Annotated in this window: 39 protein-coding genes (1 of these 39 running past the window's edge); 22 read left to right on the forward strand and 17 right to left on the reverse strand. The window is 66.3% G+C overall.

What is annotated here, in order from left to right; genetic code table 11:
• Window positions 1-262: 262 nt before the first annotated feature.
• A complete protein-coding gene (locus CR105_RS28715) occupies window positions 263-532 on the reverse strand; it encodes a hypothetical protein (RefSeq protein WP_099792152.1) in 270 nt (89 codons plus the stop codon).
• Between the two features lie 125 nt (window positions 533-657).
• Between CR105_RS28715 and sodC the strand changes: the two genes are divergently transcribed.
• Window positions 658-1,182: a superoxide dismutase family protein gene (gene sodC, locus CR105_RS21800; protein ID WP_099792154.1), complete on the forward strand. Its 525-nt coding sequence runs from the start codon at window positions 658-660 to the stop codon at window positions 1,180-1,182.
• Between the two features lie 65 nt (window positions 1,183-1,247).
• Here sodC and CR105_RS28720 read toward each other — a convergent pair whose 3' ends face one another.
• The 4 genes from CR105_RS28720 to CR105_RS21820 all read right to left on the reverse strand — a co-directional run bounded on the left by CR105_RS28720 (window position 1,248) and on the right by CR105_RS21820 (window position 6,914).
• Window positions 1,248-1,832 (reverse strand): PEP-CTERM sorting domain-containing protein, encoded by a 585-nt coding sequence (locus tag CR105_RS28720; protein WP_218968739.1) that lies wholly within the window; start codon window positions 1,830-1,832, stop codon window positions 1,248-1,250.
• 243 nt (window positions 1,833-2,075) lie between these two features.
• Window positions 2,076-3,713, reverse strand: coding sequence for a M28 family peptidase (locus CR105_RS21810; protein WP_180288265.1), 1,638 nt, complete (start codon window positions 3,711-3,713; stop codon window positions 2,076-2,078).
• 74 nt (window positions 3,714-3,787) lie between these two features.
• A complete protein-coding gene (locus CR105_RS21815; protein WP_099792158.1) occupies window positions 3,788-6,109 on the reverse strand; it encodes a M28 family peptidase in 2,322 nt (773 codons plus the stop codon).
• A 133-nt stretch (window positions 6,110-6,242) separates the two neighbouring features.
• Complete coding sequence (locus tag CR105_RS21820) at window positions 6,243-6,914, reverse strand: energy transducer TonB (protein WP_131021714.1); 672 nt, start codon at window positions 6,912-6,914, stop codon at window positions 6,243-6,245.
• A 304-nt stretch (window positions 6,915-7,218) separates the two neighbouring features.
• On the opposite strand from CR105_RS21820, the gene CR105_RS21825 reads away from it, so the two are divergent.
• The 4 genes from CR105_RS21825 to CR105_RS21840 are packed head-to-tail and all read left to right on the forward strand — an operon-like array spanning window position 7,219 to window position 11,965.
• The gene (locus tag CR105_RS21825; protein WP_229414059.1) at window positions 7,219-7,869 is read left to right on the forward strand and encodes a response regulator transcription factor; all 651 of its coding nucleotides are present in this window, start codon (window positions 7,219-7,221) and stop codon (window positions 7,867-7,869) included.
• On the forward strand, window positions 7,869-8,759 hold the full coding sequence (locus CR105_RS21830; protein WP_099792164.1) for a type 1 periplasmic-binding domain-containing protein: 891 nt from the start codon (window positions 7,869-7,871) through the stop codon (window positions 8,757-8,759). The genes CR105_RS21825 and CR105_RS21830 overlap by 1 nt, the downstream gene beginning before the upstream one ends.
• Window positions 8,756-10,252: a sensor histidine kinase gene (locus tag CR105_RS21835; protein ID WP_099792166.1), complete on the forward strand. Its 1,497-nt coding sequence runs from the start codon at window positions 8,756-8,758 to the stop codon at window positions 10,250-10,252. The genes CR105_RS21830 and CR105_RS21835 overlap by 4 nt, the downstream gene beginning before the upstream one ends.
• A gap of 27 nt (window positions 10,253-10,279) precedes the next feature.
• A complete protein-coding gene (locus CR105_RS21840) occupies window positions 10,280-11,965 on the forward strand; it encodes a M14 family zinc carboxypeptidase (protein ID WP_099792168.1) in 1,686 nt (561 codons plus the stop codon).
• 217 nt (window positions 11,966-12,182) lie between these two features.
• Here CR105_RS21840 and CR105_RS21845 read toward each other — a convergent pair whose 3' ends face one another.
• From CR105_RS21845 to CR105_RS21855, 3 genes are read right to left on the reverse strand one after another with little or no spacing between them, the layout of a single operon-like run.
• Complete coding sequence (locus tag CR105_RS21845) at window positions 12,183-13,997, reverse strand: DUF885 domain-containing protein (protein WP_099792170.1); 1,815 nt, start codon at window positions 13,995-13,997, stop codon at window positions 12,183-12,185.
• Between the two features lie 17 nt (window positions 13,998-14,014).
• Window positions 14,015-15,145 (reverse strand): branched-chain amino acid ABC transporter substrate-binding protein, encoded by a 1,131-nt coding sequence (locus tag CR105_RS21850; RefSeq protein ID WP_099792172.1) that lies wholly within the window; start codon window positions 15,143-15,145, stop codon window positions 14,015-14,017.
• A gap of 21 nt (window positions 15,146-15,166) precedes the next feature.
• Window positions 15,167-15,652, reverse strand: a complete 486-nt coding sequence (locus tag CR105_RS21855; RefSeq protein WP_099792241.1) for an Lrp/AsnC family transcriptional regulator — start codon at window positions 15,650-15,652, stop codon at window positions 15,167-15,169.
• A gap of 140 nt (window positions 15,653-15,792) precedes the next feature.
• Here CR105_RS21855 and CR105_RS21860 point away from each other — a divergent pair, with 140 nt between their 5' ends.
• The 3 genes from CR105_RS21860 (at window position 15,793) to CR105_RS21870 (ending at window position 28,341) form a co-directional block, all read left to right on the forward strand.
• The gene (locus CR105_RS21860; RefSeq protein ID WP_099792174.1) at window positions 15,793-17,331 is read left to right on the forward strand and encodes an aminotransferase class V-fold PLP-dependent enzyme; all 1,539 of its coding nucleotides are present in this window, start codon (window positions 15,793-15,795) and stop codon (window positions 17,329-17,331) included.
• A 371-nt stretch (window positions 17,332-17,702) separates the two neighbouring features.
• Complete coding sequence (locus CR105_RS21865) at window positions 17,703-26,459, forward strand: glycoside hydrolase family 94 protein (protein ID WP_307189649.1); 8,757 nt, start codon at window positions 17,703-17,705, stop codon at window positions 26,457-26,459.
• A gap of 226 nt (window positions 26,460-26,685) precedes the next feature.
• Window positions 26,686-28,341, forward strand: a complete 1,656-nt coding sequence (locus CR105_RS21870; RefSeq protein WP_218968740.1) for a CehA/McbA family metallohydrolase — start codon at window positions 26,686-26,688, stop codon at window positions 28,339-28,341.
• 361 nt (window positions 28,342-28,702) lie between these two features.
• On the opposite strand, the gene CR105_RS21875 is transcribed toward CR105_RS21870, so the two are convergent.
• Window positions 28,703-29,278: a TMEM165/GDT1 family protein gene (locus CR105_RS21875; RefSeq protein ID WP_099792178.1), complete on the reverse strand. Its 576-nt coding sequence runs from the start codon at window positions 29,276-29,278 to the stop codon at window positions 28,703-28,705.
• Between the two features lie 262 nt (window positions 29,279-29,540).
• Between CR105_RS21875 and CR105_RS21880 the strand changes: the two genes are divergently transcribed.
• Entirely contained in the window at window positions 29,541-31,403 is a 1,863-nt protein-coding gene (locus tag CR105_RS21880; RefSeq protein WP_099792180.1) for a M1 family metallopeptidase, read from the forward strand.
• Between the two features lie 3 nt (window positions 31,404-31,406).
• Window positions 31,407-33,038: a serine hydrolase gene (locus CR105_RS21885; protein ID WP_099792182.1), complete on the forward strand. Its 1,632-nt coding sequence runs from the start codon at window positions 31,407-31,409 to the stop codon at window positions 33,036-33,038.
• Here the strand turns inward: CR105_RS21885 and CR105_RS28470 are convergent.
• The 5 genes from CR105_RS28470 to CR105_RS21910 form a co-directional block, all read right to left on the reverse strand.
• Window positions 32,984-33,325 (reverse strand): hypothetical protein, encoded by a 342-nt coding sequence (locus tag CR105_RS28470; RefSeq protein WP_099792184.1) that lies wholly within the window; start codon window positions 33,323-33,325, stop codon window positions 32,984-32,986. The genes CR105_RS21885 and CR105_RS28470 overlap by 55 nt on opposite strands.
• A 419-nt stretch (window positions 33,326-33,744) precedes the next feature.
• The gene (locus CR105_RS29065; RefSeq protein ID WP_229414060.1) at window positions 33,745-34,356 is read right to left on the reverse strand and encodes a hypothetical protein; all 612 of its coding nucleotides are present in this window, start codon (window positions 34,354-34,356) and stop codon (window positions 33,745-33,747) included.
• Window positions 34,357-34,443: 87 nt separating this feature from the next.
• Window positions 34,444-35,661, reverse strand: coding sequence for a S1C family serine protease (locus CR105_RS21900; protein WP_229414061.1), 1,218 nt, complete (start codon window positions 35,659-35,661; stop codon window positions 34,444-34,446).
• A 433-nt stretch (window positions 35,662-36,094) separates the two neighbouring features.
• Window positions 36,095-37,375, reverse strand: a complete 1,281-nt coding sequence (locus CR105_RS21905) for an ABC transporter substrate-binding protein (protein ID WP_229414062.1) — start codon at window positions 37,373-37,375, stop codon at window positions 36,095-36,097.
• A gap of 10 nt (window positions 37,376-37,385) precedes the next feature.
• Window positions 37,386-38,171: a class I SAM-dependent methyltransferase gene (locus CR105_RS21910; RefSeq protein ID WP_099792249.1), complete on the reverse strand. Its 786-nt coding sequence runs from the start codon at window positions 38,169-38,171 to the stop codon at window positions 37,386-37,388.
• 444 nt (window positions 38,172-38,615) lie between these two features.
• On the opposite strand from CR105_RS21910, the gene CR105_RS21915 reads away from it, so the two are divergent.
• From CR105_RS21915 to CR105_RS21960, 10 genes are read left to right on the forward strand one after another with little or no spacing between them, the layout of a single operon-like run.
• Window positions 38,616-40,253 (forward strand): TldD/PmbA family protein, encoded by a 1,638-nt coding sequence (locus tag CR105_RS21915; protein WP_099792185.1) that lies wholly within the window; start codon window positions 38,616-38,618, stop codon window positions 40,251-40,253.
• 2 nt (window positions 40,254-40,255) lie between these two features.
• Window positions 40,256-41,593, forward strand: coding sequence for a TldD/PmbA family protein (locus CR105_RS21920; protein ID WP_099792187.1), 1,338 nt, complete (start codon window positions 40,256-40,258; stop codon window positions 41,591-41,593).
• A gap of 11 nt (window positions 41,594-41,604) precedes the next feature.
• The gene (locus CR105_RS21925; protein WP_099792189.1) at window positions 41,605-43,242 is read left to right on the forward strand and encodes a TldD/PmbA family protein; all 1,638 of its coding nucleotides are present in this window, start codon (window positions 41,605-41,607) and stop codon (window positions 43,240-43,242) included.
• A 12-nt stretch (window positions 43,243-43,254) separates the two neighbouring features.
• Window positions 43,255-44,589, forward strand: a complete 1,335-nt coding sequence (locus CR105_RS21930) for a TldD/PmbA family protein (protein WP_099792191.1) — start codon at window positions 43,255-43,257, stop codon at window positions 44,587-44,589.
• A 10-nt stretch (window positions 44,590-44,599) separates the two neighbouring features.
• The gene (locus tag CR105_RS21935; RefSeq protein ID WP_099792193.1) at window positions 44,600-45,220 is read left to right on the forward strand and encodes a DUF4159 domain-containing protein; all 621 of its coding nucleotides are present in this window, start codon (window positions 44,600-44,602) and stop codon (window positions 45,218-45,220) included.
• 1 nt (window position 45,221) lies between these two features.
• Window positions 45,222-46,226 (forward strand): AAA family ATPase, encoded by a 1,005-nt coding sequence (locus CR105_RS21940; protein ID WP_218968741.1) that lies wholly within the window; start codon window positions 45,222-45,224, stop codon window positions 46,224-46,226.
• A 1-nt stretch (window position 46,227) separates the two neighbouring features.
• The gene (locus CR105_RS21945) at window positions 46,228-47,103 is read left to right on the forward strand and encodes a DUF58 domain-containing protein (protein ID WP_099792195.1); all 876 of its coding nucleotides are present in this window, start codon (window positions 46,228-46,230) and stop codon (window positions 47,101-47,103) included.
• Window positions 47,100-48,065 carry a BatA domain-containing protein gene (locus CR105_RS21950; RefSeq protein WP_229414063.1) on the forward strand — a complete coding sequence of 322 codons (966 nt, stop codon included), beginning with the start codon at window positions 47,100-47,102 and terminating at the stop codon, window positions 48,063-48,065. Before CR105_RS21945 ends, CR105_RS21950 begins: the two co-directional genes overlap by 4 nt.
• Window positions 48,049-49,992, forward strand: coding sequence for a DUF4175 family protein (locus CR105_RS21955; RefSeq protein ID WP_099792199.1), 1,944 nt, complete (start codon window positions 48,049-48,051; stop codon window positions 49,990-49,992). Before CR105_RS21950 ends, CR105_RS21955 begins: the two co-directional genes overlap by 17 nt.
• Window positions 49,989-51,425 carry a hypothetical protein gene (locus tag CR105_RS21960; protein WP_099792253.1) on the forward strand — a complete coding sequence of 479 codons (1,437 nt, stop codon included), beginning with the start codon at window positions 49,989-49,991 and terminating at the stop codon, window positions 51,423-51,425. The genes CR105_RS21955 and CR105_RS21960 overlap by 4 nt, the downstream gene beginning before the upstream one ends.
• Here CR105_RS21960 and CR105_RS21965 read toward each other — a convergent pair.
• Window positions 51,422-53,905: a TonB-dependent receptor plug domain-containing protein gene (locus tag CR105_RS21965; protein WP_099792201.1), complete on the reverse strand. Its 2,484-nt coding sequence runs from the start codon at window positions 53,903-53,905 to the stop codon at window positions 51,422-51,424. The two genes, CR105_RS21960 and CR105_RS21965, sit on opposite strands and share 4 nt — an antisense overlap.
• 280 nt (window positions 53,906-54,185) lie before the next feature.
• On the opposite strand from CR105_RS21965, the gene CR105_RS21970 reads away from it, so the two are divergent.
• Complete coding sequence (locus tag CR105_RS21970) at window positions 54,186-55,415, forward strand: M48 family metalloprotease (protein WP_099792203.1); 1,230 nt, start codon at window positions 54,186-54,188, stop codon at window positions 55,413-55,415.
• 27 nt (window positions 55,416-55,442) lie between these two features.
• Here CR105_RS21970 and CR105_RS21975 read toward each other — a convergent pair whose 3' ends face one another.
• Window positions 55,443-56,228: a spermine/spermidine synthase domain-containing protein gene (locus tag CR105_RS21975; RefSeq protein WP_099792205.1), complete on the reverse strand. Its 786-nt coding sequence runs from the start codon at window positions 56,226-56,228 to the stop codon at window positions 55,443-55,445.
• Window positions 56,229-56,280: 52 nt separating this feature from the next.
• Entirely contained in the window at window positions 56,281-56,931 is a 651-nt protein-coding gene (locus CR105_RS21980) for a pyridoxamine 5'-phosphate oxidase family protein (protein WP_099792207.1), read from the reverse strand.
• 439 nt (window positions 56,932-57,370) lie between these two features.
• Here CR105_RS21980 and CR105_RS21985 point away from each other — a divergent pair, with 439 nt between their 5' ends.
• Window positions 57,371-57,671 carry the 5' portion of a type VI secretion system Vgr family protein gene (locus tag CR105_RS21985; protein WP_099792209.1) on the forward strand. It continues 2,447 nt past the right edge of the window, so only the first 301 of its 2,748 coding nucleotides appear in the window; it begins with the start codon at window positions 57,371-57,373; its stop codon lies beyond the right edge, outside the window.

Genomic DNA, 57,671 nt, shown 5'->3' on the forward strand with positions numbered 1-57,671 from the left:
ACGGGGCTCGTCAACAGGAGACCAAGGTGAAGCCGATGGTTTCCACGACAGTGAAGAACTCGATCGACCGGGTTGAACACAGATGAACGCAGGCATGGCGCGCCGGGTTCGGTGCCATGACGTCAACCGTTCCAACCGCCCGGTGCGGACCCGCATGCCGGGTGGTGTGGCAGGGGAGCGGCCTTCGGGCCGTCCCCTATGCCGATTTAAACAACTGTAGTGGCGGTGAAAACGCGGCAGCCGGCCAGCGCGCCCTTTATCGTCAGACGGCCGGCGGGCCCTTCAGCGTCAGGCGCGCTTCGAGGCCGCCGCCGTCGCGGTTGTGCAGCGACAAGTCGCCGTCCATCGCCAGCGTCAGCTGCCGTGCGATCGCCAGCCCGAGCCGTCCGAGGGCGAGGAGGTCATCACGTATCGCAGCGGGTCGACGGTGCTGAATGTCTACCGCTGGGATTTTACGGGGGGTGTGTTCCTGTGGCCGCTCGCCAGAATGGGATCCCCGCGTTCGCGAGGATGACGTGCGGGAAGTGGTCATTTTGCGGTTTCTGTTCACGCCCGCCGCGCGGTCAACCTATCGGCAGTACGTATTGACAGCGTAGCAAGCGCTCCGCAAACTGACATCGCGGTACGATTTGGGTACACAATTTTGAGAGGACGACCATGAAACTACCTGTGTGTGCAGTCGCGCTGGCGCTGGCCTGCGCGGTCGGATCGGCGGCGGCAGCCGAGATTCGCGTTCCGATGAAACTCCTGACCGACGCCGGCGAGGGCGCCGCCGCCGGCACCGTCACGATCAGCGAAAGCCGCTACGGCCTGGTGTTCACGCCATCGCTCACCGGCTTGCCGGCAGGCCTGCATGGTTTCCACGTGCACGAAAACGGCAGTTGCGCGGCCGGCGCCAAGGAGGGCAAGCCGGTCGCCGGCCTTGCCGCAGGCGGCCACTACGATCCCGCAGGCAGCAAAAAGCATGGCTTGCCGTGGGGCGACGGCCATCTCGGCGACTTGCCGGCACTGGCAGTCGACGCATCCGGCAACGCCAGCAACCCGGTGCTCGCGCCGCGCCTGAAACTGGCCGACCTCAAGGGCCGCTCCTTGATGGTCCATGTGGGCGGCGACAACCACGCCGACCATCCGGCCGCGCTTGGCGGAGGCGGTGCGCGCCTGGTCTGCGGTCCGATCTCTTGAATTGAAAACGGCACCGGGTAAAATCCCCGGTGCCGTCTGGTTTTCAATCGTTCAGCTGGCGGCGCTTATTCTGCGCGCTGCGATTTCGCTTTCCTGCGCAGCCCGAATCCGAGGCCGGCCAGCCCGATCGCCAGCAATGCCAATGAGCCTGGTTCCGGTACCTGCGTTGCGCCGTCGTCGGCGAAAGTGCGGAATACCAGATCGAAACCGGCGTACGCTGTCGTCGAACCGATGTAGACGGCGTTACCGTCGGCGTATTGATTCCGGCTATAGGATGCGACGATGGCATTGGTCGATTGCATGATCAGGAAATATTGGGTGCCACTCGTGAGCGCCACCGGATTCCAGAATACGTCGATCCATCCCGAGTTCTGCGTGACTCCGGACACCGTGCCAGAGGCGAGCAGGCCAGATGGGGTCGTACCATAGCTGCTATAAACCGATATTGTCACTGTGCCGGCGGAGCCGTCGCCATAGCCTGGATCAACATAGAAACTGCCGCCGCTGATATTTGAGGCGTCCTGTCGAAACGATTGACCGCAACTGAAGCTATCGTTGGTAAAGCAAAACCCGGCAGCGCGGGGCTCATTGCTCTGGTCGACGACGGGCGCCGCCGACACTGGCGCGTGAAGGGCTACTGCGGTGAGCAACGATACCGACAGTTCAGAAATGATTTCATTAGTTTTCCCCAGGATAGTTATTATTAGCTACTCCTGTCACATGAGCACATTCCGTGCCTACCGGAAATTATCGTTTCGAATCAATGTGTTAAGGCTTCACGGAAACAAAAGTTTCCAGGATGTGTAAGTAATTCCGACGTGGAAATAATGAGGGCATGCGGGAAACTGAGCGTGGCGCCGCGCTGTCTGGCGGCGCCACGGGTATTGCTGGTATTACTGCGCGCCGGCGCGGATCTTGCCGAAGGCGTCGCCCGCCTTCCAGGCCGGCATCTTCGCCGCGTTGGCGATCGCGCGGCCAAGGTTCAGCGTGAACTGCGCCTGCTGTACCATGCCCGACAGGTCCCAGCTGGCGTCGTATTCATCCGACACCTGGTGATAGCGCTGGCCGTAGGCCTTCGCTTTGACCTTGCCCGCTTCGGCGTCCTTGGTGTACTCGCTGCCGCCGCCGACCGAGAACGCCGGGATGCCCGATTTGGCGAAGCTGAAATGGTCGCTGCGGAAGTAGCCGCCGGCCAGGTCCGGTGTCGCCGGCGCCACCTTCATGCCCATCGACTTGGCCACCGCTTCGGCCATCGCACCGAGTTCGGTGCGCTCGCTGCCCTTGGTGCCGATGTCGTTGGTGGCGCCGACGAAGTTCAGGCTGTCGAGGTTCAGGTTGGCCGCGGTCTTCGCTGCCGGCCACAAGGGACTGGCGGCGTATGCGGCGCTGCCGAGCAGGCCCTGTTCTTCCGCCGCCACCCACAAAAACATCTGGCTGCGCTTGGCCGGCGCCTTGACCGCTTCCTGCGCCATCGCCAAGAGGCCCGCCGACCCGGAGGCGTTGTCGACGGCGCCGTTGTAGATGGTGTCGCCGGTGCTGCCCTGCTTGCCCAGGTGGTCCCAGTGGGCGGTGTAGATGACGACTTCGTCCTTCAGTTTCGGATCGGTGCCCGGCACCAGGCCGGCGACGTTGAACTGGTCGATCATGCGGATCTCGGCGCGCGTTTCGCCCTTGACTTTGGCGCCCAGCGCGACCGGCTTGAAGTCACGGCTTTCGGCCGCCGCGCGCAGCTTGTCGAGGTCCTGGCCGGACGCGGCGAACACGCCGCGCGCGGTAGATTCGGTCATCCAGCCTTCCATGCCGGCGCCGCTCTTGCCGCCGGCGAGCTGGAAGCGCTCGGCCATCCAGCTGTTCTGCACCACGCTCCAGCCGTACGAGGCCGATGCGTCGGTATGGATCAACAGTACGCCGGCGGCACCGCGGCGCGCCGCTTCTTCGAACTTGTAGGTCCAGCGGCCGTAGTAGGTCAGGCCCTTGCCGCCGAAGCGATCCGGCTCGGCGGCCGTCGGCATCGGGTCGTTCACCATCATCACCAGGATCTTGCCCTTGGCGTCGAGGCCCTTGTAGTCGTCCCAGCCTTGCTCCGGCGCGGTGATGCCGTAGCCGACGAACACCAGCTCGGCGTCCATCGCGTGCGCCGCCTGTGCGTCGCCCGGCCCCCACACCCAGTCTTTGCCGAACGCCAGCGACTGCGCCTTGCCGCCCGCTTCCAGCACGACCTTGCTGTCCTGCGGCGCCGACTTGACGCCGGCGATCTTCACGCTCTGGCGGAAGCTGGCGCCATTGGCCGGCTTCAGGCCGGCGGTCATCGCCGCCGCTTCCAGATAGGCGACTGTCAGGTCGCCGCCGCGCTGGCCCGTGCCGCGCCCTTCGAGCATGTCGGAAGACAGGAACGACAGGTGGGCGCGCAGCGGCGCTTCGCGGACGGTCGGCGTGGCGGCGGCAGCCGCCTTGGCGGCGTGGCTTGGTGCGGCCAGCACCAGGCTGGTGGCCAGTGCGCTTGCAATGGCGGAGGAAAGCTTCATTTGCATGGGTTCCGAATTCGATCAGGTTGAAGTGGGAAGTCTGTTCGCCGCCTTGTAAGCGGCGAGACATTGTACCGTCCCTACCTGAACAGCAGCGTATCGGACAGGATCGTCGTTTCGGTCATCGGCGTCGTAGGCGGCAGCATGCCCGCCGGGCGCGCGCCGGCCGCATTCGGCGGCAGGCCGGGGATCCGTTCATGGATGAAGACGCGCGACAGTTCATCCGAGTTCAGGTCGAAGCGAAAGTGCAGCAGCTGGCCGCCCATGCCGTATAGGGAGACGGTCAAGTCGTTGGTTTTCTCCAGCGTCAGCGGCCGGCCGTTGATGCTGGTGCGCAGCGTGCCGGCGCCTTTCAATGTGACGTCGATGCCCGGCACCTCCGACTTGGCTTGCAGCGTGAATTCGACCGTGCGGCCCTTCGGCAGCACCTCGTCCTTGAGCATCCGGATGTCGGGATACGGTAGCGCGTGGTGCGGCGCCCGCGCCAGCCACATTTTCGGGCTGTTGTGGCCGAACGCGTCGACCTGCACCTGGGGCCGGGCGGCGTTCGGAAAGAACTGCTTGGACCACGCGTCGAGCGGCCCGGCCGGCAGCATCCAGTACGACTTCCAGTTGTACGCGTCCTTCAGGTAGGCCATCCGGTTCGGCTGCGGAATCGGCGCCGATCCGTACGGCGCGATGGTCGCCGCGACGGCAATGCACGCCGCGCACGCCGCCAGCAGGCCGCGCACCACGAAGCGCCGCTGCGCCGTCATGAGCAGTGCCGTCAAGCCAAGCAGCAAGGCCAGCGCCGCCATCGGCAGGTTCATGTTGTCGGGCGACGTAACGGTGAATATCTGAGGCACCAGCGGCGCCACCAGCAACAACGCCGGCACCGCGCCGGCCAGCAGGATCAGCGCCCGCTGATAGCCGCGCAGCCGCCTGGCGAACGGCGAATACAGTGCGCCGTATGCCAGCAGCGTGCCGGCCAGCGGCCAGGCCAGCGCGTAGCTCGCGCCAGGTAGCTTCCAGCTTGCCAGCGGCAGCAGGATGGCGACCAGCAGCAGCGGGCCGAGCGCCGCCGCGGCGTGGCCGACCGCGCGCCGCAGGCCACGCTGGAACACGATGAACATGGCGGTGCCGAGCGCCGCGAAGCCGGCCAGGAACCAATGGTCGCCGGCGCCGGCGCCGTGGGTGCGGAAGTCGTGGCCGGCGTGCAGCGACGGGAACGTACTCCAGATCAGGAACACGGCCAGCGCACCGATAACACTGATGAATACGAAGCCGAGCGCGCCGTTGACGATGTCGCCCAGGCCGGTGTCGTTGCGATAGACCGCTATCGAGCAGACGATGATGAACATCAGGCAGGTCAGGCGCGTCAGTATCCACCCAGCTTGCGCCGGGTAGTGGACTACGCCGAAGCCTGGTAGGTTGAAGTACACCGCGGCGCCGGCGATGGCGGCAGCCGGCGGCGCATCGCCGAAGTGGCGCGCCAGTGCGGTCATGGTCTCGCCCATTGCCCGCACGCTGGCCGGGTCAAGCCGGGCAGGCGTGTCGCGCGAGCCGAGCGCATGGCCGTTGCTGCTTTCGAGGTTGGCAAAGTGCAGGCGCGCGCTGCCCAAGGTGTCGAGTGCGCCCATGTCCGGCGTGCCTGGCATGAACTGGTACACCGCCTGCATCAGCGACGAGCCGCGCGGGTTCGGCGCCGCCTTGGCCCAGCCGCCGATGGCGGCGCGGTTGTCGCCGCTCGAGCCGATCAGCACCGGCGCGCCGGCGCTGCCGCGGCCATCGAAGCGGATCACCACGCCGGCGCGCTTGGCCAGCCGATGCTGGCCGGCGAAGGCGCGCGCGCCCAGGCCGCCGACGTTCTCGCCGTCGGCAAACAGCACCAGCAGGTCGTTGGCGCGCGGCGCGCCGGCCTGCAGCACGCGCAGCGTTTCCAGCATCGCCGCCACCGGTGCTGCCGACGCCGCCGCGCCGACGCTGCGCTCGGCCGTGTCGTAGCTGGTGGCGAGCAGCAGCGCGGGCCGGCGCGCATGGTCCGGCGCGGTACCCGGCACCTGCACCACGATGTTGTTGACCACGCCGAGCGCGACGCGCGCGTTGCGGTAGCGGTCGATCCAGGTCTTTTGCGCAGTTGCGGTCTGCACCTGCGGCTCCAGTCCCATCGCCCGCAGCTGCGCGACGATGTACTGGCGCGCTTCGGCATTGGCGGCGCTGGCGATCGGTCGCGGCATCGCGGCCAGGAAGCGCACATCGGCAAGCGCACGCATCGTCGAAAAGCCGGCCGCCGTTGGCGTCGCCGAAGGAGCAGTCAACGCCGCCGGCCGCAGCACGGCCCAGGCAAGGGCAGTGCATGCTAGCAGCGTCGCGGCGATGCCCGCGGTGACCTGTGTGCGCGGCAGGCTCGGAGTAATCAGCATGATGGTGTTTCCCGTCTTTTGTTCTGGTGTCTGGCGGTGATTGGCTGGCAGCGCGGTCGTGGCGACGGCCGGCTTCCTTCAAAAAAACTCCGCCCGGCTGAGCCGGGGCGGGGGAAGGCTCAACACGTAACTGTTAGTCGAGCGTCCAGACATAGGCGATCTGCGCCCAGCCTTGCTCGGCGACGCCGCCATTGGTGGCCGGCTTGAACTTGCAGGTGCTCAGCGCGGCCACGGCGGCCCTGTCCAGCTCAAGCGAGCCGCTCGAACGTTGTATGCGCGAACCGGCCACGCGGCCATCGGTGCCCACCAGCAGGGCCAGCGTCACCGTGCCCGACTCGTTGTTGCGCACCGCCTTCACCGGGTAATCCGGCCTGGCGCAGCCGTTGGCGTCAGCCAGCACCGCCGTGCGCATCGTTGTGCTGCTGGTCGGATTCGTAGATGACGACGGCATCGTGTCCGCCCGTGGCGGCACCACTTGCGCCGGCGGCGCCACCTCGGCGCTGACGACCGCGGTCACCGTGTCCGGCAGCGGCGCCTGCGTCACCTCGACCTCGGGCGGCGGCGCGATGATCGGCGGCGGCGCCACATAGGGCATCGGCAGCGGCGGCGGCGCCTGCGTCGGTGGTGGCACGGGCAGCTCCGGGGTGAACAGCAGCACCACGTCCGCCGGCAGCGTCGGCATCGAAATCGTCCGCGAGTTCATGCTTTGAATGAGCAGCATCCCGAGGACCACGTGGATTACCGCGACCACCGCGATCTTGCTTGCCTTGCTGCTGTGACCGTTGTTCATGTACGAAAAATGCATGGCGATCTCCTTGTTGTAGTAGCTGGAAGAAATCAACGTTGCAAGCGGAAAGAGCGTTCAGAATCTAAGCTATGGAACAAATATATGCTATAGCATAGCAATTGAACAGCTATTTCGTAGCACTTCTGACGATTTGTTGAATGCGCGCAAGGCCAAGCCGGTCGGCAGGATCACCCCTCGCGCCCCGCCCCGATGTGTGAAATAATCCCAACATCAGGAACATTTTTCCGTTCGCTGGCATTTTTGGGTGCCAGCTGATGGCAAGTCGATAGAGCGGGCGCCGCAAGCGCCGCAGGGAGAGCAAGTGCAAGCTGAGAACAAACCGGTCCGCGTGATGCTGGCCGACGACCATCCGATCGTCATGACCGGCTTTGCGCTGTCGCTGGAAGGCGTCGGCATGGACGTGGTGGGCCAGGCCCGCACGCCCGATGAAGCGGCCGCCATGTATGCCGACCTTCTGCCCGACGTGCTGGTGCTCGACATCCGCTTCGGCACCGAGCTGACCGGGCTCGATGCGGCGCGCTCGCTGCTGGACGCCTACCCGGCGGCCAACATCGTCTTCCTCAGCCAGTTCGACCAGGACAGCCTGATCAAGGAAACCTACCGGCTCGGCGCGCGCGCTTTCGTCACCAAGGATTGCGATCCGGCCGACCTGGCCGCCGCGGTGCGCCAGGCGAACGAGGGCAAGCTGTACTTCCTGCCGCAGATCGCCGAGCGGCTCGCCAACCTGTCGGTGCGCGGCGACGTCTCGCCGCAGTCGCAGCTCGACGTGCGCGGGCTGGAGATATTCAAGCTGATGGCCGAAGGCCTGACCAACGCCGAAATCGCCGAGAAGCTGGAGCTGTCGACCAAGACCATCAGCAATATCAGCCAGTCGATCAAGGAAAAGCTGGGCGTGCACCGCCAGGCCTACATCACCAAGCTGGCCGTCAAGCACGGCCTGATCGAGCCTTAGTGCGAGCCGGCGCGCGGCGGCGGCTGTTGGCGGCGGCGCTGTTCGCGCTGGCCGTGCCGTTCGCCTGCGCCGAGCAGGTGCACGGCTACCGCTTCCATATCGTCACCGGCGACGACAGCGCGCAGACGCGCCGCATTGCCGACGACCTGTACAAGCGCCTGGTGCCGCTGTCGGCGATGTTCCGCACTGAGCTGGCGCAGCGCCGCCGCATGGTCTACATCGCCATCGGCCCGGCCGCGCTGCGCGACGTCGCCGCCCGCAAGGACGACTGCGTCGTCATTTCCGCCTTCACCTCCAGCGCGGTGTGGCGTACGGTGGCCGCCGGCGCCACGCCGGCCCGCGCAGTCGCGATGACGGCGGTGTACGCCGAGCCGGCGCCGGCCAGCCAGCTGCAGCTTGCCGCGCTGCTGTACCGCCGGCCAGTCAGGACCGCCGTCATCCTCGGCGCCGATACCGCGCATCTGAAAAGCGTCCTGCACGGCGCCGCGGCGCTCGAAGAACTGGCGCCGGGCGAGGACATCAACCGCGTCCTCAATCGCATCGCCTCGCACGAGGTGCTGCTGGCGATGCCCGACAGCGGCGTCTACAACGTCGACACGGTGCGCAACATCCTGCTGTCGACCTACCGCCACAAGCAGGGCGTGATCGGCTTTTCGGCCGACATGGTCAAGGCCGGCGCGCTGGCGTCGACCTACTCCGAGATCGAAGACATCAACGCCCAAGTGGCCGAGATGGCGGCCGCCTTTGTCGCCACCGGCGAACTGGCGCCGCCGCAGTTCCCGCGCTATTTTCATACGATCATCAACGAAGGCGTGGCGCGCTCGCTCGACCTCGACGTCGGCAGCGCCGCCCGGACGTTCGCGCGCCGCGCGCCGGCCCGGCCGCGATGAAGCCGCGCTTCTGGCAAAGCTGGAGCATCGGCACCCGCTTGGTCTTCATCACCATGCTGCCGGTGGTGTTCCTGTTTGCGTCGCTGATCGGCTACTCGTGGGTTTCGCACCGCGCCCAGGTCGACGAGGAGCTGGCCGAGCGCGGCCGCATCCTGGCGCGCGCGCTGGCCGAAACGAGCGAGTACAACGTCATCTCCGGCAACCTGTCCGACCTGCGCCTGACCATCAATGGCCTGGTCCAGTCGGACAAGAGCATCTACCGCATCGACGTGGTGGACGCCAACCGCAAACTTGCCATCAGCGTCGCCTCGCAATTTGCCGCTGGCGCCGAGCCGCATTTTTACGAGGCGCCGATCAACAAGCAGGTGATCTGGGTGAACCTGTTCTCCGACAACGGCGCGCCCCACGTATCGGGCCCGAGCGACACCAAGCCGCCGACCCAGCCGGCCGAAGTGGTGGGCTGGGTGCGGGTGACGATGTCGCCGACGAACATGCTGGCCAAGCAGACGCGCCGCTTCCAGATCGAAGTGGCGATGGCGGCGCTGGCGCTGGCTGTCAGCGGCGCGCTGGCGTGGTTCCTCGCGCGCAGCCTGACCTCGCCGCTGCGCGCGTCGATCGGCGCGCTGCGCAAGATCCGCGGCGGCGACTACCGCTCCGACCTGCCGGTGACGACCGGCGGCGAGATCGGCGAGCTGCAGGAATCGATCGCCGAAATGTCGGTAGCGCTCGACCAGTCCAAGCAGCACCTGGAAAACAAGGTCGACGAGCGCACCCGCGACCTGGTCGCATCGCGCAACGAGGCGCTCAAGGCCGACGCCGACAAGCGCAAGCTGATCCAAAAAGTGAACTCCATCGTCGAGGACGAGCGGAAAAGCATCGCCATCGAAATCCACGACGAGCTCAATGCCTCGCTGATCGCCGCGCGGCTCGAATCGCAAAGCATCCTGCGCCTGGCCGGCCAGGCCGGGGAGGGCGCTGCCATCGAGCAGATCAAGCAGAAGTCGCAGGCGATCACCCAGCTGACGCTCGACCTGTATGCCAGCGGACGGCGGCTGGTGCGGCGCCTGCGTCCCGAGGTGCTCGACATGCTCGGCCTGCACGGCGCCGTCGAGGAAATGATGCGCCACTATGGCAGCGATTCCGGCTACCGTTTCTACTTCCATTCCGAGGGCGATTTTTCGCACCTCGAAAACGAGCTGGCCATATCCACCTACCGGATCATCCAGGAAGCGCTGTCCAACGTGATCAAGCACGCCACCGCCACCCATGTGCAGGTGTCCTTGACGCTGTCGGAGCCGGACGCGGTGCTGCATATTGAAGTGGCCGACAATGGCGCCGGCTTCGACGTCGCCGGTGCGTCCGCCGGCATTGGCATCATCGGCATGCGCGAGCGGGTGTACGCGCTCGGCGGCACCATCGGCTTCGCGTCGGACGCCAACGGCACCGTGGTCGCCATCGCGCTGCCACTTGGCGCGCCAACTGCTGTATCGTAGCGAAATCGCTTTCTACCCATATACGCCATGAACGAACTCCTCACGCCCTACGAACAAGGCAACAAGAACCAGACCACCACGTGGGCCGAATGCGTCGCCTGGTACGAGATGCTGGCGCGGCGTTTTCCGGCGGTGCTCAGCTTCGGACAGGTCGGCACGTCCGACGCCGGCGTGCCGATCCACGCCGGCGTGGTCAGTGCCGACGGCGTGTTCGACCGCGCCCGCATCAAGAGCGAAGGGCGGCCCGTCTTCTTCAACAACAACGGCATCCATCCCGGCGAGCCGGAAGGTGTCGACGCCTGCATGGCGATGGTGCGCGACTTCTGCGTCGAGCCGGCGCGCCTGGCCGCGCTGGGCAAGACCGTGTTCCTGTTTGTCCCGCTGTACAACGTCGACGGCAGCCTCAATCGCGCCGACACCTCGCGCGTGAACCAGGACGGCCCCGAGCAGTTCGGCTTTCGCGGCAACAGCCGCCACCTCGACCTGAACCGCGACTTCGTCAAGTGCGACACGCTCACCGCGCGCGTGTTCAACCAGCTGTTCACCGCCTGGGACCCGGACGTGATGGTCGACACCCACACGTCGAACGGCGCCGACTATTCGTACACCATGACGCTGATCCACACCCAGGCCGACAAGCTTGGCGGCGCGCTCGGCGCCTTCCTCACCGACACCATGCTGCCGGCGATGTTTGCCGACATGGCGCGGCGCGGCTGGCCTACCTGCCCATACGTCAATCCCGTCAAGGACAGCCCGGATCACGGCATCGCCGAATTCCTGGAGACACCACGCTTCTCGACCGGTTACGCCGCGCTGCACCACACCATCGGCTTCATGCCCGAGACGCACATGCTCAAGCCGTTCGCCGATCGCTACGACTCGATGCGCGCACTGGTCGAGAGCGCGCTGGCGTTCACGGTTGAACATGCGGCCCGGATCCAGGGCCTGCGTCGCGCCGCGAAGGACGAAGGCAAGACGCGGCCCGAGTGGCCGGTGCACTGGTCGATGGACGAGTCGAAGCCATCGAGCTTCCGCTTCCAGGGTTACGCCGCCAAATATTTGCCAAGCCTGTTGGGCGACTACACGCGCCTGTCGTACGACCGCAGCCAAGCGTGGGAGCGTGACATCGCCTACTTCAACAGCTTCCCCGCCGACGTCACGGTCAAGGCGCCGCGCGCCTACGTGATTCCGCAGGCGTGGCGCGAAGCGATCGAGCGGCTCGAGTGGAACGGCGTGCAGATGACGCGCCTGGCTGCCGACACCGCGATGGATGTCGAGTACTACCAGGTCAAGTCGGTGACGTCGCGCGCGAATGCGTACGAGGGGCACATGTTCCATGATGACGTGGTGCTGGAAAAGCGCAGCGGGCGGGTCAATGTGCGCGCCGGCGATTACGTGGTGGCGCTTGACCAGGACCACGCGCGCTATGCGGTCGAGATGCTCGAGCCGCAGGGGCACGACAGCTTCTTCCGCTGGGGCTTCTTCAACAGCGTGCTGGAAAAGAAGGAAGCGTATTCCGATTACGTGTTCGAAGACCACGCGCTGGAGCTGCTGCGCGACGAGCCAGAACTGAAGGCCAGATTCGAAGCGTGGAAGGGCGCCAATGCGGCGCTGGTGGCGGACCAGGGCGCGGTGCTCGACTTCATCTTCGCCAACTGCAAGCGCTACCGCGAGCCCGAGTGGAGCCGCTACCCCGTCTTCATGCTCGCATAACGCGAACGCAGAATTTCCCGCCAATCTAGAGACCGTCATTTCTGCCACTGGCAGAAATGACTCCCGGCTCTACAGGCCCTTCTTCCCCCTGTAAAATTTATCGACGCGAAACTCAGCAAACCTGCGTCAAATTCTGGTGTCAGGTCTGACATTCGGACATTCGGCGAGCAAATGTCCGAATGTCAGACCTGACACCAGCGTTTTCCGTCCAGCTTGGTTACTTGTTCGCCGCGATCCAGCGATCCACCTTCGCCTCCAGCAGCGACAGCGGCAGCGTGCCGTCCCCCAGCACTACCTGGTGGAACGCCGGCAGACTGAACTTCGGCCCCAGCGCTGAGCTCGCCCGCGCGCGTAGCTGCGCGATTTTCAGCGATCCGATCTTGTACCCCAGCGCCTGTCCCGGCCACACCATGTAGCGCTCCGTCTCGCTCTTGGCCACGTCGGAGTACCCCAGCGTATCCTTCATGTACTGGATGGACTGCTCGCGCGTCCACCCCTTCGCATGCATGCCGGTGTCGACCACCAGCCGCACCGCCCGCAGCATCTCGTCGGACAGGTGGCCGAAATAATCCTCCGGCTTGTCGAACAGCCCCATCTCCTTGCCCAGCGTCTCGGCATACAGCGCCCACCCTTCGGTGAAGGCGTTGTTGCCGCCAAATTTGCGGAAGTTCGGCAGGTTCAGTTCCTGCAGCAGCGCGATGTGGAAGTGGTGCCCCGGCTGCCCTTCGTGCAGGAACAAGGTCACCATGCCGGTGCTGCCGTACTGCTTCGGATCGTTCACCACCGACCAGAACACGCCAGGGCGCGAGCCGTCCGCCGCCGGCGCCGTGTAGTGGTCCGATGCCGTCGCGCGGCTCAGTTCAGGCTCGAGCCGCAGGTCGAGCGGCGCCTTCGGCGTCAGCGTGAACAGCGCCGGCAGCTTGGTGCGCAGCTTCGCATCGAGCTCGCGGTACACATCGATCACCTGCTGCTCGGTGGTGAAGGGGCGGTACTTCTCCTGTGCGGCCACCCAGGTCGGCAAGCCGTTGGCCGGCCCGGTGTAGCCCATCTTAGGCCCGACCACGCCGAACTCGCGCTGGATGCGCGCTACTTCCTGCAGCCCGATCGCGTGGATTTCCTCCGGCGTCATCGTCGTCGTGGTCTGGCTGGCGACGCGCGCCATGTACCACTCCATCCCGCCTGGCAGCGCACTCCAGCCGGTGCTGGTGCGCGCCGCCGGAATGTATTCGTTCTCGAGGAAGGTGGCCAGCCGCGCCAGTGCCGGCGCCAGTTTCTTGTCGATCGTCAGGCGGTACGCCGCGGTGAGCGCTTTCTTGTCGGCCGCCGAAAAGCCGGCCGGCAGATTGGTGATCGGCGTGTAGAAGATGCTCGCTTCCGGCGTCGCGCTGGCCAGCTTCTTGAACTGCGGCAGGGCGGACAGCATCGGCGCCTTCGGCTGCGTGATGCCCTGTTTGACGCCTTCGCGCATGTTGGCGATCGCCTGGTCGATCCACGCCGGCAGCTGGTTCAGCCGGTTCAGGTAAGCCCGGTAACCCTTGACGGTGGTGAGCGACTGCGCCGCCTGCCCGCCGGCGTAGTTCGCCAGGGTCACCGGCATGCTGTCCATCTGGTCGATCGGCAGCAGGTGCTGGGGGAACTTCTCGAGGCTGAGGATCGATCCCAGTTCGTACGCGAGGATGTCGTAATTGACCTGGCCCTTGCCGCTCAGCGCGTCGCGCGAAATGGTGCGCAGCTTGTTCTGGAAGCCGCGATACAGCCCGTACTGGCGGGCGCGCATCGCCGGGCTGATCGACATGCCGATCTGGTCGTCAAAGCGGCCGTCGCCGTTTTCGGTCGCGCCAACCGGCTCGAAGCGGGCCACCGCATCGTAGTACTGGCTGGCCAGCAGGTCGAGCTGCTTGCCCGCCTGGGTTTGGCCAGCCTTTGCGCCGGCGCTATGGGTGGCGGCTGCCTTGGCCGTGGCAGCGCCGGCCGGCGCGCAGGCAATCAGGATCGCGGCGCCGATCGCGCCGAGCGTGAAGATCTGTTTCATGGGTTCCTGCCTTTTTGTTAGTAGCTTGCGAGCGGCACTGGAACGCCGTCCTTGAAGGTGTAGATCGTCACGGTCGACGTCTTCAGGTTGCCCTTGGCGTCGTACGCGTAATTGCCGACCACGCCCTTGTGGCTCATGTTGTGCATCGCCGTGGCTACCACCGACGGGTCGAGCGAACTGGCGCTGCGGATGGCCTGCGCGATGAACATCGTCTGGTCGTAGAACGGCGCCGCGTAGACGTCCGGGTTCTGCTTGAAGCGCGCCTTGTAGCGGGCCTGGAACGCCGGCCCAGCCGCCTGCTTCTCGAGCATCGCGCCGGCCTGCGCGCACAGCACGTTGCTGCCGACCGCGTCGCCGCCAAGCTTGCCCATCTCAGGGCTGCACAGGGTGTCGCCGCCGAGCAGCCTGACGTTCAGGCCGAGCTGGCGCATCTGGCGCGCCATCGGCGCTGCCTGCGGCGCATAGCCGCCGAAGAAGATCGCATCGACCTTCTTCGATTTGAGCGCCGTCAGGATGGCCGCAAAGTCAGTCGCCTTGTCGGTGGTGAATTCGTGCGCGGCGATGGTCATGCCGGCCGCCTTGGCCTGGCGCTTGAATTCGGTGGCAATACCCTGGCCGAACGCGGTGCGGTCATCGATCACGCCGACGTTCTTCAGCTTGAGCTGCCTGGCCGCGTAGTTCGCCACCGCGGAGCCGACCTGGGTGTCGCTGGCGACGATGCGAAACACCGCGCCGTAGCCGCTTTCGGTGATCTTCGGATTGGTACCGACGGTCGACATCACGATGCCGGCGTCGTTGTACACGCGCGAAGCGGGAATCGCCACGCCCGAATTGTAGGGGCCGAGCACGAAGCGCACGCCGGCGTCGGCGAACTTCTGCGCGACGATGACGCCGGCCTTCGGGTCGCCCTGGTCGTCTTCGGACATCAGTTCGAACCTGAGCCTCTTGCCGCCCACCGCCGCGCCTTTTTTGGCATTGAGTTCTTCGATGGCCAGGCGCACGCCGTTTTCGTTGTCCTTGCCGGCGAACGCGTTGGCGCCCGACAGCGGACCGGAAAGGCCAATCCTGACCACCTGGTCTTGCGCGATGGCGGGAGCGCACAGTATCAGCGACGCCAGTGCCAGCGGAATGATTTTTTTACGGGTCATCGGAAAATCTCCTGGTTATTTTTATGTTGGCAGCTTATGCGCGATCAGGTCGAGCGGCAGGGCCGTCGAGTACTTGATCTGCTCCATCGAAAACGCCGACGACACCCCGGTCAGGTTCGCCGTCGTGATCAGCTTCTTGTAGAACCGGTCGTAGCCGCCGATGTCGGTGGTGACCACCTTCAGCAGGTAGTCGACGTCGCCGCTCATGCGGTGAAACTCAAGCACCTCCGGCAGGGCGATGACGGCGGCGGCGAAGCGCGCCAGCCACGCTTCATCGTGGCTGGTGGTACGCACGCTGACGAACACCGTCACCGGCAGCCCCACCTTGTTGCGGTTGATGAGGCTCACCCGGCTTTCGATGTAGCCCTCTTCCTCGAGACGCTTGACGCGCTTCCAGCACGGCGTGCTCGAAAGCCCCACGCGCTCGGCCAGGCCGGCGATCGACAGCGTGGCGTCGCCCTGCAAGGCGGCCAGTATCGCGCAATCGAACTTATCGAGAGAATTCATCATTGTTTTTCGCTCATATCGGAATGCCCATGCTGCACCTGGTGAAATAAAGAGAAAATATAGCATGTATTCCCTTGGGCAACGCCGTACCATATTACCCAACAAAATCGCATTCAACACCTCTTTTTGATCGTCCCGCCATGCACAGCGAAATCTACCTCGACGCCAACGCCACGTCGCCAACCCTGCCCGCGGCGATCGCCGCCGCCGCCGATGCACTCGGTCAGCGCTTCGGCAACCCGGGCAGCAGCCACGCGTCCGGCCTGAAGGCGAAGGCGATGCTCGACGCCGTGCGTGCGCGGGCCCGCCGCCTGCTCGGCGCCGGCGCCGGCCAGCTGACGTTTACCAGCGGCGCCACCGAAGGCATCCAGACCGCGGTGCTGTCGGTGCTGTGTGCGGTGCGCGCGCGCCAGCTGCAGGGCGTGCCTGTCGGCGACCTGCTGCTGTACGGCGCCACCGAACACAAAGCGGTGCCCGAATGTCTGGCGCACTGGAACGCGCTGCTCGGCACCGGCCTGGCGCTGTGCGCGCTGCCGGTCGACGCCGATGGCCTGCACCGGCTCGACGTGCTGCGCGACCTGGCGCCGCGCGCCGCCATGGTCTGCACGATGGCCGCCAATAACGAGACCGGCGTCATCTCCGACCTGGCCGGCATCGAAGCGGTGCTCGCCGAGTGCGCGCCCGGCGCGCTGTGGATGGTCGACAGCGTGCAGGCGCTCGGCAAGCTGCACCTCGACCTGACCGCCACCCGCATCGACTACGCGCCGTTTTCCGGCCACAAGCTGTACGCGCCGAAAGGCATCGGCATGCTGTACGTGCGCGCCGGCGCGCCGTACACCGCGCTGATGGCCGGCGGCGGGCAGGAGACGGGGCAGCGTTCCGGCACCGAGAACATGGCCGGCATCGCCGCCCTCGGCGCGGTGCTGCGGACGCTGGAAGACGGCGACGGCTTCGCCGCAGCGGCCCAGCTGGCGCGGTTTCGCGAACAGTTGGCCGACGCACTGCGCCAGGCATTCCCCGGCGTGGTCTTCAACATGCCGTTCGCCGGCTCGCTGCCTACCACCCTCAATTTTTCGGTACCGGGCATGGCCGGCAAGGAGCTGCTCGATCTGTTCGACGCCGCTGCCGTGCGCGTCAGCGCCGGTTCGGCCTGTTCCGCCGCGCGCGCCGCGCCAAGCTTCGTGCTCGCGGCGATGGGCCTGCCGGCGTGGCGCTGCGCCGCCGCGGTGCGCATGTCGTTCGGGCCGATGGCCGACCAGGCCTTCATCGATGCTGCCTGCGCCCGCATCGGCCGCTGCGGTGAAGCCTGGCGCGCCTGTGCGGGCCTGGTGCGTGAGTCCGCCGGCCTTGACACCGGCGGCGCCGACAGCGCCGGCGGCGTGCTGGCGCCGGAGGCGCTGCAAGCGTTCCTGTCGGCGAACCCGGATGCGCGCCTGGTCGACGTCCGCGAAAGCTTCGAATACGCGCTCGGCCAGGCGCCGGCCGGCAGCCATGGCGTCGAGAACGTGCCGCTATCGCGCCTGCGCGGCGAGGCCGCCGGATGGCTGCGCGGCGACCAGCCGCCGCTGGTGTTCATCTGCCGCAGCGGCAGCCGCAGCCTGAAGGCCCTGCACTACCTGCATTCGCTCGGCTACCGCAACGCATGGCACGTGGCCGGCGGCCTTGCGCTGGCCGCCTAACCACCGGAGTCAACCGGCGGGGTCAGAGTCAATCACCGGGGTCAGTGCCGGCAAACGCACACGGCCTGAGCGCTACAGGCCTGCGCATCGATGAGGCCGTGTTCGATTGCCGGCACTGACCCCGCCGTGGAGTGTCGGCACGGATCCGGCGATTGCAACGCCTGGCACGTGGCCGCCGGCCTCGCGCTGGACCCGTATGCAGGTAGCTCGCACAGGCTGGCCATAGCGTACTGTACGCTGGCGCACAGTCGTTAACGGCGCCGTGCGGTACCATGGAAGCAGCCGTTCGCTCATGCTTTCCCGCTTTGAACCGACCCGGTCGCAACCCGCTGTCTGGCGGATTGGCAGCTCACGCCTTTGCGAGGTCACCGTTGAAACAAGAAAAAACTATCCTGTCGGAAACGCTTTACTCATGGCAAAACGCCATCCGTAACAACATCAGCGGCGCTGACGAGGACGACGAGCTGCCACTGCGCTCGGAACTGTTCAGCGCTGCCCAGATGGCGGCCCACGGCAAGCACCTGGCTGCGCGCCACCAGCTGAGCAAGCGCGGCGGGCCGGACCGCCTGCTGGCGCGGCTGACCGAAAACGCCGAGGTCATTGCCGGCACCTGCGCCGAGCTCACCGCCGCCATCAAGGCCGGACGCCAGATCACCCCGGCCTCTGAATGGCTGCTCGATAACTTCTACCTCATCGAAGAGCAGATCCGCACCGCGCGCCGCCACCTGCCGAAGAACTACAGCCGCGAGCTGCCGCGCCTGTCGAACGACGAAGCGGGCGGCAATCCGCGCGTCTACCAGATCGCCCTCGAGATCATCTCGCACGGCGACGGCCGCGTCGATCCCGAGAGCCTGGCGCGCTTCGTCGACGCCTACCAGGACAGCGCGCCGCTCAAGCTGGGCGAACTGTGGGCCATTCCGATCATGCTGCGCATCGCGCTGATCGAGAACCTGCGCCGGGTCGCCGCGCGCGTCTACGACAACCGCACCCAGCGCGACCGCGCCAACACCTGGGCCGACCAGATGAGCGAGACGGCCGAGAAGAACCCGAGCGACCTGATTTTGCTGGTGGCCGATATGGCGCGCTCCGGCCAGCCGATGTCCAGCGGCTTTGTCGCCGAACTGGCGCGCCGCCTGCAGGGACAAAGTTCGGCGCTGACCCTGGCGCTGCAATGGGTCACCACGCGGCTGGCCGACATGGGACTGACCATCGAACAGCAGATCCAGTCCGAGATTCAGCAGCAGGCCGCCGACCAGGTCAGCATCAGCAACAGCATCGGCAGCCTGCGCTTCCTCGGCACGATGGACTGGCGCGAATTCGTCGAAACCATGAGCGCGGTCGAACAGACCTTGCGCTGTGATCCGGCCGACACCTACGGCAAGATGGACTTCGCCACGCGCGACAACTACCGCCACATCATCGAGCAGCTGGCCAAGCGCTGCAGCTTCACCGAACTGCAGGTCGCCGAACAGGCGCTCGAACTGGCGCAGGCCAACCGCGCGCCGGCCCAGGGTGGGCTCGACATGCGCACCCGCCACATCGGCTACTACCTGGTCGGCTCCGGCCTGCCGGCGCTGGAAAAACGCCTGCAGGTGCGCGCCGCGCCCGGCGCCGCCCTCGCCACCGTCGGCCGCGCCGCGCCGCTGGCCGTCTACCTCGGCGCCATTCTGCTGTTTACCGCGCTGTTTACCGCCACCGTCACCCTGACCGCCTGGCGCGGCGGCCTCGAAGGCGTGCTGCTGGTGCTGCTGGCGGTGATGGCGGCGATCGGCTCGAGCCAGCTGGCGCTGGCGCTGGTGAACTTCATGGCCACCCAGCTGACGCACCCGCACCCGCTGCCGCGCATGGACTTCAAGGACGGCATTCCGGACGATGCGCGCGCCATGGTGGTGGTGCCGACCCTGATCTACAGCGCCGACAACGTCGCCGCGCTGTGCGAGGCGCTGGAAGTGCGCTACCTGGCCAACCGCGATCCTGGCCTGCGCTTTTGCCTGCTGACCGACTTCGCCGACGCCCCCGCCGAGGTGATGCCGGAAGACGCCGAACTGGTGGCGCTGGCCGGCGCCGCCATCGCCCAGCTCAACGCCAAGTACCACGACCCGGAGAGCCCGAGCCCGGTCGGCGTGCCAATGCTCGACGGCGTGCCCGACATCGACATGCAGCCGGCGCCGTTCCTGCTGCTGCACCGCCCGCGTGTCTGGAGCGAGGGCGAACGGGCCTGGATCGGCCATGAACGCAAGCGCGGCAAGCTGGCCGACCTCAACGCCTTCCTGCGCGGCGGCGCGCGCGACAGGTTCTCCGCCGTGGTGGGCGACACCGACGGCCTGCTCAATATCCGCTACGTCATCACGCTCGACACCGACACCCAGCTGCCGCGCGATTCGGCACGCCAGTTCGTCGCCACCATGGCGCACCCGCTGAACCAGCCCAAGCTCGACGCTTCCGGACGGCGCGTCATCGAAGGCTACGGCATCCTGCAGCCGCGCGTGACGGCCTCGCTGCCGAGCGAGAACTCGTCGCGCTACGAGCGCCTGTGCGGCGGCGAAGCCGGCATCGACCCTTACACCCGCACCGTTTCCGACGTCTATCAGGACGTGTTCTACGAAGGCTCCTTCATCGGCAAGGGGATCTACGATGTCGACACCTTCGAACGCCTGCTCGGCGACCGGCTGCCCGACAACCAGATCCTCAGCCACGACCTGCTGGAAGGCTGCTACCTGCGCGCCGGCCTGCTGTCGGACGCCCAGCTCTACGAGACCTACCCGCCGCGCTACAGCGACGACGTCAGCCGCCGCCACCGCTGGATCCGCGGCGACTGGCAGCTGGCCGGCTGGCTGCTGCCGCGGGTGCCTGGCTTTAACGGCAAGCGCGAGCCGAACCCGCTGTCGGCGCTGTCGCGCTGGAAGCTGTTCGACAACCTGCGCCGTTCGCTGGTGGCGCCGGTCCTGACCGTGCTGCTGCTGCTGTGCTGGGCGATGCTGCCGTCGCCGTGGTTCTGGAGCGCCGCCATCCTGGCGGTGATCTTCCTGCCGACGTTCGTCAACGCGCTGTTTGGCCTGATCGAAAAACCGCACGACATGGACTGGGGCCAGCACATGGCCGGCGGCTTGTCGAGCCTGCGCGTCATGTTCGCCCACGCCGTGCTGCAGACGGCCTTCCTGCCGTACGAAGCCTGGTTCAGCCTCGACGCCATCGTGCGCACCGGCTGGCGCATGCTCGCCTCGCACCGCCGCCTGCTCGAATGGCGCCCGTCGAACCTGGCGCGCTCGTCGACCGACATGGAAACGAACTGGAAGCGCATGTGGTTCTCGCCGGCGCTGGCCGTCGGCGGCGCGCTGATGCTGTCGTACTTCAACCCGGGCGCGCTGTTTGCCGCCGCGCCGGTGCTGCTGCTGTGGTTCATGGCGCCGGTCATCGCCTGGTGGATCAGCCTGCCGACCGAGCGCGACGCGGCCGAACTGTCGGCCCAGCAGACGCTGTTCCTGCACACCCTCGGCCGCAAGACCTGGGGCTTCTTCGAAGACTTCGTCGGCGCCGAGGACAACTGGCTGCCGCCCGATAACATGCAGGAGCATCCGGCCTGGGTAGTGGCGCACCGCACCTCGCCGACCAACATCGGCATGTCGCTGCTGGCCAACCTGACCGCCTGGGACTTTGGCTTCGCCACGCTCGACCAGGTGCTCTCGCGCACCGGCGCCACCTTTGCCACCATGGCGCGCATGGAACGCCATCACGGCCACTTCTACAACTGGTACGACACCCTGACGCTCGCGCCGCTGCAGCCGATGTACGTGTCGGCGGTCGACAGCGGCAACCTGGCCGGCCACCTGCTGACCCTGGCCCCGGGCCTGAGCGCGCTGGCCGACCAGCCGATATCGAGTGCGCAGACGCTGCACGGCATCGCCATCACGCTCGAAGTGGTCGACCAGTACGCCGGCGGCGCCAGCCCTGAAGCGGTGGCGGCGATCGCCACCATGCGCAGCCTGCTGGCCGAGCGCATGCGCGAAGCGCGCACCTTGCCGGGCCTGGCCGACGCGCTGGCGCAGCTGTCGAAAGCGGCCGACGCGCTGCTCGAAGCGGCCGCCGTCGGCGAACCGCTGCTGCAGTCGTGGACCGAAAAGCTCGCCGAGCAGTGCCGCAGCGCGCATGCCGAACTGCTGGAACTGGCGCCGTGGATGCGCTCGGCGCAGGAATACGTCGTCGACTCCAGCCTGACCCGCATTCCGACCTTGCGCGAGCTGGCCGCGTTTGCCCTCGTCGGCAGCCCGGGCAGCGACCTGGCGCCGGCCGAGCGCGCGCGCCAGCACACGCTCACGCAGCTGGTGGCCGAAGGCGCCGCCGCGGCGCAGCGCCGCCTGCTGCAGATCGCCGACCTGGCCGAGCAGTCGCGCCAGTTCGCCGACATGGACTTCGGCTTCCTCTACAACACCACCACCAACCTGCTGGCGATCGGCTACAACGTCACCGACCGCCGGCTCGACGCCAGCTACTACGACCTGCTCGCTTCCGAAGTGCGCCTTGCCAGTTTCGTCGGCATCGCCCAGGGCCAGTTCCCGCAGGAGCACTGGTTCGCGCTGGGCCGCCAGCTGTGCATCGTCGGCGGCGAACAGCTGCTGCTTTCGTGGAGCGGCTCGATGTTCGAGTACCTGATGCCGCTGCTGGTCATGCCGACCTACCAGAACACGCTGCTCGACCAGACCTACAAGGCCATCATCAAGGCGCAGGTCGACTACTCGAAGCAGCGCGGGGTGCCGTGGGGGATTTCCGAGTCCGGCTACAACACCGTCGACGCCAACCTCAATTACCAGTACCGCGCGTTCGGCGTGCCGGGTACCGGCATGAAGCGCGGCCTGGCCGACGACCTGGTCATCGCGCCGTACGCCACCATGATGGGCCTGATGGTCGACGCCGAAGCCGCGTGCGAGAACCTCGAACGCATGGCCGGCCTCGGCTTCATGGGCAAGTACGGCTTCTACGAAGCGATCGATTACACCACCGCGCGCCTGCCGCGCGGCCAGGAGTTCGCCGTCGTGCGCTCGTTCATGGCGCACCACCAGGGCATGGGCTTCCTGTCGCTGTCGTACCTGCTGCACGACCGCCCGATGCAGCGCCGCTTCGAATCCGATCCGCTGTTCCAGGCCACCATGCTGGTGCTGCAGGAGCGCGTGCCGAAATCGTCCGCCTTCCATTCGCACACGGCCGACCTGGCCGCGATGCGCTCGCCGGTGGCCGAAACGGCGATGCCGATGCGGATCATCACGTCCGCCTCGACCGCGCAGCCGGAAGTGCAGCTGCTGTCGAATGGCCGTTACCACGTGATGATCACCGCCGCCGGCGGCAGCTACAGCCGCTGGAAGGACCTGGCCGTGACGCGCTGGCGCGAAGACGCCACCGCCGACAACTGGGGCAATTTCTGCTACGTGCGCGACGTCGACAGCGGCCAGTTCTGGTCAACCACGTTCCAGCCGACGCTAATCGAGCCGAAGAAGTACGAAGTGATCTTCTCGGAAGGGCGCGCCGAATTCCGCCGCCACGACCGCGGCCTTGACCTGTACACCGAGATCGTCGTCTCGCCCGAGGACGACATCGAGATGCGGCGCACCCGCATCACCAACAAGTCGCAGGTGGTGCGCACGATCGAGTTCACCAGCTACGCCGAAGTGGTGATGGCGCCGGCCGCGGCCGACGCCGCCCACCCGGCATTCTCGAAACTGTTCGTGCAGACCGAAATCCTGCGCAACGAGAACGCCATCCTGTGCACCCGCCGGCCGCGCGCCAAGGACGAGCATTCGCCGTGGATGCTGAACCTGATGACGGTGCACGACGGCGTGCTGCTCGACGCAAGTTTCGAAACCAGCCGCGCCGACTTCATCGGCCGCGCCAACAGCACCGTCGCGCCGCGCGCGCTGCTCGAGCCGCAGGCCCTGGGCGGCGGCGAAGGCTCGGTGCTCGATCCGGTGGTGGCGATCCGCTACAAGCTGACCTTGCAGCCCGACCAGGTGGTGGTGCTCGATGTCGTCACCGGCATGACCGAGACGCGCGAAGCGGCGCTGCACCTGATCGACAAGTACCAGGACCGCCATCTGGCCGATCGCGTGTTCGAACTGGCGTGGACCCACAGCCAGGTGATATTGCGCCAGCTGAACGCCACCGAATCGGACGCGCAGCTCTACAGCCGCCTGGCCAGCTCGATCATCTACCCGAACGCGGCGATGCGCGCCGACGCCTCGATCCTGATCCGCAACCACCGCGGCCAGTCCGGCCTGTGGGCGTACGCCATTTCGGGCGACCTGCCGATCGTGCTGATGCAGATCAAGGACCCGGCCAACATCGACCTGGCGCGCCAGATGGTGCAGGCGCACGCCTACTGGCGCCTGAAGGGGCTGGTCGTCGACCTGGTCATCTGGTACGAGGACAACTCCGGCTACCGCCAGGCGCTGCACGACCAGATCATGGGGCTGATCGCCTCCGGCATCGACGCCCAGGCGATCGACCGCCCGGGCGGCATCTTCGTGCGCCTGCTCGACCAGATCTCCAACGAAGACCGCGTGCTGATGCAGTCGGTGGCGCGCGCCATCGTCAGCGATGCGCGCGGCAGTCTGGCCGACCAGATCAAGCGCGCCACTCCGGTGCAGCCGAAGCTGCCGCTGGCGGTGTTCGAAGCGCGTCCGGAAGCGTACCAGCTGCAAGGCGATGTGGCGGTCTCCCGCGCGCCCGACCTGATCCTCGACAACGGCATCGGCGGCTTCTCCGCCGACGGCCGCGAATACGTGATCCGCACCGATGCCGGCAGCCGCACGCCGGCGCCGTGGGTCAACGTGCTGGCCAATCCGAGCTTCGGCTCGGTGGTGTCGGAAAGCGGCCAGGCCTACACCTGGAGCGAGAACGCCCACGAATTCCGCCTCACGCCATGGGACAACGATCCCGTGTCCGACCGCGGCGGAGAGGCGTTCTACATCCGCGACGAGGCCACCGGCCGCTTCTGGTCGCCGACCGCGCTGCCGGTGCGCGCCGAAGGCGAATACCTTACCCGCCACGGCTTCGGCTACAGCGTGTTCGAGCATGACGAGCAGGCCATCCACAGCGAACTGACCACCTTCGTCGCGCTCGATGCGCCGATCAAGTACTCGGTCGTCAAACTGCGCAACGACAGCACCGTGCCGCGCAAGCTGTCGGTCACCGGTTACGTCGAATGGGTGCTGGGCGACCTGCGCTCGAAGTCGACGATGCACGTGGTGACCGAGATCGATGCGCTCACCGGCGGCCTGTTTGCGCGCAACGCCTACAACACCGAGTTCAGCGGGCGCGTCGGCTTCTTCCAGGTCGAGGCGCAGAACAAGACCATGACGGCAGACCGCAACGAATTCATCGGCCGCAACCGCAACCTGGCCAACCCCGCGGCGATGGGCCGCGCGCGCCTGTCCGGCAAGGTCGGTGCCGGCCTCGATCCGTGCGCCGCGATCCAGGTGATGATCGAACTGCAGCCCGGCCAGGAACGCGAGCTCGTGTTCATGCTCGGCGTCGGCGGGCGCCGCAACGCCGACGCCGCCGGCATGGTGCAGCGCTACAACGGCAGCGCCGCTGCCGCCGCCGCGCTAGAGATGGTGCGCGAGCACTGGAACACCACCCTCGGCGCGGTGCAGATCGAAACGCCCGAGCCGATGGTCGACGTCATCGCCAACGGCTGGCTGATGTACCAGACCATCGCCTGCCGCATGTGGGCGCGCAGCGGCTATTACCAGTCCGGCGGCGCGTTCGGTTTCCGCGACCAGCTGCAGGACGCGATGGCGATGATCCACACCCAGCCGCAGATCCTGCGCGAGCACCTGCTGCTGTGCGCGGCCCACCAGTTCGTCGAGGGCGACGTCCAGCACTGGTGGCATCCGCCATCGGACCGCGGCGTGCGCACCCACTGTTCGGACGACTACCTGTGGCTGCCGCTGGCGACGCATCGTTATGTCATCGGCACGGGCGATGCGAGCGTGCTGACCGAGCCGGCGCCGTTCCTCGAGGGGCGCATGCTGGCGCCGGAAGAGGAGTCGTATTACGACATGCCAGGTCACTCGCACCAGAACGCGGACCTGTATGAGCACTGCGTGCGCGCCATCAAGCGCGGCCTGCGCTTCGGCGAACATGGCCTGCCGCTGATCGGCACCTGCGACTGGAACGACGGCATGGACCGCGTCGGCAACGAAGGCAAGGGCGAGAGCGTGTGGCTGGCCTGGTTCCTGTACGACGTGCTGACCAAGTTCGCTGAAGTGGCGGTGCTGCACGACGATCCGGCCTTTGCCGACAGCTGCCACAACGAAGCGAAGCAGCTGGCGCTCAACGTCGAGGCGCACGCGTGGGACGGCAAGTGGTACCGCCGCGCCTACTTCGACGACGGCACCCCGCTCGGTTCGTCAACCAACGACGAATGCCAGATCGATTCGATCTCGCAAAGCTGGGGCGTGCTGTCGGGCGCGGCCAATCCGGAGCGCGTCGCCAGCGCGATGGCGGCGGTCGACCAACGCCTGGTGCGGCGCGACTTCGGCCTGGTGCAGCTGCTCGATCCGCCGTTCGACAAGGGCGTGCTCAATCCCGGCTACATCCGCGGCTACGTGCCGGGGGTGCGCGAGAACGGCGGCCAGTACACGCACGCCGCGATCTGGACCGCGATGGCGTTTGCCCGCATGGGCGACAGCGCCAAGGCGTGGGAGCTGCTGCGCATGATCAATCCGGTCGAGCATGGCAGCACGGCGCAAGCGGCGGCGCTGTACAAGGTCGAGCCGTACGTGGTGGCCGCCGACGTGTATGCGGTGTCGCCGCACATCGGCCGCGGCGGCTGGAGCTGGTACACCGGTTCGTCGGGCTGGATGTATCGCCTGATCGTCGAATCGCTGCTCGGCCTGAACCTGGCCGGCGACCGGCTGACGATCGCGCCGCACCTGCCCGATACCTGGGACACGTTCAGGATGCAGTACCGTTATCGCACGGCGAACTACGCGATCACGGTCATTGCCGGCGCCAGCGCGGCGCTCAGCGTCGACGGCGTGGCGCAGCAGGGCAACGCCGTCACGCTGGTCGACGATGGCCGCGACCACGTGGTGCAACTGACGGTGGCGCGGCCGGTGATCGTCGCCCACTAGAGACAAGGACGCCGGAGCCTATCCCGGCGTCACCGTTGTCAAAACCGAATACCGGTGTCAGACCTGACACCGGTTTTTTATTGGGCCGAGGAAACCCATCCTGGTCAGCTGTTAACCGATGTCAATTAAGTACTAAACGCAACACCAGCTTGTATTCCTTGCATCAACTTGTCGATAGGCCAAGTTGCGATCATTGCACTATCGATCGGTTTCAAGTGAGGACAAGATGGCCGCCAAATCGCTGCTCCGCGCACTTCCCCTGATGCTGGCGCTGTGCGCCGGCGCCGCTGCCGCAAACGATTCCGATCACCGCGAATTCGACGCCACCCTGCATGCTCCTTACCACGGCGACGCTGCCGCCGGCGAGGCGCGCACCTTCTCGATCGTCTTCGATTACCCGCAGGTCGACGCCGTGCAGCTGGTCAGCTGGCGCCTCGACCTGGTCGGCGCCAACGGCCGCGTCGTCGGCCAGTGGTCCGGCGTCACCTCGCTGTTTCGCGATCCGGTCAGTGTCGATGTGCGCTGGGACGGCCTGGCCGAAGGCGCCGCCGCGGCGGCCGGCATCTACCGCGTCCAGCTGCGCGCCTGGTCGCGCGACGAGAGCGCCGCCGGCGCGGTCGGTCCCGACGACATCGTCGAACAAAGCTGGGGCATCGCCGTCGGACGCGTGGCAGCGCCGCCGATGCCGGCGTTTCGCGCGCTGCCGCGCCCCGGCGCCGCCAGCAGCGTCGCGCCGGCAACGGCGTCGCTGCCGTACACGGTGTTTCTTGGCAACCTGCACAGCCAGACCGGCCACAGCGACGGGGGCGGCGAGCTGACCAACTGCAAGAGCGCGCAGCAGGCCCAGTCCGCCCTGGCCGGCCCGGCCGAAGCGTACGCCTACGCCAGCAAGCGCGGCCTCGACATCCTCGTTGCGTCCGAGCACAACCACATGTACGACGGCTCCTCCGGCACCGAGCCGAACGCCGATCCAGTCGCCGCGCGCAACTTGTTCCGTTCGGGCATAGACGCCGCCGCCCGCTTCAATGCCAGCAATCCGGGCTTTCTCGCCGTGTATGGACTCGAGTGGGGAGTGATTGACAGGGGCGGCCACTTGAATATCTTCAACAGCCCGGAACTGCTCGGCTGGGAGCGCAACGGCGACGGCAAGTTGTTGGCCGATATCCTGACGCCGAAGAACGACTTCGCCGCCTTGTATCAACTGATGCGCAAGCGCAACTGGGTCGGCCAGTTCAACCATCCGGCGCGCAGCGGCCAGTTCATCGTCGGCGGCGTGCCGATGGGCTACAGCGAAGATGGCGACCACGCGATGGCGCTGTGCGAAGTGGTCAACACCAACGCGTTCTCGGTCAACACCAGCGAAACCGAAACGCGCCGCAGCAACTACGAGCTGGCCTGCAACCGCGCCCTCGAGGCGGGCTTTCACGTCGCCTTCAGCTCGAACCAGGATAATCACTGCGCCAACTGGGGCGCTTCGTACACCAACCGCACTGGCGTGCTGATCCCGACCGGCACCTCGCTGACGCAGGATAGTTTCCTTGACGCGCTCCGGGCGCGGCGCGTATTCGCGACGATGGACAAGGGCTCGCAGCTGGTGCTCACCGCCAACGGCAAGATGATGGGCGAGCGTTTCGTCAACCGCGGCAGCCTGACCTTGCTGGCGCACTTTGCCAGCACAGCCGGCAAGGCGGTGTCGTCGGTGGTGGTGTTCGAGGGAGTTCCGGGACGCAACGGCACTGTGACGGAGTTGTCGCACGCCGCGGCGACGACGATCACGCCGTCGCCAGGCGAACACTTCTACTACGCCCGCGTGACCCAGGAAGACGGCAACATGCTGTGGTCGGCGCCGGTGTGGGTCACGCAAAAAGCGGCTTTGCAGTAAGGAGCCGCGGTGATGACGCGAGGAAATATGCCGACGACCACGATGCCGCTGAACCAAGTCTGGGGTAGGGATGCTCTCCCAGCAAATGCCTCGTTTTTACTCGCTTTGCCTCGTTGTGCCTCGCGTTTTCGCAGCTTTTGCGAACGCCCCTATGAGGATTGCGGTCTAACTCATCAGCAAACGAGGCCAAACGAGGCAAAACCAAGCAAAACGAGGCGATCTCCGTGCAGGTCTCCACCAGGTCTGTCGTGGCCGCGCTCAAAGCCTGGCTTTCAGGCCGGCAGCAAACGCCGTGGAGCGCCGCGTGACCGACTAGGCCTCTTCCTGGCAGACGCCGTGCGCTTCAAGAAAGCCTGCGGCCTTAAAACCCGAAACTGGCGCCGGCGCCGAGCAGCGTGCCGATGCCGAGCAGCGCGAAGATCAGCGCGGCGATACCGTGCACCAGCCGCAGCGGCATATTGCGCGCGATGCGTTCGCCGAAGATCACGGCCGGCACGTTAGCCAGCATCATGCCGAAGGTGGTGCCGGCGATCACCGCGATGATCGATTCATAGCGCGCCGCCAGCGCGACGGTGGCGATCTGCGTCTTGTCGCCCATCTCGGCGAGGAAAAACGCGATCAGCGTGGTGACGAACACGCCATACTTTGCCAGGCTGGCCTCGTCCTCGTCGATCTTGTCGGGCACCATGATCCAGGCCGCCATCGCCAGGAACGACAGGCCCAGCACCCAGCGCATCACATCCGGGCCCATGGCGCTGGCGACCCAGGCGCCGACGGCTGCGGCGAACGCGTGGTTGACGACGGTGGCGACGAAAATGCCGAGCACAATCGGCACTGGCCGGCGGAATTTGGCTGCCAGCAAAAACGCCAGCAGCTGGGTCTTGTCGCCGATTTCGGCGAGCGCGACGATGCCGGTCGATACTAGAAATGCATCCATACAATCACTGCCTAAAAGAAAGCCGGATCATAGCAGAGCCACGCCGCCCGCGTACCTCGTCGGCCTCGTCAATACAAGCGGGGTCAGTGCCGGCAATCGTACACGGCCCCATCCGTACACAGCCTGGCAATGCTGGGCTCGTGTACGTTCGCCGGCACTGACCCCGCGGGGTTGGTTGCGTGTCTTTCGTTGGCCACGCGAAAGTGATATTCTGCACGCGCCCGGCAGCTGTGCCGGTGCGCCATCCCGACCCGAAGGACGCATGAACAAATCGACCATCCTGCGCGCCGTCGCCTGCGCCATCCTTGCCCAGTGGAGCGCGTACGCGTTCGCGCTCGATCCGCTTAGCTACGCACGCTACGACCAGGTCAAGACGTCGGCGCTGCACATGGACCTGAAGGCCGACTTCGCGCGCAAGACGCTGTCCGGCTACGCCGAGCTGTCGCTCGACTGGATCGACAAGTCGGCGCGCACGCTCGAACTCGACACGCGCGCGCTGACCATCGCCCGCGTCCAGGCGCAGGACGCAAAGGGCAACTGGACAGCGGTGCCGTACACGCTCGCCAAGGCCGATGCGGAGAAGGGCCAGGCCCTGCAGATCAAGCTGGCGGCGCAGCCGGCCAAGGTGCGCATCTACTACCGCACCGCGCCAACCGCCACCGCGCTGCAGTGGCTCACGCCGCAGCAGACCATGTCCGGCAAGCGGCCGTTCATGTTCAGTCAGTCGCAGTCGATCGAGGCGCGTTCGTGGGTGCCGGTGCAGGATACGCCGGCGGTGCGCTTCACCTACACCGCGCGCATCGACGCGCCGCAGGGCCTGCGCGTGGTGATGAGCGCCGATAACGATCCGAAGGCGACCGGCAAGGGCGGCTGGCGCTTCTCGATGCCGCAGGCGATTCCCTCGTACCTGCTGGCGATCGGCATCGGCGAACTGGAAGCGCGCACCCTCGGCCCGCGCACCGGCGTGTACGCCGAGCCGCAGCGCATCAAGGCGGCCGAGTACGAGCTGGCCGACACCGAGAAGATGGTGGCCGCCGCCGAATCGCTGTATGGCCCGTATCGCTGGGGGCGTTACGACATGCTGGTGCTGCCGCCGTCGTTCCCGATCGGCGGCATGGAAAACCCGCGCCTGACCTTCCTGACGCCGACCATGATCGCGGGCGACCGCAGCCTGGTCGACCTGATCGCGCATGAACTGGCGCACAGCTGGTCGGGCAACCTGGTCACCAACGCGTCGTGGAAGCACTGGTGGCTCAACGAAGGCTTCACCACCTACGTCACCACCCGCATCCTCGAGGTGCTGTACGGCGAAGAAGTCGCTACCATGAACCTGCAGCTCGAGCAGGAAGAAGCGCTGCAGCTGCTGGCCACCTTGCCGGCGCCGAAGCAGGCGCTGTTGACCAAGGACGCCGACACCGGCTCGAAGACGTACACCGACGAAGGGCTGGCGTATCCAAAGGGCGCCTGGTTCCTGCGCACGCTCGAGCAGCGCGCTGGCCGCGCCGTGTTCGATCCGTTCCTGCGCGGCTGGTTCGACCAGCACGCCTTCCAGAGCGTGACGACCGAGCAGTTCATCGACTACCTGCGCAAGAACCTGCTGGCGCAGCACCCGAAGGTGATGACCGACGCCGAGCTTGACGAGTGGCTGCACGGCGCCGGCATCCCGGCCAGCGCCAGGCGCGCCGTCTCGGCCCGCCTGGCCGCGCTCGACGCCGCCCGCACCGCGTGGCTGAAGGGCGAGCTGGCGACCGCGCGCCTCGATACCAAAAAATGGAACGCCACCGAGTGGATGAAATTCCTCAACGATATCGACGGCAAGGCCAGCGCCGCGCAGCTGAAGGAACTTGACCAGGCCTTCGGGCTGGCCAGGAGCGCCAACAACGAAGTGGCGTTTCGCTTTTACCGCGCGGGGATCAAGGCCGGCTACGGCGCCATCCGCGAACCGCTGCACGCCTTTCTGATGAGCGTGGGGCGGCAGAAGTTCGTCGTGCCGCTGTACGCGGCCCTGCTGGACAACCCGGCCGACAAGGCATGGGCGATCGGCGTCTACAAACAAGCGCGTGCGCGCTATCATCCGGCGACCCAGGCAAGCGTCGACAAACAAATGGCTAAGAAAGAAGGATAAGCAATGCACCCTATGAACAAACTCGCCGCGGCAATCGTGCTCGCCCTGTGCGCCGCCGGCGCCAGCGTGGCGAAAGCCCAGGCCGCAGCCGCGCCGGCATCGGCCAGCGCCGCCGCCTTCGACCTCGACGCCGATGTCGCCCGCGTGCTGAAGAACTTCGACGTGCCGGGCCTGGCGATTGCTGTCGTCAAGGACGGCAAGGTCGTCGTCGCGCGCGGCTTCGGCGTCAGGAAGCTCGGCGAGGCGGCGCCCGTCGACGGCAAGACGATCTTCGAGATCGCCTCGAACTCGAAGGCCTTTACCGCCGCCGCGCTGGCGATGCTGGTCGACGACGGCAAGCTGGCGTGGGACGATCCGGTCACCAGGCACCTGCCGGACTTCCAGATGTACGACGCCTACGTGACCAAGGAAATGACGGTGCGCGACTTGCTGACGCACCGCAGCGGCCTGGGACTGGGCGCTGGTGACTTGATGTGGTGGCCGACCACGTCGTTCACCACCGACGAAATCATCCACAACCTGCGGTTCATTCGCCCGGCCACCAGCTTTCGCAACAGCTACGCCTACGACAATCTGCTGTACATCGTGGCCGGCAAGATCATCGCGCAAAAGGCCGGCAAGTCGTGGGGCGACACCATGCGCGAGCGCATTCTCAAACCGGTCGGCATGACCTCCACCACCACCAGCCTGGCCGAGAACGCCGGCAACCCGAACGTCGCCAACGCCCACAGCAAGATCGACGGCAAGATCGCCGCGGTCAAGGCAATGCCGGTGGCGAATGCGGTCGGCGCGGTCGGCATCAACACCAACGCCGACGACATCGCGCGCTGGATGAACGTGCTGCTCGATGGCGGCAAGTTGGACGGCGCCGGCAAGGACGCCGCCGGCAAGGAGCTCCGCCTGTTCAGCGCGGCCCAGTCGCGCGAGATGTGGACGCCGCAAACGCCGATGAAGATCAGCGAGCCGAAGCCGCCGCTGGCGGCCACCAAGCCGAACTTCTTCGCCTATGGTCTCGGCTTCCAGCTGCGCGACTACAAGGGCCAGAAGCTGGCGCAGCACGGCGGCGCGCTGCAGGGCTTTTATTCGCGCGTGGTGCTGGTGCCCGAGTCGAAGCTTGGCATCGCGATCCTGACCAACGCCGAAAGCGGCGGCGCCATGACGGCGCTGCAGTATCGGCTGCTCGACCAGTATCTCGGCGCGGCCCCAAGCGACTGGATCAAGCTCATTGGCGACGTCGAAGCCGAAGCGCACGCCAAGGAGCAGGCGCGCCTGAAAAATGCGACGTCGACGCGCGCGGCCAAGTCGAAGCCGTCGCTGGCGCTGGCCGCCTACGACGGCGACTACCAGGACGCCTGGTACGGCAAGGCGACCATCAAGGCGGTCGGCAACAAGCGCGTGCTCAGTTTCGCCAAGACGCCCGACCTGACAGGCGACCTCGAACACTTCCAGCACGATACCTTCATCGTGCGCTGGAAGGAGCGCAACTTCAACGCCGACGCCTACGTGACGTTTTCGCTGAACCCGGACGGCAGCATCGAGCGCATGAGGATGGCGCCGGTGTCGACCGAGACTGACTTCAGCTACGACTTCGCCGACCTGATGTTCACGCCGATAAAAGCCGACAAGCCGAAATAGGCATCAGCGCCATCCGCTTCACCCCCGCGGCAAAGGGAGCAAAGGGGGCAGCGGCGACGCGTCAGCGCCCGCCGGCACGCATCGCCCATCGGCATGGCGCAGGCGTCGCTGTCGCCGAAGCGCTGCTGCGTCACCGTCAGCGCCGCCGCCAGCGTGCCGATGCTGCGCGACGGGTAGATGATGCCCGCGATGCGGCCATCCTGCTCGGCGACGACCGCGTCGAGCATGCAGCCGAGCCATTGCGTGCCCTCGTGGTCCGGGCTGGAGATGTCGTCCGACGTGGCCAAGTTTGCTCAGCGTGATGCCGGACAGGTCGAACAGCGCCAGCGGCGCCGCAAACACCAGGCGCGCGATGATCGCCGCCTCGGCGCCCGGCGCCACATAAAAAGTCCCCGGGTCGGTCACGTCGTTGCGGCACAGGCCGGCCTCCCACACCGCCGTCATCTCGTCGGCCGCCGCATAAATCCAGTGAAACGGGAACGCGCCGGCGACCCGCCACGCGGCCGGCGGACCGAACCGGTAGCTGACGTCGACGCGCCGCGGAAAAACAGCAGCGGCATGCCACGCAGCGCGCACCAGCGGCTGGCCGGCGGGAATGACGCGGATGCTGGCCAGCAGCGCCTGCCGCAGCAGCATGGCGCTGGGCAAACGGGCGGCAACGTCGGGTGGCGGAGAGGGCGGGTCGATGGCGGTCGCGGGCATCCGCTCAGCCTATTACAACGGCCTTTCCGCTGGCCTGTTGCTGCGCAAACGCGAGGACTTTTTGCTGGCGTTGCTGGCTCGGCAAGCCGAGCAGCGCTTGCTGGCTCGCATGCAGCGCGCCGCGGGTGTCGAACGGGCAGCCGGCCAGCAGTTCGGCCGGCGCCAGTTCGTTCAGTTCGTCGGCGCCGGTGATCCAGAACGCATGCACTTCGCTGCCCGCCTGCTGCGCCAGGCAGGCCAGCACCGGGGCGATCAGTTCGGGCACCGGTGCGACGAATTGCCAGGCCGGGAATTGTTTGCCGTTGCTGCGCCCGCCCGGGGTGACGCTGTAGTAGCGCCCGCTGTCGGCGGCGCGGTACAGCGTGGCCTGCGACATGCCGGTGCGCCCGCCGGCGATGACGTCGGCGGCGGACAGGCGCGCCACCGGCAGGCCGCGCGGCTGGTCGGCGCCAGGCGCCTCGAGCGCGTCGATGCTGGCCGAGAGTGCCGTGGTGGCAATGGCCACCAGCTGGCTGCGCTCGGCGCCCGGCAGCGCCGCGCCGAGCCGCTCGGCGACCTCGGCGGAAAAGCGCTCTACCAGCCGCCGCGAATATGCCCGTTGCTCAAAGCTGCCCATGCTGTGCTCCCGGTTGGATAGCTTACAAGGTAACAGTCTTTCTCGCTTTTCTCAAGTTTCTCAATGCAATCGTATGCGCGGCGCAGCTTACTTGCCGCCTTTGCCATTCCACACATCGAGCATGTCCTGCGAGCCCTGCTGGCGGATACCGTTGTCGGTCAACACGGCGTCGGTCGCCTCGAGCATGCCCTTGCGCGGCAACACCATCGTTTCGCCGGCGCGCTGGTCGAAGTGGATCACCACCAGCTCGTCCTTCAGGTCGCGCAGCAAGGTCACCAGGTGGCGCAGGCTGCGCACCGGCACCTTGTTGATCGAATAGATGACCGAGCCGAAGCGGTTGCCGTAGCCGGTCACCAGCTTGTGCGGGAAGAACGGCGAACTGACCACCACCAGTTCCTCGCGCTGCGCGTCGGGCTGCTCGCCGCGGCGCGTCGCCAGCGGGCTGGCGTTAAATGCCATCGCGTTCATCAGCGCCGCGTTGCTGGTCATGCCGGACATGAATTCCGGGCTGGCGCGCGAAAACACGATCGGGCCGTAGATGAAGTAGGGCGGGTAGCCGCCGTTCAGGTCGGGAATCAGGAGCTTGCGCGCGCCGCCGACCGGCAGCTCGATCGCCATTTGCTTGCCGCCGCGCACGATCGTCAGCGGCAGCTTGCCGTTTTTCGCCAGTTGCTGCACGCGGTACTGGAAGCGTACCCGCAGGTTCGAGCCCAGCTTGACCATGCCCTGATTGTCGATCGGGTATTCGCCGATGCGCGTGATGACGTCCCATTCCTTCAGCGGATACGCCGCGTCGCTCACGTACGGGCGCTGCACCACCACGCCTTCGACGCCTTTCTCGAGCTGCAGGAACTGGCGCAGTGACGCGTTCTCGAGCGTCTGCACGTCGTCGTAAAGGCCAATTTTGCCGTCATACTTGCCGTCGGACACATCCTTGAGGAACACTTCGACTTCCTCGTTCGGGATGATGTAGCCGATGTTCTGCGCGTTGGTGGCTTTGGAAAACGCCAGCCCGACCATCTTGTCTCCGGCGATCACCGGACCGCCGCTGTTGCCCGGGTTGATGGCCGCGTCGATCTGGATGCGCAGGCCGGCGCTGCCGAAGCCGTACGGCACGAACTCGATGCGCGAGACGATGCCCTTGGTAATCGACAGCGAGGTGCCGCCGGTCGGGTAGCCGTACGCCAGCACCGCCTCGCGCACGTCCGGCAGCAGGCTGGCGCGCGGCACCGGAGGATGGGTGTCGAAGAACGATTCGTCGTCCAGCTTGAGGATGGCCAGGTCGATGCCGCGCCCGATCGCCACCACGGTGGCGTTGAGCTTGTCGCCGGCCTGGTTGCCTGGATCTGCACCTGGCTGGCGTAACCGACCACGTGGGCGTTGGTCAGGATGCGCTTGCCTTCGATGACCACGCCCGAACCGGTGGCGTCCTGCGGCGCCGCCTTGCCCCATGGCTTCGAAGGATCCGGTCCGCGCAGCGTGGCAAACACCTTGACGACGGCGTTTTCGATATTCGGCGCACTGACCGGCGCGGCCGCGGCGGGCACGCTGGCGCCCCCGGTGGGCGCAACCTGGGCATGGGCGGCAAGACTGGTCGCGGCGAGCACGACGGCGGCGGCAAGACGGAACATAGGCAAGATATTCTTCATGTGTGTGGGCAACAGAGCAAATATACACGGTGTGCGGGGCAACAAGATGCACGGATTGTCACGCGGCACTGCGCCGACGCTGAAAAGACCTAGGGCTTCTTCGCTTCGGCCCGGATCGACGCGTCGAGCCGGCGCGCCGCCTGCTGCGGCGTCGCCTTTCCCGTCAATACATCCTGGATCAGCGGATGCAGCATGTCGATGGTAGTTGCCGGCAGCATTGAATAGTACGGGCTGCCCGTGATGGGCGCGCTCTGGACCGCGTCGACATAGGCCGCCAGTCGCGGGTCGCCGGGCATCTTGCCGCCGCCGGCGATGAACGGCGAAATATTGTGCCGCTTGTTCTGCTGAATCGCGAAGCCGGCGCCGGTGATGAATTCGAGGAAGCGCATCGCCGCTTCCTTGTTTGCCGTCTGGCACACCGCAAAGCCGGTTTCGCTGCCGATCACCGGCACCGCCGCGCCGCCGCTGTCGTTCCACGGCGGCACCATCAGGCCGGTCTCGAAGCCCTTGCCGCTCATCAGCGAGCCGGACGCCCAGGTGCCCTGGAACGCCATCGCCGTCTTGCCCGCCGAGAACATCGCGATGGCGTCGTCGTGGTCCGAATTCATGTAGTCCGGCTGCACGTAGCCGCGCTGCGCCACCAGCCGGATCTTGGCGAAAATGTCGGCGCCGCCGCTGGTGGCCAGGTTCAGCGTGCCGTCGGCAATGCGCGCCTTCCAGTCCGGCGTGCGGGCGACGATGTTGTTGGCGAAGCCGAAGCTGAACGGCCCGTTGGCCAGCATGTTGGGAAAGCCGCCGTCCCAGAAGATCGGCGTGAAGCCGGCCCGCTTGAGGCGCTCGCAGACGTCGAGGAACTCGCTGAAATTGGTCGGCAATCGTTCGATGCCGGCCTGCTTGAACATGCTCTTGTTGTAGTAGATCAGGGTGGCGGCAACCCCGCCGGCAATGCCGAAGCGCTTGCCGTTCTGCGTCATCCAGTCCGCCTTCAGCCCTGGCAGCACATTCGCCCAGGCGGCGGTGTGGCCGACGTCGGCCAGCACACCCTGGTCGGCCAGCGCCGCCGTGTAGGCGTTCGGATTGACCGACATCAGGTCGGGCAGATTGCGCGAGGCGATCCTCGGCTCGATGTTTTTCTCCACCGAATTGCCCGACATGAACTGCAGGTCGACCTTCACGTCCGGATTGAGGCGCGTGAATTCGGCGGCGACCTGCTGCATTTCCTGTGGCCAGTCAGGCGCCCAGATCAGCGCGGTGATGGTGATGGACGGCGCCGCCGGCGCCGCCTTGCCGGCGTCGCGTCCGCAGCCGGCCAGCGCCAGCGCGCACAGCAGCGCGCCGGCCAGCCAGGCCCCCGAAGTCGTCCGCCTCACCTGCTACCGCTTACGGCTTGACGAACTTGAGCGTCATGCGGTCGCTCTCGCCGATCGCCATGAACGCGGCGCGGTTCTCGTCCTTCATCGCCAGCACCGGTGGCAGCGACCAGACGCCTTTCGGATGGTTCGCCTTGTCTTTCGGATTGGCGTTCACTTCCGATTTGCCGGCCAGCTTGAAGCCGGCTTTCTCGACCTGGGCGATGACCCATGCCTCGTGCACGTAGCCGCTCGACGCCTTGGCGTCCTGCGCCATCGTCGCCGGCAGGCGGTGGTCGACCAGGCCGAACACGCCGCCCGGCTTGAGGGTGGTATGGACATTCTTGAGCAGCACCTGCATCTGCTCGTCGCCCAGCGAGATCCAGTTGTGCAGGTTACGGAACGTCAGCACCATGTCGACGCTGTTGGCCGGCGCGATCGCGTACGAAGTCGGCGGCTCGAACAGGCCGATGCGCACCTTGTCGTAGACGGCGGCGTTCGAGTTCAGCTTGTCCATGAACACCTTGCCGTAGCGTTTATCCGGCGGCGAGCCGGCGCCGATCAGCACGCCCTTGTCGCGTAAATACGGCGCCAGGATTTCGGTGTACCAGCCGCCCTGCGGCGACAGTTCCACCACCGTCATGGTCGGCGCGATGCCGAAGAAGCGCAACGTCTCGTACGGATGGCGCGCCGCGTCGCGCGCGACATTGGTCGGCGCCCGGTGACTGCCCGCAATCGCCGCCTTCAGGGCGTCGTCCGCCTGCGCTACGCCGCACACGCTCATTGCCAGCATCGCTGCCAGGATCATTCGTTTCATGGTGGTGTCTCCGTTGATGTTGTTCGGGAAGGCGGGATGCTGAACAGCGGCCGCAGGCGGGATCATCTGTCAAGCCGCCGGCGCGGTCAAGCGCCGCGTTGCCGTGCGCGCAATTTAGGATAGTTCCCGTGCGGGAACTACGCGTTAACGGACGGTGCCAGACAGCGCGGGTCCACCGCCACACCTGTCCGGGCGTCCGCCGTCGGACACCCGCGGACAGCGCCGGACAGCGGCCGACAAACTCCCCGCTCATCAAAATCAAGCACTTAGTAACTGGCATAAAGATTGCCTATTCAAAGTCTTTTGCAACTGTTAAGGTTGCCGAAGTTTTTTTAACATAAGCAACAAAGATCGACCCGATTCAGCTTGTGCCGCAACGGCGTTGCCACCATCGACAGGTGACGCTCCTTCGTCAGTGCTTATTGAGTACCTTCAGGAGATACAATGGAACGTCGTGCCTTTCTCAATATTAGCGGCCTTGCCTTGGGCACCATGCTGGTGCCGGTGGTTGGACGCGCGGTCGCGGCCGAAGAGCTGCTCACCCCCCTCGCCGCGAAATTCAAGAAGACACTGGCCGACGTTGGCCTCAACGCCGCCACCCAGGCCGGCGCCAGCTACTGCGACGTGCGCATCGGCCGCTACCTGAACCAGTTCATCACCACGCGCGACTTGAACGTCGAAAGCGTCACCAATACCGAATCGGCCGGCGTCGGCGTGCGCGTCATCTGCAACGGCGCCTACGGCTTTGCCGCCACCTCCGACATGTCGCCCGACGGCGTCGCCGGCGCCGCGCGCCAGGCCGTCGCCATCGCCAAGGCCAATTCGCGCCTGCAGTCCGAGCCGGTGCGCCTGGCGCCGGTCAAGGGCGTCGGCGAAGTATCGTGGGCCACGCCGATCAAGAAGGACTGGCGCGCCGTGCCGATCAAGGAAAAAGCCGAGCTGCTGATCGCCGCCAACAAGGCCGGCATGGACGGCGGCGCGAGCTTCATGCAGTCGCTGATGTTCCAGGTGAACCAGCAGAAGTACTTCGCCTCCACCGACGGCTCCTACATCGACCAGGACGTGCACCGCATGTGGATGCCGGTGTTCGCCACCGCGGTCGACAAGGCGACCAACAAGTTCCGCTCGCGCCAGGGCCTGTCTTCGCCGGTCGGCATGGGCTACGAATACCTCGACGCCCGCCCCGAACACAAGGTCAAGGCCGCCGGCGGCGTCTGCACCCTGTACACCGATTCGTATGATCTGATCGAAGACGCGCGCGCTTGCGGACGCCAGGCCAAGGAAAAGCTGACCGCCAAGTCGGTCGCACCGGGTAAATACGACCTGGTGCTCTCGCCCGAACACATGTGGCTCACCATTCACGAATCGGTCGGCCACCCGACCGAACTCGATCGCGTATTGGGCTACGAGGCCAACTACGCCGGCACCAGCTTCGCCACCCTCGACAAGTGGCAGTCGAAGAAATTCAAGTACGGCCACGAGCGCGTCAACATCATCGCCGACAAGACCGTCCCCGGTTCGCTCGGCGCCGTCGGCTACGACGACGAAGGCGTCAAGTGCAAGAAGTGGGACATCATCAAGGACGGCATGCTGGTGAACTACCAGGCCACGCGCGACCAGGCCCACATCATCGGCGAGAAGGAATCGCACGGCTGCTCGTATGCCGATTCGTGGAGCAGCGTGCAGTTCCAGCGCATGCCGAATATCTCGCTGGCGGCGGGAACGAAGAAGCTCACGCCGGATCAAATGATCAAGGACGTCAAGAAGGGCATCTACATCGTCGGCGCCGGCTCCTTCTCGATCGACCAGCAGCGTTACAACTTCCAGTTCGGCGGCCAGCTGTTCTACGAAATCGTCAACGGCAAAATCGGCGCCCCGCTCGAAGACGTGGCCTACCAGTCCAACACCCAGGAGTTCTGGAATGCCTGCAGCGCGATCTGCGACGAAAGCGACTGGCGCATGGGCGGCTCCTTCTTCGACGGCAAAGGGCAGCCGTCGCAGTCGAGCACCGTGTCGCACGGCTCGTCGACCACGCGCTTTAACGGCATCAACGTCATCAACACCGCCCGCAAGATCGGCTGACCATGAAACTACTTAGCCTTGACGAGACCCGCCGCATCACCGACCGCGTGATGTCGTTTTCCAAAGCCGACGAGTGCACCGTCACGCTGACCGGCAGTCGCACCGGTAACATCCGCTTCGCCCGCAACAACGTGTCGACCGCGGGACTGGTCGACGACGCCCAGCTGTCGGTGTCGGTCGCCTACGGCAAGCGCCAGGGCACCGCCATCATTAACGAGTTCGACGACAAGTCGCTCGAAAAAGTCGTGCGCCGCGCCGAAGACCTGGCCCGCCTGGCGCCGGAAAATCCCGAGTTCATGCCGGCCGTGGCCAAACAGGCCTACAAGCCAAGCGCCACCTTCAGCGCCAGGACCGCGGCGATCGATCCCGACATGCGCGCCCAGGCCGCGGCCTACAGCATCGAGGCGAGCCGCAAGAACAAGCTGGTATGCGCCGGCTTCTTCACCGACCGTACTTCGTTCGAAACGATCGCCAACTCGAACGGCGTGTTCGGCCACCAGCAGGAGACCTCGCTCGACTTCACCTGCACCGTGCGCACCGAAGACGGCCGCGGTTCCGGTTGGGTCAAGCGTTCCGCCGGCGACTTCGCGCTGTTCGATCCGCGCGAAGCTTCCGACGTCGCCATCGAAAAAGCGCTGCGTTCGGTCGAGGCCAAGGCGCTCGAACCGGGCCGCTACACCGTCATCCTCGAACCGGCCGCCACGTCCGACCTGATCGGCTACATGCTGTCCGGCTTCGATGCCCGCCAGGCCGACGAAGGCCGCAGCTTCCTGTCCAAGAAAGGCGGCGGTAACCGCCTCGGCGAAAAGCTGTTCGACAGCCAGGTCAACATCTGGTCCGACCCATGGGACAAGGATGTCGCCGTACTGCCGTGGGACAGCGCAACCATGCTGCCGCGCGAGCGCATGGCGATGATCAAGGACGGCCGCGTCGCCGCGCTCGACTACTCGCTGTTCTGGGCCAGGAAGCAGGGCGTGCGTCCGGTCGGCTCGCCCGGCAACATGATCATGGCCGGCACCAGCAAGTCCACCGCGGAGCTGATCGCCAATACCAAGAAGGGCGTGCTGGTCACCCGCACCTGGTACATCCGCCTGGTCGACCCGCAGTCGGTGCTGCTGACGGGCCTCACGCGCGACGGCACTTTCTACATCGAGAACGGCAAGATCAAGCACCCGATCAAGAACTTCCGCTTCAACGAGAGTCCCGTCACGATGCTCAACAACATCGACGAAATCGGCAAGCCGCAGATCATCGCCGGCGACGAAGTGCAGTACTCGATGCTGATCCCGCCAATGAAAGTGCGCGACTTTAATTTCACGTCCCTGTCGGACGCGGTGTAACTGGAGAGATTGTGGAACGACGTACCTTCCTGAAAATCAGCAGCGGCGCCACCGGCGCCATCCTGCTGCCGGTGTTCGGCAACACCATCGCCGCCGAAGAACTGCTCAACCCGATGGCCGTCAGCTTCAAGAAGACCCTCGCCGACGCCGGCCTGAACGCCGCCACCAAGGCCGGCGCCAGCTACTGCGACGTGCGCATCGGCCGCTACCTGAACCAGTCGATCACCACGCGCGACCTGCGCGTCGAGAACATCATCAACACCGAGTCGACCGGCGTCGGCGTGCGCGTGGTGGCCAGCGGCGCCTACGGCTTCGCTTCCACCAACGACATGTCGGAGGGCGGCGTCGCCGGCGCCGCGCGCCAGGCAGTCGCCATTGCCCGCGCCAACGCCAGACTGCAGACCGAACCGCTGCGCATGGCGCCGGTCAAGGGCACCGGCGTGGTCAGCTGGGCCACGCCGTTCACCCGCGACTGGCGCAGCGTGCCGGTCAAGGACAAGGCCGAGATGCTGATCGCCGCCAACAAGGCCGGGCTCGACGCCGGCGCCACCTTCATGACGGCCAACCTGTTCCAGGTCAACCAGCAGAAGTACTACGCCTCCACCGACGGCTCCTACATCGACCAGGACATCCACCGCCTGTGGGCGCCAATGACTGCCACCGCGGTCGACAAGGTCAACAACCGCTTCCGCACCCGCGACAGCCTGGCCGCGCCGGTCGGCATGGGCTTCGAATACTTCGACGCGCGCGCCGCCGACAAGGTGCAGGCCGCCGGCGGCGTCGCCACCTTGTACACCCGCTCCTGCGACCTGGTCGAGGATGCCCGCGCCGCCGGCCGCCAGGCCAGGGAAAAGCTCACCGCCAAGTCGGTCGAGCCGGGCAAGTACGACCTGGTGCTTAGTCCCGAACACCTGTTCCTGACCATCCACGAGTCGGTCGGCCACCCGACGGAACTGGACCGCGTGATGGGCTACGAGGCCAACTACGCCGGCACCAGCTTCGCCACGCTCGACAAGTGGGCCACCAAGAAATTCAAGTTCGGCGCCGAGCGCGTCAACTTCATCGCCGACAAGACCACACCTGGTTCGCTGGGTGCCGTCGGCTACGACGACGAAGGCGTGCGCTCGAAGCAGTGGGACATCATCAAGGACGGCGTGCTGGTGAATTACCAGGCCACGCGCGACCAGGCCCACCTGATCGGCGAGAAGGAGTCGCACGGCTGCTCGTACGCCGACTCGTGGAACAGCGTGCAGTTCCAGCGCATGCCGAACGTGTCGCTCGCCGCCGGCAAGGCCCCGCTCACGCCCGACGAGATGATCAAGGACGTCAAGAAGGGTATCTACATCCTTGGCCGCGGCTCGTATTCGATCGACCAGCAGCGCTACAACTTCCAGTTCGGCGGCCAGCTGTACTTCGAGATCAAGAATGGCAAGATCACCGGCCCGCTCGAAGACGTCGCCTACCAGTCGAACACCCAGGAATTCTGGAACTCGTGTTCGGCCATTTGCGACCAGCGCGACTGGCGCATGGGCGGCTCGTTCTTCGACGGCAAAGGCCAGCCCAGCCAGGTCAGCGCCGTATCGCACGGTTCAGCCACCACCCGCTTCAACGGCATCAACGTTATCAACACCGCTCGCAAGATCGGCTAAGGAGACTTCAGGATGAAACAGCTGAACCAGGAAGAAGCAAAGCGCATCTGCGACCGCGTGCTCGGGTTTTCCAAGGCCGACGAATGCCGCATCGTCATCGACGGCAGCCGCCGCGGCAACATCCGCTACGCGCAAAACAGCGTCACCACCGCCGGCCTGAACGAAAATACCCAGCTGACCGTCAGCGTCGCTTTCGGCAAGCGCCAGGGCACCGCCACCATCAACGAGTTCGACGACAAGTCGCTCGAGCGCGCGGTGCGCCGCGCCGAGGACGTGGCCCGCCTGGCGCCGGAAAATCCGGAGTTCATGCCGGCCATCGGCAAGCAGGCGTTCAAACAGTCCGCCACGTTCAACAGCGCCACCGCCGCCATCGATCCTGACTACCGCGCCGAAGTGGCGTCGCACAGCATCGTCGCCGGCCGCAAGAACAAGCTGCAGACGGCCGGCTACTTTGTCGACACCACCGGGTTTCAGACCATCGCCAATTCGAATGGCTTGTTCGGCCACCAGGAATTCACCAGCCTCGACTTCACCTGCACCGCGCGCACCGAAGACGGTCGCGGTTCCGGCTGGGTGACCCGTTCGGCGTCCGACGCGCGCAAGTTCGATCCGCGCGAGGCGTCCGCCGTCGCCATCGAAAAGGCGCTGCGTTCGGTCGACGCCAAGGCGCTCGAACCGGGCCGCTACACCGTGATCCTCGAGCCGGCGGCGACGTCGGAACTGATCGGGCGCATGTTCGGCGCCTTCGATGCGCGCCAGGCCGACGAAGGACGCAGCTTCCTGTCCAAGAAAGGCGGCGGCAATCGCCTCGGCGAGAAGCTGTTCGACGAACAGATCAACATCTGGGCCGATCCGTGGAATCCGGACGTGCCGGTGCGCCCGTGGGACAACACGATGATGCCGCGCGAGCGCACCGACGTCGTCAAGAACGGCCGCATCGTCTCGCTCGACTACTCGCGCTTCTGGGCGCAAAAGCAGAACGCAAAAGCGACCGCGCGGCACGGCAACATGATCATGTCGGGCGGCTCGAAGTCGCTCGAAGAGCTGATCGCCTCGACCAAGAAGGGCGTCGTCGTCACCCGCACCTGGTACATCCGCCAGGTCGACCCGCAGTCGCTGCTGCTGACGGGCCTCACGCGCGACGGCACCTTCTACGTCGAAAACGGCAAGATCAAATACCCGATCAAGAACTTCCGCTTCAACGAGAGCCCGGTGTCGATGCTCAACAACGTCGACGAACTTGGCAAGCCGCAGATCATCGGCGGCGACGAAGTGGCGTACGAGATGCTGATCCCGCCGATGAAGATCCGCGACTTCAACTTCACGTCGCTGTCGGACGCGGTGTAGCGGGGCGCGCATGCGGCCGGTCGATTTCTATTTCACGCGCCTGATGTACGAGTCGGGCGACTGGGACGTCGACATCCGCATGCCGAGCAACGTGCTCAATTCGCTGGTCGAATACACCACGCTGCGGGTCGATCCGGCCGAGCGCGTGGTGGCCCTGTCCGACCCGAAGATGCTGGAGGCGCCGTTCTGCTTCCTGGCCGGCCACAAGCTGGTGCAGTTCACCCCGGCCGAGCGCAAGAACTTCGAGCGCTACGTGCGTGGCGGCGGCTTCGTGTTCGTCGACGACTGCAACCACGACATCGACGGCCTGTTCGCCAAGTCGTTCGAGGCCGAGCTGGCGAAGATGTTCGGGCCCAAGGCTCTGAAAAAAATCCCGAACACGCATCCGATCTATTCGAGCTTTTTCAAGTTCGACGGCCCGCCCAACACCGGCAATGAACTCAATGGCTGGGGCGACGACCTGGTGCACGACTACCTGAAGGCGATCGAAATCAACGGCCGCATCCGGGTGCTGTACTCGAACAAGGACTACGGTTGCGAGTGGGACTACGACTTTCGCAACAAGCGCTGGCTGGTCATCGACAATACCCGCTTCGCGGTCAACATCATTCAATATGCTTTAGGAGCCTGACGTGTCGGAACGTGATGCAATCGCCTGGAACGAAAACGAAATCGGCACGCTGACCGACAAGGTCGGCGCGCTCAAGGCCAGCATGGCGCGCGTCATCGTCGGCCAGGAGCAAGTCATTGAGTCGCTCATCATTTGCCTGCTGGCCGGCGGCCACGCGCTGGTCGAAGGCGTGCCGGGTCTGGGCAAGACGCTGCTGGTCAAGTCGCTGGCGCAGGCCACCGACATGCAGTTTCGCCGCGTGCAGTTCACGCCCGACCTGATGCCGTCCGATATCGTCGGCACCGAGATCCTCGAAGAGGACACGGTCACCCGCCAGCGCGTGTTCCGCTTCCAGCAGGGACCCGTGTTCACCCAGGTGCTGCTGGCCGACGAGATCAATCGGGCGCCGCCAAAAACGCAGTCGGCACTGCTCGAAGCGATGCAGGAACGCGCCGTCACTTTCGCCGGCACCACCCACAAGCTGCCGCGGCCGTTCTTTGTGCTGGCCACCCAGAACCCGATCGAGCAGGCCGGAACCTATCCGCTGCCGGAAGCGCAGCTCGACCGCTTCTTGCTGCGCATCGACGTCGGGTATCCGAGCGAAGACGAAGAGATTGCGATGGTCGCGCTCACCACCCATTCGGTGCTGCAGGACGCGGTGCCGGCGATGGACGTGGCCAGCCTGCTGCGGCTGCAGCTGCTGGTGCGCGACATCGAGATCGGCGAGCACCTGCTGCGCTACGCCACGCGCCTGGTGCGCGCCACCCGCCCGCAAGAGAGCCGTGTCGCCAGCGTGTTGAAGCACGTTGGCTGGGGCGCAGGTCCGCGCGCCGGCCAGGCGCTGGTGCTGGCCTCGAAAGCGCGCGCGCTGATGCACGGCCGCCTGGCGGTCACGCGCGACGACATCGGCGCCATGCTGCTGCCGGTGCTGGCGCACCGCGTGCTGCGCAATTTCGAAGCCGAAGCGGACGGCGTGGCGATTGCCGACATCCTGCGCGCGCTGGGCGACGAGATCCGCGTCGACTGACATGCTGGCGACACCGGCGCAGCTGGCGCACACCACCGACCTGAACCTGGTCATCCGCTACGTGCTGGCCGGCCTCGGCCACGGTATCCACGCGGGGCGCGAGCGCGGCGCCGGCGTCGAGTTCTCCGAATACCGCGCCTATGCGCCGGGCGACGAGTGGCGCCGCGTCGACTGGAAGCTGCTGGCGCGCGCCGACCGCTATTTCGTGCGCGAGGCCGAGCGCGACAGCCACGTCGCCGTCTGGCTGTGGCTGGATGCCAGCGCGTCGATGGCGGAGCCGAGCCGCAGCGTGGCTGGCCTCGACAAGCTGCAGTACGCGCGCGCCGTGCTGGCCTGCATTGCCGCCATCGCGCAGCGCCAGGGCGACGCCTTCGGCCTGATCGTCTGCGGCGGCGACCGCGTGAAGTTCACGCCGGCCGCGCGCGGACCGCGCCAGATGCAGCGCATCCTGGCGCAGCTGTCGCGCACCGAGGCGCAGGGCAGCCTGCCGCCGGCCGAGACATTGCGAACCAGCCTGCATTTCGCCCGTTCGCCAAGCCTGGTGTTCGCCGTCAGCGACTATCTAGACTGGCCATCGGCCCAATCGGAAGCGCTGCTGCGGCTGCGCCACATGCGCCACGACGTGCGCGCGCTGTGCCTGCAAACCAACGCCGAGTGCGACGCCAGCTTCGCCGCCGGCGGCACATGGCGCGACCCTGAAGCAGGCGCGGGCCTGTTCCGCTTCGAACAGCAGGCTTACCAGAAAAACCGCGCCGGCCATTTCGCCGCCATGACGGCCGACTGCCGCCGCAGCGACATACGCACGCTCGAAGCGCGCATCGAACAACCGCTGCAGACGGTGCTGCGCGCGTGGCTGCGCCAGGCGGGCCGCGCATGAGCATGTGGTGGCTTGCCATGCCCGTGCTGCTGCTGCCGATATGGTGGCACCGGCAGAAGCGCGAACGCAGCAACGCTCAGCCGCTGGCAACCGCGCGCTTCTTGCCGCGCGCCGATCCGCAGCAGCAGCGCGTGTGGCGCTGGACCGACCGGCTGCTGTTGCTGGTGCGCTGCCTTCTGCTCGCCGGCGTGATCGCGCTGCTGGCCGACGTCACGCTGCCGTGGCGCGGCGACACCGTGCTGGTCGCGCCCGGCACCGACGCTGCCTGGCTCGATCGCCAGGTGACCGATGCCGGCTTTTCGGGCGCGGCCCGGATAACGGTCGCCGATCCGCTTGGGTATCTGGCGCTGCATGAGCGTGAATGGAAAGCCAGCGCGCGCCTGCTGGTGGCCGGCAACGTGCCAATGCCGGCGCTGCGGCCGCAGTTTCGCCACAAGGTCGAGCTGCGCACGCTGGCTGCGCCATTGCCTGCATCCGAACACCGCGTCGCTGTCGTCAGCAAACGTGCGCCGCAATGGCGCGTGTTGTTCGCGGCGCTGGATGGCCCGCAGAAATTTGTCGTCACCGACACGGCAGACGCAAAGTCGGAACTGATCATATGGGATGTGGCCGAGGCGCCGCCGGCCGGCCTGCACGCGCCGCTGTGGTGGGTCGGCGACGACAGCGCCTTTCCGGAACTGCGCAGCGCCAGGGCTGTCGACGGCATGCGCTACGCCGACAGCGCGCGTGGCCGGCTATGGTCTGCCACCCCGCCGGCCGACGCCAGCGCCGCGCGCAGCCTGTTCGAAACCTGGCAGCGCCTGCACTATGCGCCGGTGCCGTACACCGCACCGTCGCAGTCGATCGCGGCGTCCACGGTGCAGACGGCGCCGGCAGCGGGCGCACTGCGCGACATTTTGCTGATGGCGCTGGCGGCGCTGTTCGCACTCGAAAGGATATTGGCCCATGCAAGCCGACGCTGATATCGTCGCGCGCGTCTGGCGCGCTGCCTGGCGCCGCCGCCTGCCACTGTGGCTTGGCGCGCTGCTGCCGTGGATCGTGCTGCGTTCGCCGATCGGCATCGCCGCCGCGCTGGCGCTGGTGATCTTCGATTGCTGGCGCCTGCACCGCCGCGTGTCCGCCAACTGGCCGCGCTGGCTCGACGGCGCAATCCCGGAACTGGAAGACAGCAGCCTGCTGCTGGCGCATGCACCAACTCCCATCGCCCAGTTGCAGCGCCAGCGCCTGCTCGCCCGCGCCGCTGCGGTGCTGAACCTGCCGGCGGTGGCGCGCACACGCGTTCGCGGCGGCTATCACTGGGTCGCCGCCAGCGCCCTGGTGGCGCTGGGCGTATGGGCCTGGGGCGCGCGTGCCGGCATGCCGAGCATGGCGCCAGCCGCCGCGCCGGCCGCCGCCGCCGCCGCCGCCGCCGTCGCGCCAGGCCAGGTCTCGCTGCGCGTCACGCCGCCAAAATACACTGCGGTGGCGCCGTTCGAATCGGCGCCACGCGACCTGCAGGTGCCCGAGCACAGCGTGGTGCAATGGTGCGGCAAGGACGCGGTGATCGAACTGAGCGACGGCCAGCAGCTCAAGACCGGCGCCGCTTGCGCGCAGTGGAAGGCCACCGAATCGGTGTTCTGGCGCCTGCGCGGGGTGCGCTACAACCTGCGCGTGACGCCCGACCAGCCGCCGCTGATCACCGTCACGGCGCCGACCGACATGGTGCAGGTGCTGGCGGCCGATGCAAACAGTGCCGCCATCGCGGTGGCGGTGCGCGACGACTACCAGGTGGCCCGCGCCACCTTGCACCTGACCCTGGCGCGCGGCAGCGGCGAAAACATCCGCTTCAGCGACCGCGAAGTGCCGCTGCCGGCGTCGAGCGACCCACGCGCGCGCAACTGGTCACGCCAGTGGACGCTGGCCGAGCTGGGCATGGAGCCGGGCGACGAGCTGTATTTTTTCGTGCGCGCGGCGGACAATGCCGAGCCGGTTCACGGCGCTCAGTCGCCGACCTACACGCTGCGCCTGCCGGGGCCTGTCGGCACCGAAGACGAGACGTCGGCGCTGCCGATGCTGGTCAAGCCGGAGAACCTGCGCAGCCAGCGCCAGGTCATCATCGATACCCAGCAACTGATCGCCGACATGAAGGCGCAGCCGAAAATGGCCGCCGCCACGGTGCGCAGCCGCAGCGAGTCGATCGCCGGCGACCAGGCGCAGCTGCGCCGCCGCTACGGCCAGTTCCTCGGCGAGGAGTCGAGCCTGTTCGGCGGCGACGACCACGAAAAGGAAGAGGGCAAGCACGACGTGGTGGCCGAATTCGGCCATGCCCACGACCAGGCCGAGAACGCCACGCTGTTCGACGAGGGCACCAAGAAAGTGCTGCGGCGCGCGCTGTCGGCGATGTGGGATGCCGAAAAAGCGCTGCGGGCGATCACGCCGCAGCCGGCGCTGGCGCCCGAACACAAGGCGCTCGAGGCGATCAAGCAGCTGCAGCAGGCCGACCGCATCTACCTGCACAAGACGGCGTTCGCGCCGCCGCCGATCAAGGAGGAGCTGCGCATGAGTGGTGATGTAGTGGGCGCCAAGAGCTACCGGCGCGCGCAGGATGCGCCCAACGATGCGGTGCCGGCGGAAGTGCGCGAGCTGCTGCGCGCCCTCGGCGGCGACGGCGCCTTGCCGGCGCTGTGGAGCCGCACCGCGCACGACTGGATCCGCGCGCGTATCGCCGGCGACGACCAGCGGCTGCAGGCGCAGCGCGCGGTGCAGGACGTGGCCGACGGCTGCGCCACTTGCCGTCCGGTGCTGCGTGCGTGGATCCGCGGCGCCATCACCGACGCGCCGGTGCTGCTGCAGGCAACGCCGTCGGCCAGCACGCCGTTCACCCAGGCATGGCGCAGGGCGGCGCCATGACGATGATCGCGATCGGCCTGATCGGCCTTGCCAGCGCGGGCGTCTACCTGTGGCGGCGCCGCTTTATCGACGCGCTGCTGGTGCTGGTTGCCGCCGCGGCGCTGGCTGGCATCGGCGGCAATTTCTCATTGCCGCACACCGCCGCCAAGGGGCCGCTGACTGGCGACGGCCTGACCGAGGCGCAGTGGCGCGATCTGTCTGCGCGGCCGCTGGCGTGGACTGTGCCGGCGAGCCCCGTGCTGCGGCTCGATTTCCCCCGCCGCCTGACGCTCGGCCGCATGTTCACATTCACCATCCATCGCGACAAGCCCGGCGCGGCGCGCCTGCAACTGCTGGCGGAGAACAAGCAGGTCATCGCTGAGGCCAGCGGCTCGGCGGCGTCGCTCAGCGTGCAGTGGCTGCCGCCGGCCGCCGAGCTGCTGGTGCTGCGCGCTCGCTTGCTGGACGCCGCAGGCAATACGCTGGCCGAAGGGCCGGTGCCGCTCAACGTGGTGGACGCCGCGCCACTGCGGGTGCAGGGGCGCTTCGCCGCGCCGTCGTTCGACCTGCGCGTGCTGAACGAACTACTGGCCAATAGCGGCGCGCTGCTCGACTGGCAGGTCACGCTCGGCAAAACCGTCACCCGCAGCGAGACCGCGCGCGAACCGATGGCCGCTCCCAACCTGCTGATCATCGACGCCGCCTGGTTCGAACGCGCATCGGAAAGCGCACGCGCGGCGCTGCTTGCCCAAGGCACGCCGCTGGTCATCCTGGGCGCCAACGCAAGCGACACCCGCATCTGGCAGCGCGCGATGCAGCTCGACCTGAAGCCGCAAGCCGATGGCCGCGTTGCGGGCGCTCTTGCAATGCCGGTGGCGCCGTTCAATCCGGTTGCGGGAACCTGGACCGCCGGCGACGGCACGTTCTGGACCCGCGGGCGCATCACCTGGGTCGGCGTGGGCGACTGGCACCGCCTGGCGATCAGCCAGCCGCGCCAGCTCGCGCTGTGGTGGCAAGGTGTGCTCGACGGCGCCGGCGTAAAGGTGGAGCAGGACGTGACATGGGAAGAGCCGCGCGAGATGGCCTTTGCCGGACAGCGCCTGGAACTGTGCGCGCAGGGCGCCAAGGGCGATGCGGTGTTCCCGTCGCTGCAGCAGAAGATAGTCTGGCAGCGTCGGCTTGACAAGGCCGACGCCTCCTGCGTCGCGGTGTGGCCGCGCCAGGCGGGCTGGCTGAAGATGGAGGGGAAGGGCGGCGAGACGTACGTGTTCGATGCAGCGGACTGGCCGCAGTGGCAGGCGGCGCAGCGGCGCGATGCTACTAGCCGCTACCTCGCCCGCACCGCGGCTCCGGCGGCGATCGGCAGCACGCCGTTGCCGGCGTGGCCGTTCGCCTTGCTGTTCACGCTGGCCATGCTCGCGCTGTGGTGGCGCGAGCGCGGCCGGCTCGCTTAGAAAGCGTAGTCGGCGCGCAGGTAGCCGGAGCGGCCGTTGATGCCGATCGGGCAGGTCTCCCAGCAGTGGGTGAAGCCCAGCTGCGGAAACGGCGCCGCCTTGGTCTTGTCCCACTCGGTCGGGTAGGTGTCGAACACGTTGTTCAAGCCGGCCGACAGGCTGAAGCGCTTGCTGAACGAATAGCGCATCGTCAGGTCGACCAGCCACTTCGCTTCCCAGGTCTGGATGAACGGCGCGGTGAATCCCTGGCCCTGCACTTCACCGTAGTAGTTGGCGCGGGCGTTGACGTTCCATGCGCCGGCCGTGTAGTCGGCGCCGACGACGTGGTGCTGGCGCGGCTGGCCGCGTTCGATCAAGGTCACCTGCGAATCGTCGAACAGCTGGGCGCCAGTCAGCACCGGCGACTGTGAATTGCGGCTCTTGACCTTGGTGCGGTTGAAGCCCAACTGGCCCGACAGCACCAGCGTGGCATTGCTCAACTTGGTGGTGTGATCGGCGACCAGGTCGAAGCCGTCGGTTGTGGTGTCGATCGCGTTGGTGAAGAACTGCGCCTGGCCGACCTTCAGCGGATCAAGGATGGCCTTGATCGGGCACGCCGCCGCGGTCAGGCAGGCGCCCGATTCCGGCGCGATGTTGCTCGAAAAGACGATGCGGTCGTCGATGTTGGTGCGGTACACGTCAGCCGTCACCGAGAAGCCGGTGACCGGGCGCAGGATGATGCCGATGCTGCCGCTTTGCGACGTTTCCTGTTTCAGCGGCGAGATGCCGAACGCGCGGGTGACGGCGCTGCCTTCGCGCGCGGTCAGCGTCTCGGTCAGCACGCCGGCCGTGTTCAGGTTGGTCGACACCGAGCTGTAGAACTTCTGCTGCACGCCCGGTGCGCGAAAGCCCGTCGACACGCTGCCGCGCATGCCGATGGTGCGCGACGGGTCGTAGCGCATGCTCAGTTTTCCGGTGGTGGTGTTGCCGAAGTCCGAATACTTTTCGAAGCGGACGGCGCCCGCCACCAGCAGATGCGGCGTCAGGTTGTGTTCCGCGTCGAGGTAGGCGGCGACGTTGTGGCGGCCGGCGTCGACCGCGGTACCTGGCGTGTAGCCGGGGAATCCCTGCGCGCCGGAGGCGGCGATGCCGCCGGTCTGGTCGAAGATCTTGATGGCCGGGTTGTTGGTGCGTCCGTACTGGTAGGACACCGGGTCGCCCGCTTCGATGGCGTAGTTATCGCGGCGGTACTCGAAGCCGCCGGCCACCAGCAGCTTGGCGCCGCCGATGTCGACCGGGCCGCGCAGGTCGGCGTTGAAGGTGGTCTGGTTGAATTTCAGGCGGCCGGTGTCGGCTTCCAGCGGCGATTCGGCATAGATGCCGCCGCCCGGTTTCGGCTCGTACCAGTAGCTGACGTTGATCGAATTACGTTCGTGGAAACCGAGTTCGCTGCGGCCGTGGTTGACGCTGACGTCGAACTTCCAGTCGTTGGCCAGGTCGCGCTTGTAGCCTACTGCCAGCGAGGCGTCCTTCACGGTCGTCATGATGTTCGGCAGGTAGCCGTTCGGGTACACCGCAGGCACAGTGCGCCCGTCCCCGGCCGAGCGGAAGAAGCCGGCCGAGTCGCCGGTGCGCTTGGAGACGCCGCCGAAGGCGTAGAACTCGCTGTCTTTGCCGAGCGGGATGGCGGCGTTCCACCACAGGTAGGCATCCTTGGCCAGGCTGTCGCCGATGCGCTGGGTCACGCGCGGCGGATCGACGCGCAAGGTGTCGAGGCCGGCGCGGTTGGTTTCGCCGCGGTGGCGCCCTTCGACCGTCAGGTTCAGGTAGCCGCCGTCGGTGCCGAGCGCAACGCCGGTGTTGGCGCTGCCGGAGACCAGGTCGCCGTCGCCCTTCGACGTGGTGCCGACCGTGCCGCTCAACTGGGTCTCGCCCACGTTCGACTTGAGGACGATGTTGATCACGCCGGCGATCGCATCCGACCCGTACTGCGCGGCGGCGCCGTCGCGCAGCACCTCGATGTGGTGGATCGCGGACAGCGGAATGGCGTTGATGTCGGTGCCGGCGGAGCCGCGGCCGATGGTTTGCTGGACGTTGACCAGCGCCTGCTGGTGGCGGCGTTTGCCGTTGACGAGCACCAGCAGCTGGTCGGGCCCGAGGCCGCGCAAGGTGGCCGGGCGAATGATGTCGGTGCCGTCGCTGATGAACGTGGAGGTGAAGTTGAATGACGGGTCGAGCGTTTGCAGCAGCTTGCCCAGTTCCAGCGGGCCGGCGTTCTGCATGTCCTTGGCGCTGATCAGGCCGACCGGCACGGCGGTGTCGAGGGCGGTCTTGGCGCTCGAGCGCGATCCGAGCACGACGACCGACTGGGTGCCTTCGTCGCTTGGGCGGGCCTGCTGGCCGCCGGCCGCTTCCTGCGCGCCGGCGTGGTTCAGGGCCGCGAGCAGCGCCGAGGCGAGCAAGGTGCGGTTCAGGTTCGCTCTTCCGGTGTGTTTCGTCATTGCGTGTCTCTTTCTCTTGGCTATTTTCGTCAGTCGCGCGCGGGCGCGCGCGATGCCCGGAAGATGCTATAGCACACCAAATGGTCTGTACAACCCGCATGGAATGACTGTTGTATTTATAGATAGTCAGGCAATATTTCGGGCTACCTAACTGAAAAGCAGAGTAGTATTTACGCCCCTTGCGGCAGTTCCTGCGGTCTGTCCAATATATTTCCTACGGGTAAGAAAAATATAGTATTCTTAAGTGCAATATTGTGTTTATCTTAATCTGGGAGCCGTGATGGACTTGGTCTACAAGAATGAAAAAACGCTTTTCGGCATCATGCTGGTGCTATCGGTGCTGTTGTGGATCGTGCTGGTGGTCGGCACGCTTGGCCTGGCGCTGGTGTACGCGGCACTGTTGTTCCTCATCTACTGCTTCGCCCAGTCGGCACTGATATCGCACATCAAGGGCAACGGTGTGCAGATCACCGCGCAGCAGTGTCCCGACCTGCACCGGCAGATCGCCGCCTGCTGCGAAAAGCTCGGACAAAACGAGCAGCCCGACGCCTACCTGATGCAGATGGGCGGCGCCTTCAACGCCTTCGCCACGCGTTTCTTCGGCCGCGATTTCCTGGTGCTGTACTCCGACGTCGTCGACGCCCTCGAAGACAATCCGGACGCGCTCAATTTCTACATCGGCCACGAGATTGGCCACATCAAGCGCCGCCATCTCAAATGGGCGACCGTGCTGCTGCCGGCGTCGATCCTGCCGCTGATCGGCGCGGCCTATTCGCGCGCCCGCGAATACACCTGCGACCGGCATGGCATGGCCGCGTGTGACCATCCGCTCAACGCCGAATTCGGCATCGCGGCGCTGGCGGCCGGCGGCAAGCGCTGGCGCACGATGAGCAAGAGCGAATACATTGGCCAGAGCCGCCATACCGACAGCTTCTGGATGTCGTTTCACGAACTGGTGGGCGACTACCCGTGGCTGGTCAAGCGCATGGGCGCCGTGCGGGCGCTGGCGCAGGGACAGGAGCCAAGCCAGCCACGGCGTCATCCGATGGCGATGGTGCTGGCGCTGTTCGTGCCGCGCCTTGGCGTCGGCGGGGGCGGCGGATTGATCCTGACGATAGCGGTCATTGGCATATTGGCGGCGGTCGGCATACCGGCCTACCAGGACTACGTCAAGAAGAGCCAGGTCGCCGCGGCCTATCAGGGCGGTCGCCAGGCTACCGCCGCGGTGGAAAAGTACTTCTATGCGAACGACAAGGTGCCGGCCACGCTGGAGGCGGCCGGCACCTCCGCGCAGCCGGCCGGTAACGCATCGATTGAACTGATCCAGCTGAACCCGGAGAATGCGGTGATCCGCGTGCTCACCCGCACGACGACCGTGCACGGCCAGGGTGTGCTGGTGTTCGCGCCATCGCTCAATGCGAACAAGCGGATCGCATGGAAGTGCGGCGCCGAAGACATCGACACCAGGTTGCTGCCGCCGCAGTGCCGCCAGATCGGCGACGGCCAGTAAGGCGCGGCTTGGCCAGCGGCGGCGGACTTACCGCTGCTGGTCGTGCATCCATTCCTTCAGGCCGGTGACCCAGGCCTTGGCCGGCAGGTTCATGCCGCGCTTGATGGCGCCGGCGCGTTCGTACAGCACGCTGAAGTCGATCTGCGGCGCGTTCTTGAAGGCGACGACGACGATGTTCGCATCGTGCACCTCGGGCAGCCAGACCACCGCGTCGAACACCTGTTCCATCGCCTGCAGGTTCTTGTCGTAGTTGGCGAAGTCGCCGAACACGTTGGTGGTCATGATGCCGTCGGCCGTCAGGCAGTCGTAGCAGCCCTGGTAGAACTCGGGCGTGTCGAGCACCGGGCCGCGCGCGTCCTCGTCGTACAGGTCGACCTGCAGCACGTCGACGCTGTTGCGGTTGGCCGGATCGAGCACGAAGTCGAGCGCGTTCATTTCAACCACCGACAGGCGCGCGTCGTCCGGCGGCAGCTCGAACAGCGCGCGGCAGATGGCGATCACGTTCGGATTGAGTTCGACCGCGGTGACGCGCGCGCCAGGCAGGCGGCGGTAGCAGAACTTGGTCAGCGCCGCGCTGCCAAGGCCGAGTTGGACGATGTGGCGCGGCTGCTCGCAAAACAACAGCCACAACATCATCATCTGGATGTATTCGAGTTCGATCGCATCGGGTTTGTCGAGCCGCATGGCGCCTTGCACCCATGAGGTGCCGAGGTGCAGGAAGCGCACGCCGCGAAACTCGGTGACGGTGGCGGGAGGATGGCCGGGCTGCTCGAAGCGGCCGCTGGCCTCTGGGTTGTTGCGGTTGGACGGCATGGGACGTTTGGATCGGCTGCGAAAACCGATCTTACCATCCCGGCCGCCCGTGTCAGGCGTACCAGGCCGCGACGTACGTCGGCGTGGCGACGCCGCAATCGGGCTCCGGCACCGGCGCTTGCGGCGTCAATGCCATCGGCAGCACGCCGACCCAGGCTTCGATATGCATGTCGTCGGCGTCGTCATGCGGCCCGCCGGTGCGCGCCTTGCAGGACGCTTCGGTCAGCGCGATGCGCATTACCGTGGTGGCGGCGTACTCCTTGTCGCTGCCGGCGCGCACATCGGCCTGGCGGCCGGGCGCCACCTTGTCCATGAAGGCGGCCATCGAGGCGCGCTTGGCGGCGTCGCCATCGACCGCTTCGAACTGGCCATACATCACCGCGGAGCGGTAGTTCATCGAATGGTTGAAGGCGGAGCGCGCCATCACCAGGCCATCGAGGTGGGTGATGGTGACGCACGCCTGGGTGTCCTTCATCAGCAGTCTAGTCAGCCGCCCGCCATTCGAGCCGTGGATGTACAGGTGCTCGCCGTCGCGCCAGCAGGCGGTCGGAATGCAGTGGGTGCTGGCGCCGTCGTGGAAGGCGACATTGCACAGCCAGGCGGTGTCGATGATGGCGTGCAGCGTGGCGCTGTCGTAGTCGGCGTAGTTGGCATTGCGGCGCACGCGGGTGCGGTCGGTGGGGGCGGAAGGTGCGGTCGTCATTGCAGTCCTGTCAAAAGAATCAGGCTCAAATATAGTCGAAAGATGGTTCCTTAATAAGGTCCACTTGGCCCGAAAATTATAGGGCCGCTGCCTGGGCAGTCAGGCAGCGGTGAACCCGATTCGTGTGCGTTCTTCAGCAGATCGAGGAGCGCCTGCTCCATCTGCGCCGGGTCGATCATCGCTGGCGGCGAGGCGTCTCGCCCGCAGGTCGGAAGGTCGCGTGTGACGACAGCTGGTCCACTACCTTGAGAAATATCAACCTCCATCGCTTGGTCTCGCGCAACAATTTCTTCTTGCATGCGATTAAATACAAACCTGATTTGCGTTTTGTCGCAGGTGGACCTGCGTAGTCCAATCTTTTGAACGGTGACGGAATGCAACGTCGACTGGCTCACACCGGCCAGAAGGCGCTTCAGATAAGACTACTTGAGGACTCAAAATGACTCGCGAACAAGTTTGGTCGGTGTTAGAGGCCTTGACCCAAGCGAACCGTCCCCTCCGTCTTCGAATTTCAACGGAAAATGGTGTTGCAGACAATCTTCTGATGGTGAAGCAAGTGAGCGGTATAGAGCAGATTTGCGGTGGTATTAATTATTGCTTGCTGTGCGTTTCCACCAAAGCGGGAATGCCGTTGAAACAGTTCAATGCTTCACCGGTCGAGCTGCAGTTCGTTACGGATTCCGGCAACCTGCGCTCCGTCTGCGGAATCGTCACTGAAGCGGTGGAAGGTGAAAGCGATG

Origin of the sequence: Massilia eurypsychrophila, from assembly GCF_002760655.1 — a bacterium.
In the GTDB taxonomy this organism is placed as follows: domain Bacteria; phylum Pseudomonadota; class Gammaproteobacteria; order Burkholderiales; family Burkholderiaceae_D; genus JAFCUW01.

Bases quoted from the DNA above. Each gene is read 5' to 3' on its own strand.
- CR105_RS21935 (WP_099792193.1), top strand. From the start codon at position 44,600: ATGCGGCCGGTCGATTTCTATTTCACGCGCCTGATGTACGAGTCGGGC.
- CR105_RS21955 (WP_099792199.1), top strand. From the start codon at position 48,049: ATGCAAGCCGACGCTGATATCGTCGCGCGCGTCTGGCGCGCTGCCTGG.
- CR105_RS21840 (WP_099792168.1), top strand. From the start codon at position 10,280: ATGAACGAACTCCTCACGCCCTACGAACAAGGCAACAAGAACCAGACC.
- CR105_RS21975 (WP_099792205.1), bottom strand. From the start codon at position 56,228: ATGCCGTCCAACCGCAACAACCCAGAGGCCAGCGGCCGCTTCGAGCAG.
- CR105_RS21810 (WP_180288265.1), bottom strand. From the start codon at position 3,713: ATGCAAATGAAGCTTTCCTCCGCCATTGCAAGCGCACTGGCCACCAGC.
- CR105_RS21880 (WP_099792180.1), top strand. From the start codon at position 29,541: ATGAACAAATCGACCATCCTGCGCGCCGTCGCCTGCGCCATCCTTGCC.
- CR105_RS21960 (WP_099792253.1), top strand. From the start codon at position 49,989: ATGACGATGATCGCGATCGGCCTGATCGGCCTTGCCAGCGCGGGCGTC.
- CR105_RS21945 (WP_099792195.1), top strand. From the start codon at position 46,228: ATGCTGGCGACACCGGCGCAGCTGGCGCACACCACCGACCTGAACCTG.
- CR105_RS29065 (WP_229414060.1), bottom strand. From the start codon at position 34,356: ATGGGCAGCTTTGAGCAACGGGCATATTCGCGGCGGCTGGTAGAGCGC.
- CR105_RS21950 (WP_229414063.1), top strand. From the start codon at position 47,100: ATGAGCATGTGGTGGCTTGCCATGCCCGTGCTGCTGCTGCCGATATGG.
- CR105_RS21815 (WP_099792158.1), bottom strand. From the start codon at position 6,109: ATGCTGATTACTCCGAGCCTGCCGCGCACACAGGTCACCGCGGGCATC.
- CR105_RS21820 (WP_131021714.1), bottom strand. From the start codon at position 6,914: ATGCATTTTTCGTACATGAACAACGGTCACAGCAGCAAGGCAAGCAAG.
- CR105_RS21915 (WP_099792185.1), top strand. From the start codon at position 38,616: ATGGAACGTCGTGCCTTTCTCAATATTAGCGGCCTTGCCTTGGGCACC.
- CR105_RS21910 (WP_099792249.1), bottom strand. From the start codon at position 38,171: ATGAAACGAATGATCCTGGCAGCGATGCTGGCAATGAGCGTGTGCGGC.
- CR105_RS21965 (WP_099792201.1), bottom strand. From the start codon at position 53,905: ATGACGAAACACACCGGAAGAGCGAACCTGAACCGCACCTTGCTCGCC.
- CR105_RS21860 (WP_099792174.1), top strand. From the start codon at position 15,793: ATGCACAGCGAAATCTACCTCGACGCCAACGCCACGTCGCCAACCCTG.
- CR105_RS21870 (WP_218968740.1), top strand. From the start codon at position 26,686: ATGGCCGCCAAATCGCTGCTCCGCGCACTTCCCCTGATGCTGGCGCTG.
- CR105_RS28715 (WP_099792152.1), bottom strand. From the start codon at position 532: ATGACCACTTCCCGCACGTCATCCTCGCGAACGCGGGGATCCCATTCT.
- CR105_RS21885 (WP_099792182.1), top strand. From the start codon at position 31,407: ATGCACCCTATGAACAAACTCGCCGCGGCAATCGTGCTCGCCCTGTGC.
- CR105_RS21970 (WP_099792203.1), top strand. From the start codon at position 54,186: ATGGACTTGGTCTACAAGAATGAAAAAACGCTTTTCGGCATCATGCTG.
- CR105_RS21980 (WP_099792207.1), bottom strand. From the start codon at position 56,931: ATGACGACCGCACCTTCCGCCCCCACCGACCGCACCCGCGTGCGCCGC.
- CR105_RS21845 (WP_099792170.1), bottom strand. From the start codon at position 13,997: ATGAAACAGATCTTCACGCTCGGCGCGATCGGCGCCGCGATCCTGATT.
- CR105_RS21835 (WP_099792166.1), top strand. From the start codon at position 8,756: ATGAAGCCGCGCTTCTGGCAAAGCTGGAGCATCGGCACCCGCTTGGTC.
- CR105_RS21875 (WP_099792178.1), bottom strand. From the start codon at position 29,278: ATGGATGCATTTCTAGTATCGACCGGCATCGTCGCGCTCGCCGAAATC.
- sodC (WP_099792154.1), top strand. From the start codon at position 658: ATGAAACTACCTGTGTGTGCAGTCGCGCTGGCGCTGGCCTGCGCGGTC.
- CR105_RS21930 (WP_099792191.1), top strand. From the start codon at position 43,255: ATGAAACAGCTGAACCAGGAAGAAGCAAAGCGCATCTGCGACCGCGTG.
- CR105_RS21855 (WP_099792241.1), bottom strand. From the start codon at position 15,652: ATGAATTCTCTCGATAAGTTCGATTGCGCGATACTGGCCGCCTTGCAG.
- CR105_RS21850 (WP_099792172.1), bottom strand. From the start codon at position 15,145: ATGACCCGTAAAAAAATCATTCCGCTGGCACTGGCGTCGCTGATACTG.
- CR105_RS21920 (WP_099792187.1), top strand. From the start codon at position 40,256: ATGAAACTACTTAGCCTTGACGAGACCCGCCGCATCACCGACCGCGTG.